Source organism: Dyadobacter koreensis, from assembly GCF_900108855.1.
GTDB classification, from domain to species: Bacteria; Bacteroidota; Bacteroidia; order Cytophagales; family Spirosomataceae; genus Dyadobacter; species Dyadobacter koreensis.
The window spans coordinates 57,672-115,342 of record NZ_FNXY01000003.1 but is presented as its reverse complement, the minus strand read 5'-3'; the positions used below and the strand labels follow the sequence as shown (position 1 = coordinate 115,342).

General features: G+C 41.1%; 52 protein-coding genes (2 of these 52 cut by a window edge). 32 read left to right on the top strand and 20 right to left on the bottom strand.

The genetic code is table 11. The features are described 5' to 3' along the window. The 11 genes from BMY70_RS09185 to BMY70_RS09135 form a co-directional block, all read left to right on the top strand. Positions 1–672, top strand: the 3' portion of a protein-coding gene (locus BMY70_RS09185; protein ID WP_090334888.1) for a beta-ketoacyl-[acyl-carrier-protein] synthase family protein. 411 nt of this gene lie to the left of the window's left edge; 672 of the gene's 1,083 nt are visible here — the last part of the coding sequence; its start codon lies beyond the left edge, outside the window; the stop codon is at positions 670–672. Further along, a complete protein-coding gene (locus BMY70_RS09180; protein ID WP_090334887.1) occupies positions 669–1,292 on the top strand; it encodes a hypothetical protein in 624 nt (207 codons plus the stop codon). Before BMY70_RS09185 ends, BMY70_RS09180 begins: the two co-directional genes overlap by 4 nt. Positions 1,293–1,337: 45 nt before the next feature. Then, complete coding sequence (locus BMY70_RS09175; protein ID WP_090334886.1) at positions 1,338–1,595, top strand: phosphopantetheine-binding protein; 258 nt, start codon at positions 1,338–1,340, stop codon at positions 1,593–1,595. An 84-nt stretch (positions 1,596–1,679) separates the two neighbouring features. Then, on the top strand, positions 1,680–2,864 hold the full coding sequence (locus BMY70_RS09170; protein ID WP_090334885.1) for a beta-ketoacyl-[acyl-carrier-protein] synthase family protein: 1,185 nt from the start codon (positions 1,680–1,682) through the stop codon (positions 2,862–2,864). A 59-nt stretch (positions 2,865–2,923) separates the two neighbouring features. Continuing rightward, complete coding sequence (locus BMY70_RS09165) at positions 2,924–3,886, top strand: beta-ketoacyl synthase chain length factor (RefSeq protein WP_090334884.1); 963 nt, start codon at positions 2,924–2,926, stop codon at positions 3,884–3,886. Then, positions 3,876–4,646: a polysaccharide deacetylase family protein gene (locus tag BMY70_RS09160; RefSeq protein WP_090334883.1), complete on the top strand. Its 771-nt coding sequence runs from the start codon at positions 3,876–3,878 to the stop codon at positions 4,644–4,646. Before BMY70_RS09165 ends, BMY70_RS09160 begins: the two co-directional genes overlap by 11 nt. After that, entirely contained in the window at positions 4,633–5,265 is a 633-nt protein-coding gene (lolA2, locus tag BMY70_RS09155; RefSeq protein WP_090334882.1) for a flexirubin biosynthesis/transport protein LolA2, read from the top strand. The genes BMY70_RS09160 and lolA2 overlap by 14 nt, the downstream gene beginning before the upstream one ends. Before the next feature lie 35 nt (positions 5,266–5,300). Next, positions 5,301–5,657, top strand: a complete 357-nt coding sequence (locus tag BMY70_RS09150) for an ApeI family dehydratase (RefSeq protein WP_090334881.1) — start codon at positions 5,301–5,303, stop codon at positions 5,655–5,657. 45 nt (positions 5,658–5,702) lie between these two features. Next, positions 5,703–6,860, top strand: a complete 1,158-nt coding sequence (locus tag BMY70_RS09145) for a DUF2062 domain-containing protein (protein ID WP_090334880.1) — start codon at positions 5,703–5,705, stop codon at positions 6,858–6,860. A 42-nt stretch (positions 6,861–6,902) separates the two neighbouring features. Further along, on the top strand, positions 6,903–7,847 hold the full coding sequence (locus BMY70_RS09140; protein ID WP_090334879.1) for a M90 family metallopeptidase: 945 nt from the start codon (positions 6,903–6,905) through the stop codon (positions 7,845–7,847). Between the two features lie 200 nt (positions 7,848–8,047). Continuing rightward, complete coding sequence (locus BMY70_RS09135) at positions 8,048–10,672, top strand: sodium-translocating pyrophosphatase (RefSeq protein ID WP_090334878.1); 2,625 nt, start codon at positions 8,048–8,050, stop codon at positions 10,670–10,672. 75 nt (positions 10,673–10,747) lie between these two features. Here BMY70_RS09135 and BMY70_RS09130 read toward each other — a convergent pair whose 3' ends face one another. The 3 genes from BMY70_RS09130 to BMY70_RS09120 form a co-directional block, all read right to left on the bottom strand. Beyond that, complete coding sequence (locus BMY70_RS09130; protein ID WP_090334877.1) at positions 10,748–11,026, bottom strand: hypothetical protein; 279 nt, start codon at positions 11,024–11,026, stop codon at positions 10,748–10,750. Between the two features lie 130 nt (positions 11,027–11,156). Then, complete coding sequence (locus tag BMY70_RS09125) at positions 11,157–11,786, bottom strand: class I SAM-dependent methyltransferase (protein WP_090334876.1); 630 nt, start codon at positions 11,784–11,786, stop codon at positions 11,157–11,159. A gap of 154 nt (positions 11,787–11,940) precedes the next feature. Next, on the bottom strand, positions 11,941–12,585 hold the full coding sequence (locus tag BMY70_RS09120; RefSeq protein WP_090334875.1) for a hypothetical protein: 645 nt from the start codon (positions 12,583–12,585) through the stop codon (positions 11,941–11,943). Between the two features lie 202 nt (positions 12,586–12,787). Here BMY70_RS09120 and BMY70_RS09115 point away from each other — a divergent pair, with 202 nt between their 5' ends. The 10 genes from BMY70_RS09115 to BMY70_RS09070 all read left to right on the top strand — a co-directional run bounded on the left by BMY70_RS09115 (position 12,788) and on the right by BMY70_RS09070 (position 25,240). Then, positions 12,788–14,155: a Gfo/Idh/MocA family protein gene (locus BMY70_RS09115; RefSeq protein ID WP_090334874.1), complete on the top strand. Its 1,368-nt coding sequence runs from the start codon at positions 12,788–12,790 to the stop codon at positions 14,153–14,155. Positions 14,156–14,540: 385 nt separating this feature from the next. Then, positions 14,541–15,110, top strand: a complete 570-nt coding sequence (locus BMY70_RS09110; protein ID WP_177196991.1) for a hypothetical protein — start codon at positions 14,541–14,543, stop codon at positions 15,108–15,110. 84 nt (positions 15,111–15,194) lie between these two features. After that, positions 15,195–15,980 carry a hypothetical protein gene (locus tag BMY70_RS09105; RefSeq protein ID WP_229209546.1) on the top strand — a complete coding sequence of 262 codons (786 nt, stop codon included), beginning with the start codon at positions 15,195–15,197 and terminating at the stop codon, positions 15,978–15,980. A 100-nt stretch (positions 15,981–16,080) separates the two neighbouring features. Continuing rightward, entirely contained in the window at positions 16,081–18,759 is a 2,679-nt protein-coding gene (locus BMY70_RS09100; RefSeq protein ID WP_229209545.1) for a hypothetical protein, read from the top strand. Continuing rightward, positions 18,756–19,301, top strand: a complete 546-nt coding sequence (locus tag BMY70_RS09095; protein ID WP_090334872.1) for a hypothetical protein — start codon at positions 18,756–18,758, stop codon at positions 19,299–19,301. The genes BMY70_RS09100 and BMY70_RS09095 overlap by 4 nt, the downstream gene beginning before the upstream one ends. Beyond that, positions 19,301–19,747: a hypothetical protein gene (locus BMY70_RS09090; RefSeq protein WP_090334871.1), complete on the top strand. Its 447-nt coding sequence runs from the start codon at positions 19,301–19,303 to the stop codon at positions 19,745–19,747. Before BMY70_RS09095 ends, BMY70_RS09090 begins: the two co-directional genes overlap by 1 nt. Positions 19,748–19,919: 172 nt before the next feature. Further along, entirely contained in the window at positions 19,920–21,101 is a 1,182-nt protein-coding gene (locus BMY70_RS09085; RefSeq protein WP_090334870.1) for a lycopene cyclase family protein, read from the top strand. A gap of 102 nt (positions 21,102–21,203) precedes the next feature. Next, on the top strand, positions 21,204–22,436 hold the full coding sequence (locus BMY70_RS09080; protein WP_090334869.1) for a multidrug effflux MFS transporter: 1,233 nt from the start codon (positions 21,204–21,206) through the stop codon (positions 22,434–22,436). A 37-nt stretch (positions 22,437–22,473) separates the two neighbouring features. Next, the gene (locus BMY70_RS09075; RefSeq protein ID WP_218148616.1) at positions 22,474–23,244 is read left to right on the top strand and encodes a dienelactone hydrolase family protein; all 771 of its coding nucleotides are present in this window, start codon (positions 22,474–22,476) and stop codon (positions 23,242–23,244) included. A gap of 220 nt (positions 23,245–23,464) precedes the next feature. Continuing rightward, positions 23,465–25,240, top strand: coding sequence for a DUF885 domain-containing protein (locus BMY70_RS09070; RefSeq protein ID WP_090334868.1), 1,776 nt, complete (start codon positions 23,465–23,467; stop codon positions 25,238–25,240). A gap of 90 nt (positions 25,241–25,330) precedes the next feature. On the opposite strand, the gene BMY70_RS09065 is transcribed toward BMY70_RS09070, so the two are convergent. From BMY70_RS09065 to BMY70_RS09045, 5 genes are all read right to left on the bottom strand, one after another. Then, a complete protein-coding gene (locus BMY70_RS09065; RefSeq protein ID WP_090335469.1) occupies positions 25,331–26,245 on the bottom strand; it encodes an RpnC/YadD family protein in 915 nt (304 codons plus the stop codon). 251 nt (positions 26,246–26,496) lie between these two features. Next, positions 26,497–26,703, bottom strand: coding sequence for a hypothetical protein (locus BMY70_RS09060; RefSeq protein WP_090334867.1), 207 nt, complete (start codon positions 26,701–26,703; stop codon positions 26,497–26,499). 256 nt (positions 26,704–26,959) lie between these two features. Beyond that, positions 26,960–28,141 (bottom strand): AGE family epimerase/isomerase, encoded by a 1,182-nt coding sequence (locus BMY70_RS09055; RefSeq protein WP_090334866.1) that lies wholly within the window; start codon positions 28,139–28,141, stop codon positions 26,960–26,962. Positions 28,142–28,217: 76 nt separating this feature from the next. Then, positions 28,218–30,848 carry a glycoside hydrolase family 2 protein gene (locus BMY70_RS09050; protein ID WP_090334865.1) on the bottom strand — a complete coding sequence of 877 codons (2,631 nt, stop codon included), beginning with the start codon at positions 30,846–30,848 and terminating at the stop codon, positions 28,218–28,220. Between the two features lie 240 nt (positions 30,849–31,088). After that, on the bottom strand, positions 31,089–31,427 hold the full coding sequence (locus BMY70_RS09045) for a hypothetical protein (protein WP_090334864.1): 339 nt from the start codon (positions 31,425–31,427) through the stop codon (positions 31,089–31,091). A gap of 245 nt (positions 31,428–31,672) precedes the next feature. Between BMY70_RS09045 and BMY70_RS09040 the strand changes: the two genes are divergently transcribed. Beyond that, complete coding sequence (locus BMY70_RS09040) at positions 31,673–32,956, top strand: PQQ-dependent sugar dehydrogenase (RefSeq protein ID WP_090334863.1); 1,284 nt, start codon at positions 31,673–31,675, stop codon at positions 32,954–32,956. Positions 32,957–33,038: 82 nt separating this feature from the next. On the opposite strand, the gene BMY70_RS09035 is transcribed toward BMY70_RS09040, so the two are convergent. The 5 genes from BMY70_RS09035 to BMY70_RS09015 all read right to left on the bottom strand — a co-directional run bounded on the left by BMY70_RS09035 (position 33,039) and on the right by BMY70_RS09015 (position 38,581). Continuing rightward, positions 33,039–33,479: an acyl-CoA thioesterase gene (locus BMY70_RS09035; protein ID WP_090334862.1), complete on the bottom strand. Its 441-nt coding sequence runs from the start codon at positions 33,477–33,479 to the stop codon at positions 33,039–33,041. A gap of 14 nt (positions 33,480–33,493) precedes the next feature. Continuing rightward, positions 33,494–34,372, bottom strand: coding sequence for a cyclase family protein (locus BMY70_RS09030; RefSeq protein WP_090334861.1), 879 nt, complete (start codon positions 34,370–34,372; stop codon positions 33,494–33,496). 126 nt (positions 34,373–34,498) lie between these two features. Beyond that, positions 34,499–35,275 carry a 3-keto-disaccharide hydrolase gene (locus BMY70_RS09025; RefSeq protein ID WP_177196990.1) on the bottom strand — a complete coding sequence of 259 codons (777 nt, stop codon included), beginning with the start codon at positions 35,273–35,275 and terminating at the stop codon, positions 34,499–34,501. Between the two features lie 114 nt (positions 35,276–35,389). Further along, entirely contained in the window at positions 35,390–36,151 is a 762-nt protein-coding gene (locus tag BMY70_RS09020; protein WP_090334859.1) for an NYN domain-containing protein, read from the bottom strand. A gap of 66 nt (positions 36,152–36,217) precedes the next feature. Continuing rightward, on the bottom strand, positions 36,218–38,581 hold the full coding sequence (locus BMY70_RS09015) for a S9 family peptidase (RefSeq protein ID WP_090334858.1): 2,364 nt from the start codon (positions 38,579–38,581) through the stop codon (positions 36,218–36,220). A 203-nt stretch (positions 38,582–38,784) separates the two neighbouring features. On the opposite strand from BMY70_RS09015, the gene BMY70_RS09010 reads away from it, so the two are divergent. The 7 genes from BMY70_RS09010 (at position 38,785) to BMY70_RS08975 (ending at position 48,370) form a co-directional block, all read left to right on the top strand. After that, positions 38,785–39,738, top strand: coding sequence for an esterase-like activity of phytase family protein (locus tag BMY70_RS09010; RefSeq protein WP_090334857.1), 954 nt, complete (start codon positions 38,785–38,787; stop codon positions 39,736–39,738). A 30-nt stretch (positions 39,739–39,768) separates the two neighbouring features. Next, positions 39,769–42,336 carry a M1 family aminopeptidase gene (locus BMY70_RS09005; RefSeq protein ID WP_229209544.1) on the top strand — a complete coding sequence of 856 codons (2,568 nt, stop codon included), beginning with the start codon at positions 39,769–39,771 and terminating at the stop codon, positions 42,334–42,336. Between the two features lie 30 nt (positions 42,337–42,366). Then, complete coding sequence (locus tag BMY70_RS09000; protein WP_090334856.1) at positions 42,367–43,227, top strand: helix-turn-helix domain-containing protein; 861 nt, start codon at positions 42,367–42,369, stop codon at positions 43,225–43,227. A gap of 184 nt (positions 43,228–43,411) precedes the next feature. Then, positions 43,412–44,095: an SIP domain-containing protein gene (locus BMY70_RS08995; RefSeq protein ID WP_090334855.1), complete on the top strand. Its 684-nt coding sequence runs from the start codon at positions 43,412–43,414 to the stop codon at positions 44,093–44,095. A 336-nt stretch (positions 44,096–44,431) separates the two neighbouring features. Beyond that, positions 44,432–45,247: an SDR family oxidoreductase gene (locus BMY70_RS08985; RefSeq protein WP_090334853.1), complete on the top strand. Its 816-nt coding sequence runs from the start codon at positions 44,432–44,434 to the stop codon at positions 45,245–45,247. A 99-nt stretch (positions 45,248–45,346) separates the two neighbouring features. Next, positions 45,347–47,392 carry a beta-L-arabinofuranosidase domain-containing protein gene (locus BMY70_RS08980; protein ID WP_090334852.1) on the top strand — a complete coding sequence of 682 codons (2,046 nt, stop codon included), beginning with the start codon at positions 45,347–45,349 and terminating at the stop codon, positions 47,390–47,392. A 78-nt stretch (positions 47,393–47,470) separates the two neighbouring features. Next, positions 47,471–48,370: a hypothetical protein gene (locus BMY70_RS08975; RefSeq protein ID WP_090334851.1), complete on the top strand. Its 900-nt coding sequence runs from the start codon at positions 47,471–47,473 to the stop codon at positions 48,368–48,370. Between the two features lie 85 nt (positions 48,371–48,455). Here the strand turns inward: BMY70_RS08975 and BMY70_RS08970 are convergent, their stop codons facing one another. The 7 genes from BMY70_RS08970 to BMY70_RS08940 all read right to left on the bottom strand — a co-directional run bounded on the left by BMY70_RS08970 (position 48,456) and on the right by BMY70_RS08940 (position 53,583). Next, complete coding sequence (locus BMY70_RS08970; protein ID WP_090334850.1) at positions 48,456–49,076, bottom strand: alpha/beta hydrolase; 621 nt, start codon at positions 49,074–49,076, stop codon at positions 48,456–48,458. 94 nt (positions 49,077–49,170) lie between these two features. After that, complete coding sequence (locus tag BMY70_RS08965) at positions 49,171–50,103, bottom strand: ring-cleaving dioxygenase (protein WP_090334849.1); 933 nt, start codon at positions 50,101–50,103, stop codon at positions 49,171–49,173. 72 nt (positions 50,104–50,175) lie between these two features. Continuing rightward, positions 50,176–50,511 carry a PleD family two-component system response regulator gene (locus BMY70_RS08960; RefSeq protein ID WP_218148615.1) on the bottom strand — a complete coding sequence of 112 codons (336 nt, stop codon included), beginning with the start codon at positions 50,509–50,511 and terminating at the stop codon, positions 50,176–50,178. Positions 50,512–50,518: 7 nt separating this feature from the next. Next, positions 50,519–51,097 (bottom strand): nitroreductase family protein, encoded by a 579-nt coding sequence (locus BMY70_RS08955; RefSeq protein ID WP_090334848.1) that lies wholly within the window; start codon positions 51,095–51,097, stop codon positions 50,519–50,521. 160 nt (positions 51,098–51,257) lie between these two features. Continuing rightward, a complete protein-coding gene (locus tag BMY70_RS08950) occupies positions 51,258–52,133 on the bottom strand; it encodes a pirin family protein (RefSeq protein ID WP_090334847.1) in 876 nt (291 codons plus the stop codon). A 228-nt stretch (positions 52,134–52,361) separates the two neighbouring features. Further along, positions 52,362–52,940 carry a Crp/Fnr family transcriptional regulator gene (locus BMY70_RS08945; RefSeq protein WP_090334846.1) on the bottom strand — a complete coding sequence of 193 codons (579 nt, stop codon included), beginning with the start codon at positions 52,938–52,940 and terminating at the stop codon, positions 52,362–52,364. 127 nt (positions 52,941–53,067) lie between these two features. Beyond that, positions 53,068–53,583, bottom strand: a complete 516-nt coding sequence (locus BMY70_RS08940; RefSeq protein ID WP_090334845.1) for a hypothetical protein — start codon at positions 53,581–53,583, stop codon at positions 53,068–53,070. Positions 53,584–53,967: 384 nt separating this feature from the next. Between BMY70_RS08940 and BMY70_RS08935 the strand changes: the two genes are divergently transcribed. The 3 genes from BMY70_RS08935 to BMY70_RS08925 form a co-directional block, all read left to right on the top strand. Then, positions 53,968–54,642 (top strand): NAD(P)-dependent oxidoreductase, encoded by a 675-nt coding sequence (locus BMY70_RS08935; RefSeq protein ID WP_090334844.1) that lies wholly within the window; start codon positions 53,968–53,970, stop codon positions 54,640–54,642. Positions 54,643–54,855: 213 nt separating this feature from the next. Beyond that, positions 54,856–55,203, top strand: a complete 348-nt coding sequence (locus BMY70_RS08930) for a hypothetical protein (RefSeq protein WP_218148614.1) — start codon at positions 54,856–54,858, stop codon at positions 55,201–55,203. A gap of 179 nt (positions 55,204–55,382) precedes the next feature. Next, positions 55,383–57,671, top strand: the 5' portion of a protein-coding gene (locus BMY70_RS08925) for a CusA/CzcA family heavy metal efflux RND transporter (protein ID WP_090334842.1). Its footprint extends 2,046 nt past the window's final position; the window shows 2,289 of its 4,335 coding nt (coding positions 1–2,289); it begins with the start codon at positions 55,383–55,385; its stop codon lies beyond the right edge, outside the window.

Genomic DNA, 57,671 nt, shown 5'->3' with positions numbered 1-57,671 from the left:
AATTTTATAAAAGCCGGCTTATACGAACACGCAATTGTTATTGGCTGTGATGTAATTTCCGACTTTGTATTATATGGATTTCAGTCGCTTTTCGCAGTCAGCGCTCTGCCTTGCCTGCCTTTCGATAAAAGTAGAAGTGGTATCACGCTGGGTGAAGGTTGTTCGGCCGTTGTCGTTTCGAAAACCAGGGAGATTTATACAAGCTCACCACTGGAATTATTGTCAGGTACTTCGGCGAACGATGCCAATCATATTTCTGGTCCGTCAAGAACGGGTGAGGGGTTATACAGGACAATCAAAAGGACTTTGGAGCAGAACAATGTTTCGGCAGATGAGATAGATTTTATCTCGGCACATGGAACGGCGACTGTTTTTAATGACGAAATGGAAGCCATAGCATTTGATCGCCTGAATATGTCAGATATCCCGTTGAATAGTTTAAAGGGGTATTTTGGCCATACGTTAGGCGCTGCGGGCATTACAGAAACAGCGATTTCGATACAGATGATGCATCATAAGTTACTGGTTAAAAGTCTGGGGTATTCAGAAGCAGGAACTTCTAAAACCTTAAATATTGCAACGGAAAACAGAACTTCCGAATTAAATACGATACTTAAAACAGCTTCGGGCTTTGGAGGTTGTAACGCATCCCTAGTCTTTCGGAAATTATGAGGTCTATTACCGCCTATTGTCAAATCAGTGAAGATGCCTGTTATGTAAACGGAGACGTTGTTGCACAGAAAAATGAGGAGAGTCCGGATTCTTGGTTTAAGCAATTATATAAAGATCTGGCAATTGAATATCCAAAGTTTTATAAAATGGATATGCTGTCCCAGGCTGGCTTTTTGGGTTCTGAATTTATAAAACAAACATATCCCGGACTCATATCATCGTATGCAGAGGACGAGGTCGCACTGCTTTTCGCGAATAGTGAATCCAGCGCGGATACTGATATCCGTTTCAAGGAATCTTATCAGGATAAAGGCTCACCGAGCCCGTCGTTATTTGTGTATACATTACCCAATATTGTTCTAGGTGAACTTGCGATCAGGAATAAATTTTATGGTGAAAATATGTTTGCTGTTTTGCCTAAATTCGCACCTGATTTTTTCCTGCAATATGGACAAATTATGTTCGAAACTGGTTCAAAGGCAGTGCTGGCCGGCTGGCTTGGTATTCTGGAAGGCAAGGTTGAAGTCTCGGTATTTTTGATCGAACAAAACAAACCTGACGGATTACAGTTTAATAAACAAAATGTAATCAAATGTGCCAGCCCGGACGATCAGGCATGATCATTTCACGAAGTTTGACATACTAAACAAAAGAATTGACGAACGATGGATAGTTTAAAAGAAGATTTAAAAAAACATATAATAGAAGAATTGAACCTGGAAGATTTGCAGGTATCAGATATCGATGATGATGCGCTTTTGTTCAGTGCCGACGGCGTTGGTCTGGACTCGATCGATGCGCTTGAATTGATCGTACTGATGGAAAAATTTTACGGAATCCAGGTAACGAATCCGGATGAAGGAAAAGAGGCATTTCTAACCATCAATACGATGGCTGATTATATCGAAAAAAAGAAAAGCTGAATAACCGATGTCTGATTTCGGGTGGTGTATGACCAAATATAAGTACCACTTTCGAACTTATTACTCTCCAAGTTAAATGATTAAATGGCAGTACGAATAACAGGTTTGGGGCTCATTTCGGCGATCGGGTTAACGGTTGCAGAAAATCTGTACTCGTTAGAGAACGGTAAATCGGGTATTGCGCCTGTAAAATATTTAGACAGCGAAAGAGATTTTCTTGTTGGTGAGGTAAAATGTTCCAACGCAGAGTTATCGGATCATCTCGGCATTAAGGCTCAGCCCATCTCCCGAACATCTTTGTTAGGTTTAACCGCTGCCCGTGAGGCCTGGGGGAATAATCGTTACACGAACGAACTTCGAACAGGTATTATCTCGGCAACTTCCGTCGGAGGAATGGACACGACGGAACAATTTTACCAGGATTATCTGGATAAAAATGATCCTGATTATGCAGTTCTGCGATGTCATGATAGCGGAAACACAACCGAACGGATTGCCGCAGAGCTGGGAATATCGGGTTACATAAATACACTTTCAACAGCCTGTTCCTCGGGCGCAAATGCCATAATGCTGGGGGCGCGCCTGATCGAGCAGGGGAAGCTGGACCGGGTTTTGGTTGGCGGAACTGACGCACTGACGAATTTCACGATTAATGGATTTCGCTCACTCATGATTTACGATGACCGGTGGTGCCGGCCGTTTGATGAATCGCGCACCGGATTAAATCTTGGAGAGGGAGCCGCGTTTTTATTGCTGGAAAATGATAAGAGTATCCGTTTTTCCGGTAATTCAACAATTTGCTGTTTATCCGGATGGGCAAATGCAGCGGATGCATATCACCAGACTGCCTCTTCGCCAGAGGGAACAGGGGCGACGATGGCGATCCAAAATGCCATTGACGTTTCGGGGTTAAGCGCTCTGGATATTTCGTATGTCAATGCCCATGGAACGGGGACCAAAAATAATGATCTCTCTGAATCTACGGCGATGATTAACGTTTTTGGAGATAATATTCCGGATTTTAGTTCGACCAAACCTTTCACGGGACATACATTGGCGGCGGCAGGTGCGATCGAAGCAGTTTTTTCTGTTCTGGCTATTCAAAAAGGATTAATTTTCCCTAATCTGAATTACAAAACACCGATTGCTGAAACGGGCCTTGTACCCATAATGGAGTTGCAAAAAGATCAGCCGGTTCTGGCCGTTTTGTCTAATTCGTTCGGATTTGGAGGAAATAATTCGTCATTGGTTTTTTCTGTTCACAGATAGGTAAATATGCTCAACCGCTATTAATTTTTTTGTGAGTCAATAAGTTAGTAAAAATAAAAATGTATATAAACGCTGCGTCAACGATTTCTCATCAGCCTACATTTCAAAATGCAGGTTTTTCGAAGCTGATCGAGCCGCTCGAAAATTCTTCTGAACTGATAAGTCCGAATTATAAGGAATATATCGATGCAGGTTTGCTTCGGCGCATGAGCAAAATTTTGCGGATGTCCGTCGCGGCTGCGAAAGATTGCTTAAAGCAGGCCGAAATTGAACAGCCCGGAGCGATCATTGTTGGTACGGGACTGGGTTGTCTACAGGATACAGAAAAATTTCTGAATACTTTTTTGTCAGTTGAAGGGCTACTTCCGCCGACTTCTTTCATTCAATCCACCCACAATACAATTGCCGGCCAGATTTCTTTAAGTATCGGAAATCACGGGTACAATATGACGCATACGCAAAATACACTCTCTTTCGAACATGCATTAATTGACACTTCATTGCTGCTTAGTGAGGGAAGAGATAATATTGTTGCGGGTGCCGCAGATGAGCATATACCATTTCTCGAAGAAGCAGCAGAAAAACTGAATCTGCCATCAAAGAATAATCTTACTTCAGGAGCTTCCTTTTTTGTTTTAAGTAAAGAAAAATCGGACAGATCGTTGGCCAGGCTGAAAGATGTGAGAACAATCGGGCTTGTTCAGGATATTGATACTGAGATCGATTCTTTTTTGTCCGATAATTTTTTAAATGTTTCAGAAGTTGATCTGATTTTGTATTCAGATTTAAGCCCAAGGGTTGAGTCGGTAGCTAATAAATATTTCAATGAGCATTACCATGCAGATTCGAAAATGATCAACTATACAAAGTTGTCGGGGTTATACCCTACAAATTCGGCATTCGCAATGCATTACGGAATAGACAGAATCCAACAACACCCGGAACTGAAAAAAGTATTGGTCCTTAATGGATTGAATAAAATAAATTTAGGCCTAACACTGATCGAATCTCTTGAAACATAAAATAATAACCGCAACGACCGGGATCGCCCTTGTTCTCTGCGGATTCGCTTTTTGGGAAACAGGATATGTTGAATATATTCTGGGGATTCTTGCAATTTTATACCTGATCAGTACGGCATATGGGTCTTTTCAAATTCGGGCTAACTATTTTGTCACATCCATACATAAGGGGAAAAAAAAAGCAATTGCTCTTACATTTGACGACGGCCCGCATCCTGAAAACACACCGCGTATACTTGAAATTTTGAAGGAAAAGGGAGTTAAAGCCACTTTTTTCATTATTGGAAAAAATGCAGAGCAATATCCTGAAATCGTCCGGCGGATTGACGGGGAGGGCCATACTATTGCCAATCATTCATTTAGTCACAATTATCTGATCGCATTTTTTTCTACAAAACGTCTGGAAAAGGATCTGGCGCAATGTAACGAGGTTATTTATCAGATAATTTCAAAAAAAGTAAAACTTTTTCGTCCGCCCTTTGGCGTAACAAATCCAAGGTATAATACCGTTTTAAATAATTTGGGGCTGCAATCTATCGGCTGGTCTCTGCGAAGTTTTGACACCCGCGCGAAGAATAAATATCAATTGATTCAGAATGTAATTTCGAAAATGCAAAAACGGGATATCGTTTTATTGCACGATCACCTATCGGTAACCGCCGATGCACTCGAAGATTTGATAGAACATTGTCGCAGTAAAAATATCGATATCCTGCCGTTGCCGCTACTAATCAATAAGGAACCTTATGAAATTGTCTAAAATATTTTTTGCATTCCTCCTGATTTCAAATTCTTTAAATGTATTTGCTCAGGAATTTAAACCAGCATCTAATCCTGATAAAATTCTCGCCGATCTGAGAAAGTCGTCTCTTGCAACTTCTTCGATTCAGGCCGATTTTAAGGAAGAGAAATTCTTATCATTTTTAAAGGAACCGGAAAAATCAACGGGTGTTTTTTATTTTAAAAAAGCAGACCGCATGCGTTGGGAGCAGCAGACTCCCTTTAAATATATTATCCTGATCAACGGTGATAAATTACGTGTGCAAGATGGGAGCAAGGAAAAAAACATGGGTGCAGCCGGGCGTATGGCCGGTCAGATCAAGCAGGTTATGCTCGGCCTTGTTAACGGAGATTTCCAGGAAAGCAAGGCTTTTACGCAGGTTTGTATGGAAAACTCGAATCAATACATGGTGATTCTGACACCTACAAACAAGCGAATGAGAAATGTTTATTCGAAGATCAACCTCGTTTTTTCAAAAAGCAGTTTACGCTTGAAAGAACTTACGTTTTTTGAAAAGGGCGGAGATAAAAGCGTAATGAAATTCCAGAATGAGAGGTTTAATCAGCCCATCGCTGAATCTGTATTTTTGAATTTGTAGCCCCCATTCATTATCCCAAGTAAATTTCTGGTAATATGTTTCTTAATAATCTCTATAAAGTAACTGAACTAATTGCTGGTCCTCAATCTCTTTCGGCCAGCATTATCCTGGATCCGTCACACGAGATTTTTAAAGGGCATTTTCCGGGAGCGCCTGTCACGCCAGGTGTTGTCCAACTGCAAATAGTTAAGGAATTATTAGAACAGCATCTTGTTAAGAATTTGAGAATGAAGACTATGCGTGTCTGCAAATTTATTCAAATCATTAATCCTGAGGAGACACCGGAGATTCGTATTGAAATTAAATACAACGTTGGAGAAGTAATCGAGGTCATTGCTTCCGGAAGTTCTAAGGATATCACATATTTTAAGACACAAGTTTCCTATATTTAATAGCCGGTTTCTTCTGCGTGATCGCAAAATCTCATCGATTGATCAATGACTTTAAAAGATATTCATTGCTGCGTTTTAATTCCGACATTTAATAATCAAAAAACGCTCCGCCGGGTTATTGATGGTGTTTTAGCATATAGCCGTGAAGATATTATTGTAATTAACGATGGCTCCACCGACGACACGGCATCAATCCTTGCCACGTACGGAGAAAAAATCCGTGTGCTTACCAACGAAATAAACAAAGGGAAGGGGTTTTCTTTGCGGCGTGGATTTGAGGAAGCCATTCGTTTGGGGTATAAAAACGCTATTTCTGTTGATTCAGACGGACAACATCTGCCTTCTGATATCCCCTTGTTCGTTGAAGCTGCGCTGGATAATCCTGATGCGCTTCTGATGGGTTCCCGTAACATGATGCAGGAAGGAGTACCGGGAAAAAGTTCTTTTGGTAATAAATTTTCAAATTTCTGGTTCAAATTTGAAACCGGCCTGACTTTGCCGGATACGCAAACCGGTTTCAGGCTTTATCCGCTCGATCCGATCAGGAATATCAGGCTCTTTACTTCCAAGTTTGAGACAGAAATTGAAGTAATCGTCAAACTTGCCTGGAGCGATGTGAAGATTATTCCGATTAATATTCAGGTGATTTATGACAGCAATGAGCGCGTTACGCATTTCCGTCCTTTCCGTGATTTTACGCGGATCAGTATTCTGAATACCTATTTTGTTATCCTGACACTTCTTTATTACCTGCCGCGACGGCTTTTTTTTTATATAAAAAAGAAGGGCCTTTGGCAGATCATCAAGGAAGAAGCACTGAAAAAAAATGAAAGCAATTTCAGTAAAGCAAAGTCAATCGGCTTTGGCATTTTTATGGGAATTGTGCCGATCTGGGGCTTTCAACTGCTGGTAGGAATTCCCCTTTCGGTATACTTCCGGATGAATAAAGTGCTTTTTCTAGCCGCCGCCAATATCAGTCTGCCGCCATTAATTCCTTTCATAATTTTCGGGAGTTATAAATTTGGAGGATTATTTTATAAAAACGGTGTGCAACTTGATTCTTTCGAAGACCTGACGCTGGAATCGATCCATGTAAACTTTGTTCAATATTTTCTGGGAGGGACTTTGCTGGCAATTTTCTCAGGCCTGTCGGCCTTCGGAATTTCCTGGATGGCCTTAAAAATCTCACGAAAAGATCGCTGAGCGAGTTATTCATACGTACTTTCCTTTATTAAAAACATTGTTATGAATTCGATTCTTGCCTCCGTTCAGGATCTTAAAATTTACTATGAAAACCAGTTGAAGTCAGCACGTTTGCGAGCTATTGGCTGGGAGCTTGCCGCGATGGTCGTCTTTGGTGTTCTGGCATATTTCAGCAAACAGACTGTTTTGTATATCCTTGGATTTTTAGTTGTTGGTATCATCGCAGTCATTCACCGGTATCACTATAAAAAATCATATGCGAGAATTGCAATTTTCAAAACTGCTTTTCCCGATTCCTGGCGGGAGATACTGAGGATGCATTCAGTTTTTTATCAAAGCCTGGATGCTAAAAAGCAAGCTCTGTTTGAAAAACGAGTGCAGCTGTTTTTATTCGGAAAACGGGTCGAAGGCATTGATACCGAAGTTGACGATCTGGTCCGTGTGCTCGTCGCAGCAAGCGCAATCATACCAACTTTCGCATTTCCGGCATTTGATTATCCCGAGCTTCATGAGGTTCTGGTCTATCCGGCGTCGTTCAGTCAAAAGTTCGAAATAGGGGAGGATCAACAATCTGAAAATATAGAAGGAATGGTAGGGAATCGTTATATGAACCATTCACTTTTGTTGTCGAAGCCAGCTTTGCTCAATGGTTTTAATGGACGCAAAGGCGATAATAATGTGGGTATCCACGAATTCGTTCATCTTCTGGACCGGGAAGACGGAGAAGCTGACGGTATGCCGGAGCGCCTCGCCGATCACGCCTATGTTTTGCCCTGGCTCCATTTGATCAAAAAAGAAATGCAGGAAATCAAAAGTGGTGAGTCTGATATTAATCCTTATGCGATAACTAACAACGCTGAATTTCTAGCTGTGGTAAGTGAATATTTCTTCAATAACCCGGAAGAATTTGAGAAAAAACATCCGGAATTGTATACTTTGCTTTCAAAATTTTATCACCAGGCGCCAGGAGAAAAGTTAAGAAGTTGATTGTTAGGTTATTTTAGCTGTTGAATTTTAAATAACTGTGATGAGTTACTTTTTTTATATGAATAGTATAATTGATGTTCTATGTATTTTTACAAAAAAAATAAGAATTAAACAAAAATAAGGCGTTTTGGATTTTGTTATGAGGCCTCATTCTCTATATTTACGAGAATTTAAAACCTTTAACCTAATTCATATCGCGCATGAGTAATATTACCTATTTAGTGCCAGTTTTAGGCCTGATTGGCTTGCTGGTTATGTTTTTTAAAAGAGGTTGGGTTATCAGGCAAGATGCCGGTGACGGAAACATGAAAGAAATTGCAGATGCCATCGCAGATGGAGCACTTGCGTTTCTAAAAGCTGAGTGGCGGGTGCTCATCGTCTTCGGCATCATAGTCAGTATTTTATTAGGATATTCCGGTACACTGGTTGAAAATTCCAGTGTTTTTATTGGCGCTTCGTTTATAGTTGGCGCCTTCATCTCTGCCTTTGCCGGGTATATCGGGATGAATATTGCTACCAAATCCAATGTGCGTACTACACAAGCCGCACGTACAAGCCTTACCAAAGCGCTTGAAGTTTCATTCACAGGTGGTTCTGTTATGGGAATCGGAGTGGCGAGTTTGGCGGTAATCGGTCTTGGCGGTCTTTTTATAATTTTATATCATTTTTTTGTTGGCGATAGCTCCGAGGTGAATGGTCTCGGTATGGAAAAGGTACTTGAAGTACTGGCCGGTTTCTCATTAGGAGCAGAATCAATTGCACTTTTTGCACGTGTGGGTGGCGGGATTTATACAAAAGCTGCTGACGTAGGTGCCGATTTGGTAGGTAAGGTCGAAGCGGGAATTCCGGAAGATGACCCGAGAAATCCGGCAACAATTGCTGATAATGTTGGTGATAACGTCGGAGATGTGGCCGGTATGGGAGCCGATTTGTTTGGTTCATATGTGGCAACAATTCTTGCTACCATGGTTTTGGGACGAGAAATTGTCGCTGAAAGTGTAGATAATTTTGGAGGTATTTCACCAATTTTATTGCCTATGGTGATTGCCGGAGCAGGCTTGATCGCTTCCATTATCAGTATGCTTTTTGTCAAAATCAGCAGCGATCATGGTGACGTACAAGGTGCTTTGAACCGGGGCAACTGGGGATCTATAATTATCACACTGATTGCCTGTTATCCTTTAACAATCTGGATGTTACCCGAAGGAGTGCTAACGATTCGCGGTGTTGAATTTACTTCCATGCACGTTTTTTATTCGATTTTGCTGGGTTCAATTGTGGGCGCCATTATGTCCACCGTTACCGAATATTATACAGCTATGGGTAAAAGGCCAGTGCAATCAATTGTCAATCAGTCTTCTACTGGACATGCTACAAATATTATAGGAGGACTTTCCGTGGGTATGGAATCTACCGTTATCCCGACCTTGGTTCTTGCAGCTGGAATTTTTATCAGTTACGAATTTGCGGGTCTATATGGTGTGGCCATCGCGGCGGCCGGTATGATGGCGACCACCGCGATGCAGCTTGCGATTGATGCTTTTGGCCCTATCGCAGATAACGCCGGCGGTATTGCGGAAATGGCACATTTGCCGGAAGAAGTTCGTGGAAGGACTGATGTTCTGGATGCGGTGGGCAATACTACGGCAGCTTCTGGAAAAGGTTTTGCCATTGCTTCTGCGGCATTGACATCACTTGCGCTATTCGCGGCATTTTGCGGTGTAGCAGGTATCAGTTCGATCGATATTTACAAGGCCAATGTACTCGCCGGACTTTTCGTCGGCGCTATGATCCCTTTTATTTTCTCTTCACTTGCTATCGCGGCGGTGGGTCGAGCTGCGATGAAAATGGTTGAAGAAGTACGCCGTCAGTTCCGTGAGATTCCGGGAATTATGGAAGGTACGGCCAAACCCGAGTACGACAAATGTGTAGCGATTTCCACAGAGGCATCTATTAAAGAAATGGTTGCTCCCGGTTTAATAGCGCTGCTGGTTCCGGTGATTGTTGGATTTCTGTTTGGCCCGGAAGTTCTGGGAGGAACGTTAGCTGGGGTCACTGTATCTGGTGTCTTAATGGGGATTTTCCAGAATAACGCGGGGGGAGCGTGGGATAATGCAAAAAAATCTTTCGAAAAGGGTGTCGATATTAACGGCAAGACGTATTTCAAAGGCTCGGATCCTCACAAAGCTGCGGTAACAGGTGATACGGTTGGCGACCCGTTTAAAGACACTTCGGGGCCATCTATGAATATCCTGATCAAGTTGATGTCGATTGTTTCTCTCGTTATTGCACCGCATATTGCGGTCGTTCCCGTTGGTGAGGTTGGTGTGATTGAAGAAGAAGTTATTGAAATGCCAATGCAGACTATTGAAACAACAACGCTCGATCTGAACGGAACAAAGTTGATTATTGCAGCCTCCGGAAATCCTGTGGAAACTTCTTTGCTGGATTTTATCAAGTCTGATAAAAAAACGGATAAAGAAACCTGGTTCGATTTTGATCGGTTGCTTTTTGAAACGGCGAGTGCAAAACTGGAACCTCAATCGGAAGAGCAGCTGGAAAATGTCGCAGAAATCTTGAAAGCTTATCCCGCAGTTTCAATTAAATTGGGAGGATATACAGACAACACAGGAGACGCGGCTGCAAACTTGAAATTATCGAGCGAAAGAGCTCAATCTGTAAAAAAAGAGCTATCAGATTTAGGGATTGCCAATTCCCGGCTGGAATCAGAAGGTTATGGTGAGGAGCATCCTGTGGCTTCAAATGATACGGAGGAAGGAAGAGCACAAAATCGAAGGATTTCTATAAGAGTTACAAAAAAGTAAAAATCATCAAGAATAAAAAAAACGCCGGATTAAATAGACTTAATCCGGCGTTTTCTTTATTGTTGATGAAAGTCTTTAAAATTGTTGATAAGCGAATGTCCTGTTACTCTTTCTCCACATCTGTGGATTTTTAATGGAATAACTGGTGTTAAGCAAAGTTGATGACGACTCGAAATCAGGAGTCAAAACACATGCGTTATCTATATATTTTTCAAGTAAAGCAATAGAACAATTCAACGACGAATAGCTGATACCAGCGTCATTAAGAGTATGAAACAGATCCCTAAGTACTGCAAGATCCGTTTGGGCCATCAGTAAATTTTCTTGATTTGCTTCGAAAGATTCAAGGTTCATTTTTTTAAATTATTAAGCTGGTTATTTAGTTGAATGGATTAATAAAAAACCTGTACCAGCAAAATAATGTGAAAAGTGTGGAAAATGAATTTTATTGATCAGGAGCAGAATTTCTAATTTGCCTGGTCTTTCAATGCGAAATCTTTCTATTCTTCAATCGCTTTCTGTCCACCAGAATTCCCAGTCCGAAATGATCTGGGAAATTATAAACAGACTGGCCTGTCTGCCTGGCGATATCGAGCACCGCCTGTTTGACATCGGGAAAACTTTCTGTATCGTGAAATATTGTACAGTCGCTGTGTTTTGCAGTCCACAAGCCGCATTCAAATGTTTCTTGATACGTGTGAACAATGTCTACATGCGCAAAGTCGTAACGGGAATTATCTTTTTGGATCCAGGTTTGATAATCAGATTTAAACAGCTCGATATTCTGGTAAACTGAGAGCGCCTCTTTTGTCTGTTCGTAATGATTTTCTTTATTGTCGGTATGAATATCACCCTCGAATGTATCAACGCCTGTAACTTTCTCGAAAAAATTAGAAAATACGACGGTCGAATAACCGAATTCCACACCGAATTCAATACATCTTTCCCGTCCAATTTTAAATTCATCCAGAATATCTTCGATGATTAGTTCCAGACCTTTCCATGCCGAGACAACATCAAGTGTTTTTTCAGGCTTAACTAACTTCGACGGTTGATAGCGTTTGAAATCAGGTTTTTTGAAAAATGTTTCCTTAAAAACTTTGCTAATGTTCATGAATAATTTTGTTAAGGTGAGCGCTGTGCATTTATCTTTCAGGCTTTTGGCTAAGACTAAAAACAGTCAAGAAAGGTTGTAATGTAATCCTTGATAGTTTTTCTATAGCGGCGCCTGTCCTGATCAGATCGTCTGATCAGGCAAAATAACGGTATCAGTTTTGTATAAGGCTCACGTTTGTCACCTTCGCCGTTTCCAGCACTTCCGGATTATGTGAGCAAATGAAGAGTCCGGCGATGATTTTATCAGGTAGATTTTCCATCGTTTGTGAACCAACAAGTTTTAGCGGTGTACCTTTTTGGGCTACTTTCATTGTATACTCTTTACCTTTCCGTTGCAATTGAATGGTTTGAATATTTTTCTCCTTACTGAAAATCTCATCCTCTGGGTCACGCATCTTTTCTCCTTTATTCACGCGCCATTGCATAACCGTCAGGCCGTCGCCATGAAGTACCGCACTAATATGTGATGCATTATCATAAAGCGATTCGCGGATCATCCAGCCCACTTTTCGGTGTGGATCAGCTCCTTTTCCTTCGAATTCAAAATCTGCTGTAAACGTAAAATCACCGTCCATTTCCTTGTACAAAAATTGAAATTCGTCCCGCTCAAACCAGATGTTATAGCCTGCTCCTTTGAGCGTATAAGTTTTCGTGTCCTTATCGTATTCGGATATACCGGGAAGTTTCGGAGTGCCAATATCTGCACTTAAATCAAAATCACCGATTTTCTTTGCCGGAGCAAAGCTGAACAGAAGCGAAGCCGCTAATAATATGTATGAAAATATTTTACCTAACATGGCGAATTTTAACTTTAGGGACCGACATAGTTTTAGATAAATGTACATTCTTTTAAATTGTTAGTACTATCAAAAGAATGTCAAATGACATATGGCTATCAAAAATCATACAAGCGATCAAAGTATTTTACCAATAAGCCTTGCTTTATTAATGGAATCATAACTAAACCGGCTCAGACTGCCTGAAAACTTAAATAAATACATGAACAATTTTAATATCAATCGTCGCCAGTTTCTCTACGGAGCTTCGGCGTCTCTTGCGCTCAGTACTTTTGGTGCGCACGGTATGGATCTGATCAATCCGGCTAAACCATACAGGGTTGGATTAATTGGGACGGGCTGGTATGGAAAAAGTGATTTGTTCAGATTAATTCAAGTAGTGCCTGTTGAAGTTATAGCATTATGCGACGTCGATAAAAATCAGTTATCCGAAGCAGGTAAGCTGGTGAGCCAACGACAGAAATCAGGAAAAACGCCAAAATTATATGGCGATTACCAAAAAATGCTTGCGGAAAATCAGCTTGATATTGTCCTGATCGGCACTCCGGACCATTGGCATGCGCTGCAAATGATCGACTCGGTGAAATCGGGTGCGAATGTTTACGTACAAAAACCGATCAGTGTCGATGTGATGGAAGGCGAGGCGATGGTTGCTGCGGCCAGAAAGTATAAAAAAGTTGTTCAGGTTGGGACACAGCGGAAAAGCACACCTCATTTGATCGATGCGAAAAAGAACATTGTGGATGCCGGCTTGCTTGGTAAAATTTCACACGTAGAAATGTGTTGTTATTATCACATGAGAGCTAACGGAAATCCTCCTGTGGAAGCAGTTCCTGATTTTCTGGACTATGAAATGTGGACCGGTCCGGCGCCTCTCCGGCCCTATGACGGATTGCCGCATGTGCGTTGGTGGAGAACTTTTAACGAATACGGAAACGGGATTATGGGCGATATGTGTATTCATATGTTTGATACGGTACGATGGATGTTAAAACTTGGCTGGCCTAAGAAAATCAGTTCGACAGGCGGGATTTATGTTCAGAAGGAGGGGAAATCTAATATCTCAGATACTCAATCGGCACTATTTGAATATGATGGCCTGAACTGTGTCTGGCAGCACCGGAGCTGGGGAACGCCGGCCGATCCGGATTATCCGTGGTCGTTTACTTTGTTTGGAGAGAAAGGTACGCTCAAAGCCAGCACCATGTCTTACGATTTCATTCCGGCGGGGAAAGGTGAGAAAATCCATAAGGATGTAGTTTTTGAAAAGGAGAAATATCCTGAAGATCTTAAAGAAGATAAAATAGAATTAAATGCTGCCCCTGCCACACGTCTGCATATGCTTGACTTCGTTGCCGCTATTGAAAATGGTGGCCGGCCGATTGCAGATATTGAAGAAGGACATATTTCTACGGCAAGTTGTATCCTTGCAAATCTTTCCATGCAAACCGGCCGGCCCATCGTTTATGATCCGAAGAAAAGGGAAATCATAGGTGACAGAGAAGCGAATGGACTGCTCGCTCGGACATACCGCAAACCTTATATTCACCCGAATCCCGAGAAAGTCTGAATTATACTTATGCCGGATAAAGTAAAACAGTTCGAAATACTCGGACTGTTTTTTTGTTTATGGATTTATTGAATCAGCATGGTTCGAATTTTTTACATGATGAGACTTACGTGGCTTTTTGTGAAATTTAAATGATCTGTTAATACGCTTTTGGGCTTAATTAAAACCTTCAGGCGCTCAACTTAAAAATGGAGAAATTTTATCCTTTTTCGAAAAATAATTGCAGACGCATCCAAATGCGCAATTAGATATTATTCTACATTATGTAAAATATTTACTATAAAATTGCTGGATATTAATTGAGAATAATTATTTTTGTGTAGTTAAATTGTAGAAATAGTTTGTAAACCTATCTTTCACTTAATTTTCAAAAATTTTAAGTTTTATGACAACGAAATTTACCATTTCCTCTTTCATTACCGTGTTCGCTTTGGCCTTCGGGTTATCTTTTTCTGTCTTCGCGCAAGATACAAGGACAGACAATCATCAGATCATAGTTGAAGTTCCAACCGTTGCCCTACTGGATTTGGAAACTTCCGGCACAAAGAACATTACTGCCTCATTTATTCAGCCAACCCTTTTGGAAGCAGGACAAAAAATCGCTGCACCTGCATTGAACAACACTTTATGGCTAAACTACTCTTCGATTCAGGAAGGAACAACAACAAAAAGAGTGGATGTAAAGGTTAATGAAGTAGTTAGCGGTGTGGACATCAACCTGGTAGCAGGAGCCTCTGCCACTGGGGCGGGGACGAAGGGGACCCCGACAGCCGGTTTCATTTTAACAGCAGCAGATCAAACGCTCGTTGGCGGAATCGGAAGTGCATACACGCTGACAGGCTCAGGAAACGGGCATCAGCTGACGTACACATTTGCGGCTGAGGATGCTAACTATGCAGCTTTGCGCTCTGGAAGCACAACAGTTACTGTCACATATACATTGGCGGATAATTAAAATTTCGAATCACTTTCAGAGGTTATGTTAACCGGGCTTAGGCTCAGGATTTTAAGTCTGGTTAACAACTTTAATTGAGGTCACATGAAGTTTTTTGCTTGGATTTTACTGTTCATTATATTGCCAAAATATGTCCGGGCCTCAGTCGTTGTGCTGAATGGCCTGACGCATATTCATACGCTCCCAGCTCCCGACGGAAAAACTCAGGGCACGGTAAAAGTAAAAAATGAAGGCATCAAAGATGCACGTATAATTATCTACCGTCAGGATTTGGTTAGCGATTGTGGGAAACCATCATCTTACCCGGATCCGAACAGCCATAAGTATTCTCTCGGAGACGGGCTAAGAACAAATGTTGACGAAAAAATACTTTCTGCCAATGAGGAGTACGAAATCCGTTATAATATTGAGCTTGAAATGGACAAATCGTCTCCCGGATCTTATTGGGAAGTAATTATGGTGGAAGTGGCTGATCCAGTGCGAGATGAATTGAAAAATGGAGTCCAGGTAAATTCAAAGGTACGTTATGCCATTCAGGTTATTGTTGATGTTGGAGACTATGAAGGACCAAAATTATCTTTTGAAAGTATTTTTCTCGACAAACCACCCGGGCAAGAACAAATTCTTAAAGTCCAGTTAAAAAACAATAGTTCGTTCGGCTCTCGTGCTAATGTTGTTCTTGAAATTTATGACGCGCAGGGAAATAAGCTAAAAACGACTGAACCTAATACCAGAATGTTATATCCTGGTTATTGCAACACTTTTGAGGTGCCAATAAGCAAATTGCCCGCAGGTAAATATGACTGTGTGATCATCGCTGATACCGGAAAGGATTTATTTGGCTCCAATATTTCAGTACAGGTTGAATAAATTGTCAAACTTTATTCACCAAATCGGCTTGTTTTTCTGATAAAGATTGAGTGAATACGACTACACTATATTGATCCGTATCGTTATCATATTTGTCTGCATGATTAATTTGAAAGGATTTTCGCAATCGCAGATCCTTCTCTCATTATCAAACTCTCCCGGGAAGGTAATTCCTGGAGGCTACGTCACGTTGTTTTTTGACGTAAAATCATCCACACCATTTTCAACTCCAATTGAGGAATTTATTGTATTGCCTGAAAAGTGGACCTTACTTTCTGAACGAAAACCTGAGATTGTTCCGGGACAAAAAGACCTTCGATATTTTTTTGTTATCGGAACACCTTCCGAGTGCAGTGCCGGTGAATTTCAAGTTGATTTTAAATTTTCAGCTAATGGACAGCAGCTTTCAAAATCCGTTTCGATCAGCATCCAGGAAGTCAGAAAAGTCGAAATATTTGTCGTTTCACAACCAGAATTCGTGAAAGAAGGGGATACGCTTCACATTGAATATCTCATCCAGAATTCGGGAAACATCACTGAAAAAATTGCACTAAGAACGGATCGTGGAAAAATTGAAAATCAGGGAGACAGTATAATTCTCATACCTAACGCAAAAACGAAGGTCATGGTCTCCCAGATTATTCCTTTTACTGAAAATAATGCCTGGCAAACTTCGTCGGAACTGACGGCTGTGTTAGCAGGGGAAAAGTCGCCCGTATATCAGGTTACAGCAATTCCGGTATTTTCCTCAAAAGTCAAAAAGATCGACCGCTATTTCCGATTTCCTGTTGAGATAGGTGGAGGATATCTGTCTTATACCTACGGAGGTAAACACATGTATGCATACCAGTACACTGTGAACGGAAGGGGTTTTGTTGATCAAAAAGAAAAGCACTTTGTTGATTTTGTAGCGCGCGGACCCAATCAGTTTGTGTTTCCGGCAATTGGAAGTTATGACCAATATTCTCTTGATTACCAATATAAACGGAATACCTTCATTTCGCTTGGCGATTATGTTTTGCAACTGAATAATCTGATGGAATTTGGCCGCTTTGGCCGAGGTGCAAAACTGCAACAGCAATTCAGGAAAATCGGGTATACAGTGTTTTACCAAAAAGCGCGGTTTTATTTTAACCAGAAAGAGTCTGCTGGAGGCAAGTTTATTTACAAGATTAGCGAGTCGTCGAATATCGCCGTTAATTACATGTCTAAAAACGTTGTTCAGCGAGATTCTGAATTCTGGTCGAAACTCGTAGGAATATCGTCAGTAATAAGAACAAAAAATTTTCAGCTGGAAACAGAAGTTGCCCGTGGATTTGCGCGTGAAAAAACAGATTACGGAGCATACATTCGAATGCAAATGACAAAAAGCTGGCTGTCTCTTTCGGGTAATCTGATTTATGCGGGAAAGAATTTTTATGGATTTTACAATAATAGCCTTTTGATCAACAGCAATGTAGGTTTTAATATTACGAAAAAAATCACCTTGGGCTTGAACGGGAATTTCTCAGATGTTAATCCGAGTCTCGATGCGAACCTTTACAGTGTTTCTCCCAAAGACCGGAGTTACATGGCTTTTCTTTCTTATCAGCTCAATGCCAAACATAGATTCTTCGTTTTTTATGCGATACAGGAAAGAGAGGACAGACAAAGACCTTCTCAATTTCATTACTCGGAAAATTTCGGAAATATTTCTTATAATCTCTATCAGGAAAAATTCACCCTGTTTTACCAGGGTCGTTATGGATTTTCACGCAATGAACTTATTCCGGACAACACGGGCAAGCGGGAATCTTTTTCCAATCTCGCACAACCATCCTTCCGGATTTTTTCGTGGATATGGATTGGAAGTTATCTCGAACATCAGCATACGAGTAAATTTTCCAACGCTAACGTGATTCAGGATCTGTTTTTTTATGGGGGTAATGCAAGAATAAATCTCAAACGAAACTTGTTCGCAACTTTCCTGTATCGTAATAACTATGCGCCAGACGAGCTTTATGAGAAAAGAAGTTATATGGACGCATCAGTACTACTGGATTTAAAAAGGCACCGTTTTACTCTGACCGGTGGAAGATCGTTCATTCCCAACATGAGTAATTCCGATCAGAATACACTGTTTTTTAGCCTGAGATATGCCCTGAAATTAAATGTCCCGTTACACAGAAAAAGAAATATCGGAACGGTCAGGGGGCGGCTGATTGGATCCGGGTTTTTAAAACAGGGAAATCTTATTCAATTGGGAAGTCATAAATTTCTGACCGACAGCACAGGTGTGTTTGCGTTTGAAGGGGTTGTTCCGGATCGGTATTATCTCAGCATTAATCAAAACGAATCCAAACATGATGGGGTGGTACCAAACGTTAAAATGCCGATGTTTGTAGATGTGAAGGCGGATAGTTTAAAAATTCTCGAAATTCCATTCACAAGAACCGGAGGCATCACCGGTAAAGTTGAATTTATGAAACCGAACCGGAGCGGGTTATCGTCCTTTCTCGTACAACGGCCTACGGTTTTGATCAAATTGGCAAATGAGACTACAAATTTTATGACCGAATTGAATGATAAGGATGAGTTTTCTTTCAAAGAAATGAAGCCGGGAAACTGGACACTTTCTGCGATTATCCCCGGAAATCAGGACCGGTTCGTGATTGAAGAAAATCAGAAACAGTTTGAGATTGCAATCGATAAAACGATGACGGTTGTTTTCAAAATCAGGCCGAATGAGAAGAGAATTCACTTTTCCGAAAAGAGTTTTGACCTTTCCATTAAAAAATGAGATATGTGTTTACCCTGTCGCTTATTTTTAATTGTTTCAGTTCACTGGCACAGACAGTTCAACCCATTGTAAACGTGAGTGTTACGATGCCGTCGGTTGCCCTAATCGATTTGCTTTCAACAGGTTCATTTAATCCAAATTTAAAAGTTGTCGCACCGACGGAAGCCGGGAATGCAGTGAATACGTTTGCCTCGAATTCAGATAACTGGTTGATATTTACTTCCGCAGTAGCAGCTGGAGCTTCCAGAAGTATCAAAGGAAATATTACCGGGACACTGCCTGGCGGACTGAGGCTGCGTCTGGATATTTCGCCGTATGTAGGAAGCGGAGCTTTTACGCCGGGCAGTTGTTTTGTGACCAGCAACGTTTACCTTACTACAACTCCAACCAGTTTTATAGACACAATTAAAGGCGCTTATACCGGAATTAACGCAGGTAGCAGCGGATATAAATTGAAATACTCACTGGAAGTTCAGAGTTACGGCAATATTCGAAGTGGCCTGACGGCGATTACAGTTCAATATACCATAGCAGATAACTGATGAGAGCTTATCTTTTCATACTGTTTTTTTTATTTTTAAGCGTAGTATGCTTCTCACAAACCACAAGCGTTGCGATAACAAACGGCAGCATGGGAGCGACGTGGAGCATTCCGACGTTGTCATCAACGATTACAAAAGCAGGCAAGAACTATGAACATGTTGAAACGAGTGCTCTCAGTCATACGTATTTAAAAGTTACTTCGATAGCATTCTGGAATGTCAGCGTTCAGCAAACCGTAAGTTCAAACTGGGATCCTTCGTTAAAACTTTTTGTGAGGCGGAGCGGTGACGGAACCGGTCTCGTAACAATTTCCGGGGGAACAGCATTCCTGCCGGTAACTTCCGGAAATACACTTTTTTTTCAGGATTACTTGGACTGGGTTTTGGACGTGAAAATATTCCGGTTCAGTATAAAATCGAGGGATTATCGGTTTTGCTTCCTGTAAAAACCTACACGACTACAATCGTATTCACAATTTCTGGCCTGTAATTTTCAGGATTAACGTAAAGCACAGAAGTTACTGGCAACGCGAGCAAATTTGTAAAATCTTTGTGTGCTTTGCTTTTTACTTTACTACTTTGTGTGAAAAACTCGAAGCCGTAACGAAATCTTTGAAAATGCAGTCAGAAAAATTCGACATTATCATAAGCGGAGGTGGAATGGCCGGGTTGAGCCTGGTCTATCGTGCGTTGAAGGAAGGTATTTGGAGCGGTCAGAAAATCCTTATCATCGAGAAAGATAAAAAAGATCAAAATGACCGAACCTGGTGTTTTTGGCAAAAGGATGAAGAAAGATCGCCGTTTGAAGAAATCATTTTCAGAAAATGGAGTGACCTTTTGTTTTTCACCAATCAGGGAGAAAAGATAAAACTCGCTACCGGCACGTATGGCTACAAAATGATCCGGAGCATTGACTTTTACAAGCACGTACTTTCCTTTATTGAAAAATTCGATCAGGTCAGTTTTATAAATCAAGATGTAAAATCTGTCATTGGGAAAGCAGACGGAGCAGAAGTTAACACGATTGAAAGGACCTATTATGCAAAGTATGTCTTTAATTCTGTTTATGTAAAACCGACGTTAAAAAGCCATGATCAATATTTTTTGCAGCATTTTAAAGGTGTAACGATTCAGACAAGCGAATTCAACGAAGAGCCTTCACAGATAAATTTCATGGATTTCAGAACGTCTCAAAAAAACGGTGCAACCTTTTTTTATACACTTCCACTATCCCGGACAGAAATTTTCACAGAATATACAATCTTTTCCAAAAACCTTTTAACGCAGGAGGAATATGATGCGGGTATTCAGGAGTATATTGATAAAACTTTGAAAATTAATAATTACAAGATTATAGAGGAAGAGTTTGGTGTCATCCCGATGACTGATTTTTCCTTTCAAAGGAGATCAGGAAATGTGATTAATATAGGAAGTGCGGGAGGTGACACAAGAGCTTCTACCGGATACACCTTTTTAAACACACAGAAGACTGTATCAAAAATTATCAAATCGTTTAAGGAAAATAACCATCCATTTTTTAAACCGGAAAACATTTCGCGTAAGCATAAATTGTTGGATGCTACCATTTTAAATGTCTTTGATGCGGGATATTATCCGGGAGATGAAATATTTACTGATCTTTTTAAAAATGTAGCAGCGAAGACCATCTTCAAGTTTCTCGATTCGGAAAGTTCAATCCTGGACGACCTGAAAATAATGACCAGTTTACGGGCAAAGTATTTTATTGGACCTTTTTTGAAAGTACTTGCCAATAAGCAGGACTATTTTAAAAACTCCTGAGCTAAATTTTACCGAATAATCAAAAATAAGACTATTCTAAGATTCGAGGAACTATAATCTTCCACTTTTTCGTTGTCATGCTAACAAGTTCAGTTAAATCGCATGAGCCGCAAACAATACTCCTACATGATCCTGATCCTAGGATCTCTCGCTACCGTTAGTCCATTCTCCATCGACATGTATCTACCTGGATTTCCCAGGATTGCCATGGATTTAAATACGACCATCGACAAGGTTCAGTTGTCGCTGACGGGGTATCTGATTGGAATATGCATCGGTCAGGTTTTGTACGGGCCTCTTTTAGACCGCTTTGGAAGAAAAACACCACTTTACGCCGGGCTTGTAATTTATATTCTGGCATCTATTGGTTGCGCCTTGACTTCCTCGGTTGAGGCTTTGGTGGTTATGCGCTTTTTTCAGGCAATCGGAGGTTGTGTAGGTTTGGTATCTTCGCAGGCTTTGGTGAGCGACTTGTTTACTAAAGATAAGAGAGCGGAAGTTTTTTCAATGATTACGCTCGTGATTGCAGTTTCTCCAATGATTGCGCCGACGGTTGGCGGTTATGTGACTTCTGCTTTTGGCTGGAACTGGGTTTTTATAATTCTTGCCGGTATTGTGCTTATGATTATCGGGGCCATTTACTTTTTTCTTCCGGCCGGCAAAATGCCTGACCCTTCGGTTTCACTGAAACCACAGGCTGTTATCGGAAGTTTTATGACGGTACTTCGGCAGCCTCAGTTTTTGATATATGCAACAGCCGGCGGTCTGGCCACAGCTGCGCCATTTGCTTACATAGCTGGATCGTCCGACGTTTTCATGAATATTTACAAGGTTTCTGAACAACAATATGGCTGGATTTTCGCATTTCTGGCCTTTGCCATGATCGGTTCTACCCAGTTGAATCATTTTCTTTTGAAGAAATACAACAGCGAACAGATTATCAAAACGACTTTATTGTACCAAAGCGTAGTTGGGACATTGCTGGTTCTTGGGGTTTATTATAATTGGTATAACCTGTATACTTTGATCGGGATGATGTTTATTTTCCTGACCGGACAAGGATTGACTGGCCCCAATACTTCGGCACTTTCCCTTGCACCTTTTAAAAAACATACCGGAAGTGCTTCCGCGCTGATGGGAAGCTGGCGGATGGGCGCAGGCGCGATCATTTCTATTATTGTCAGTGTTTTACATAACAATACGGCCATTCCTATGGTAGCAATGATGGCGGCTTGTTCGCTAGTGAGTCTGGTAATTTTATTTGTAGGTAATGCAACCGTCAACAATTCTGCACGTAACAGCGATGTGGAAGGTGAAGTTTCTGTGTTGCTTTAAGGATGTTTTTCAATTTAGTTTATATAAATCCAGACCTATGAAAATTACAAAGTGTGACTTTTCAGCGGCTTCCTTCCCGATGACTAGTTCATCTTATGCGCAACTTCAATCTGTTAGTTACGCCGACGGCACGCAGAAATTAAACGGTCTAACTGCCAAACCCAAGATAACAAATAAGAAAAAAGCGGGTGTGTTAATTCTTCCTGCCTGGATGGGGATTGATGCCCATGCGAAGAATAGTGCCGAAAAATTATCGGCTTTGGGGTATTACACTTTTGTAGCCGACATTTATGGTGAAGGAAAGGGGCCAAAAGATCAAAAGGAGGCTAGTGAATTAGCAGGATACTACAAGAAAAATTACTCAGAATATCATAAGCGCATTAAATTAGCTTTGGATCAGCTGATCAAGGCGGGAGCAGATCCTTCAAATCTTGCGGTGATCGGGTATTGTTTTGGAGGCACAGGAGCCGTTGAAGCGGCGCGGGAAAATTTTCCGGTAAAAGGAATTGTTTCTTTTCATGGAGGATTGGGCCGCGATTCCAACCGTACGATTTCGCCGATCAAACCAAAACTTTTGATTCTGCATGGGGCTGATGATAATATTGTTCCGGGGATGGAAGTTGCTGCCTTTCAGAGTGAATTAAAAAAGGCAAATGCTGACTGGCAGATGGTTTATTATGCAAACTCAGTTCATAGTTTTACGGATCCTGCTGCCGGGAATGACAATTCGAAAGGTGCCGCTTACAACGAGAAAGCAGCGAAACGTTCCTGGGAGGCAATGCTTCAATTTTTTGCAGAGATTTTTTAGATAAAGAATTGAGAATCCTGTATTGTTAATTACTTTTTGCGCTTACGTAAAACGAAATTATCAGTACAGGATTTTTTGTTTTCGTACAATGCCGGTATGCTCCATTAATTTGACATCAGGACGAAATAAAAATTAGATTTATTCGTCTGTTTTCTTAAACTTGGACATAAAATTATTGAACTACGAAATTCTGTATTAGCCCACAACTTAAATCCTTACAATGAACAAGTATCTGATCCTGGTCTTTTTAATGAGTGTTTTTATGCAAGCCTGTCAACAGAAATCTTCCGAAGAATTGCTTCCGCCGGTTGGTGAATTATTTGACAATTACTACGAAGAAAAATTGCCGCTTTATCCGCTGGAAGCCACCATGAACGGCGACAACCGTTACAATGACCTTTTTCCAAATGATCTGACAAATGATTATAAAAAGAAGCTGGTAGATTTTTATAGTAAATACCAAAAAAATCTGGATAAGTATGATCGTGAAGAATTAGGTGAAGAAGAAAAAACGAGTTGGGATCTCCTAAAGTGGGAGTGCAGCATTAATCTTGAGTTATTGGCTTTCCCGACAGAACTAATGCCGATGAATCAGATATTTTCTACGCATTTGATGGTTGCCCAACTTGCGAGCGGAGGAAGTATGCAGCCATTTAAAACGGTGGATGACTACGACGATTGGTTAAAACGTGTAGATGGATTTACTGTATGGTGTGACACAGCTATTGTCAATATGAAAGAAGGCATTCAGAAAGGATATGTTTTGCCTTCACCTTTAATCAAAAAGATGATTCCTCAGTTGGCAGATATGGATCATGGACCGGCAGAAAAGCATTTGTTTTATACGCCGGTAACCAAGTTTCCCGAATCTTTTTCAGCTGATGACAAAGCGCGATTTACGAGCAGCTATAAGACGATGGTGGAAGAAAAAGTCATTCCGGCGTTCAGACGTCTGCATGATTTCGTTGAAAAGGAGTATCTGCCAGCTGGTAGGTCCACGAGCGGATTTATGGATCTTCCTAATGGAAAAGCGCTTTACGACACTTATATCAAGTATTACACAACTACTTCGATGACATCTGAAGAAATCCATTCACTTGGACTCAGCGAAGTGGAGCGTATTTCAAAAGAAATGCAGAAGGTAAAAGAGCAAGTTGGCTTCAAAGGTGATCTTAAATCATTTTTTGCAAGTGTAAGAACCGATAAAAAGCTAATGCCTTTTACAAAACCGGAAGAGGTCATTGCTCATTTTAATCAGATTCATGAGACGATGAAACCGAATTTGAAAAAGCTTTTCGATCTGACTCCGAAGGCGGCGTTTGAAGTACGGCGTACTGAAGCATTTAGAGAAGCTTCTGCTTCCGCTGAATATAATCCGGGCTTGGCGGATGGTTCCAGACCGGGCGTCTTTTATGTTCCGATCCCTGACGTAAAAGAATATAATGATGTTTCCGACGAGAGTTTGTTTTTGCACGAAGCGATTCCGGGACATCACTACCAGATATCCTTACAGCAGGAAAACAAGGCTTTGCCAACGTTTAGAAAAAACATTTGGTACAGCGCATATGGAGAGGGGTGGGCACTTTATTGCGAATCGCTCGGGAAAGAACTAGGTTTATATACCGATCCCTATCAGTATTTTGGCATGTTAAGTGCTGAGATGCACCGGGCCATAAGGCTGGTTGTTGATACAGGAATTCATTCAAAGGGTTGGACAAGAGAAAAGGCAATTCAATATTCCATCGATCACGAAGCGGAGTCAGAAGAGAGTATAACGGCCGAAGTTGAACGTTACATGGCGGGGGCAGGGCAGGCTTTATCCTACAAAATCGGGCAGCTGAAGATCCGTGAACTAAGATCGAAAGCTGAAAATGAAAAAGTAGAAAAATTCAATATCCAAGAGTTTCACAACAAAGTATTGGAATCGGGATGTGTTCCTTTAAATGTGCTGGAGGCGAAAATCAATACCTGGATAACGGGCGTGAAAAAAGCATAAGGTAAAGTTAAATAACAAAAGCGCTCCGGAAAGTAATGATCCGGAGCGCTTTTGTTATGAATAAGATAAATGATCACGTAATGACCATCTTTACATCGTCTTTTGTATTTTAAGTACGAACACCTCTGTAACATTGGCCAGAGCGGCAATTTCTGCTGCCGTAAATTTTGCTGTTGCTAACAGATTTCTAACAAACTCAGATTTGCTTTCTTCCCGGCCCTTAACTATTCCCCTCTCAATACCTTCTTTAACACCTTCCTTTTTTGCAAGGTCAAGTACCAGTTCCCTTATGCCCATACTCTTTTGGTTTTCAGTTAGCTCTTGAATTTGTGTATCAAATTTAGCATTATAAAACGGATCTGCAAAGGTGACATATCTTTGCAAAAATATGATCAGATCGTTGATCTTTTTCTTTGGAATATTTCTCTCAAACAGATTTTTGGCAAGAGAGAATTTAAGATTGAACAAATCCTCGTCGCTCAGATTCTTTTTCTTTAACGCCAGTAAAACAGTCAACACAACAACCGAAAACGGATTGTGATTTTGAATCAAAAGGTCTTCGTTTTGATCAACGATTTTATACGTATTGAATCGAAAAAGACACTTGGTTCCCAGATAGTCGTAGGTATACTCGCGAGGCCTGAATTTGGGGTTGGGATCAGTAAAAATTGCCACGGCGGTTACCGGCTTTCCATACTTGTCAAGAATACGGTAAAAATATTTAAACATTCGCCTGGCAAAGTCCTTATCATCATATCCTTGAACTTCTATGTGTACAAGAATCCATTCGTCCGTGCCGCTTTTCGTAAATACCTTTACAAGTTTGTCCACAAATTTAGGAGATTCCAAGTCTTCTGCCGGAAACAGTTGTTCTAACTCTTTATCTAAAAACTGAAAACCTTGTCCGATATCAAACAATTCGTCTGCCCGCTCAAAAAAGAACCGCAAAAAGTCCTCGTAAACATTTTCAAGTATGCCTTTCCATAGTGTGTCATTACGCTTCATTGTCTGGCAGGTTGATGAAATCATTTACCTTTCGCTAGGTGTTTGCAGAGCGCGAACACTTAGCGAAAGGTGAAATGTATTTTCAAAAACAGACGGACGCAAAGCTAATTGGTCACTTCACTCTGTTAAGGGGATAACCCAGGAGGGCATAGAAATATTACCCTGGCAAAATGCTAAGAAATAATCTGCAATAAATTTAAGACATGGCTGGACCGTCAGAATGAAATCACTGACAGAATAATGGCATTAAACTAGCTGGCGATTGCCGTAAAACTTTTGGATTCTGTTAAAGCGGGGCCGCTAATCATTTTTTTCTTCATTGCTTCCAAACCGATAATTACCAGCTCTTTGTAAAGCTCCTGAAGAGTGATTCGTTTGTCGTTTTCTTCCAATTCAAGTTGAAGCTGTTTTGCTTTCAAATGAACTTTGTCGGGTACGTCAAGATTAACTTTTGCCATTGTAGCGGAGATAGGTTAAATTTTATAGTTAGGTTATATTGTTCTTATACGCAGGGATTTTCCGATTTGATTAGAAATCAAAAAATAATTTATAGTGCGGAGATATAATAAAAAACTAACCCGATAACGAAGGGTAAATACGGAAATCCGAATGTGCTTTAAATTTACCTTTTTAAAATAAATTAAATAAGCCAAAGAATAAAAAGATTAATAAATTCTTTTAAAAGTTACATAATATTAAAAATATTTACTGTCCCTAATGCTTATTTTCAAGTCTTTGCCACATTTCGGTACATGCTCTGGCATTGTGATATGGGCATTTCCAGAAATTTACCTTATCGCCTTTAAGCTGTGTGCCATCTTCTTCAACCGCACCAAACCACTCTCCACGTTCCTTGTCAATAAATTTATTGTTGACATAGTCCCAGCTTTTTTCTGCTTTTAATTTGAAATCTGCCTTTCCTGTAAGCTGATATGCATTATAAAATCCTACCATTTGCTCTGCTGCAACCCACCAGCTGCGTTCCGTTTTGGTATGTTTGGTTTCAGGATCGTATTCGTAATTAAGTCCCCCATCAGAACCAAGACCTGTCGAGGCAGCTTCTGCCATTAAAATGCATTGTTTACGCGCCTTAGCCAGCAATTTTTCATTTTTCAATACCTCAGCAGTTTCGTATAAAAGCCAGGATGCTTCAATATCATGACCATATGAAATCACTTTATCCTTCGATTCCCATTTTTCATTAAAGAACATCTCCATCCGATTTGTCTGGCTGTTCACAATGCGGTCAAGGATTACGTTTAACATGGCTTCTGTTTGCTTTTTCAGTGTTTTGTCCGGCCATACACGATACAAGTTTGTATATGCCTCCACCAAGTGAAGATGGGTGTTCATACTTTTATTCCATGGACTCTTACTCAAAATGTAGTCGTCGGTATCAGTCCAGTCTCTGGCAAAAGCTTCACGATAACCTCCGTTAGCAGGATCAAAAGAATGTTTTTCAATGATAGAAAATAATTCTTTTGCACGTTCGAGGGCAGGGGGGAAGTTCGTTGTTCTGTAATATTCACTTAAACCATACATCGCAAAAGCATTTCCATAGATCTGCTTTTTCATTTCTAATGGCTTATTATTCGAGTCAGTCGACCAGAATACACCTCCATATTTTGCGTCAATGAAATGAATGGAAAGGTCCTGGAAAGCACGGTCCGCAATGATAAGGTATTTCGGATCTTTTAAAAGTCGCTTGGCCATGGAAAACGTCCAGAGAATCCGACTGATAATGACAACTGCATGAGGTGCGTCTGCAACTCCTTCATTATCATAATTTACGCGTCCATAAAACCCACCGTTCTTGCGGTCAATCGCGTATTTTTCCCAATAACTGAGAATGTTGAGCAACTCTTTTTTGAAAGATTCCGGAGAAAAGTCAGCCATATGTTGTGATCGTTTATGAAAAAAGATATACTCAATCTCAACTTACTTGTCTTTTCTCCGGTCTTTGTCTTCCTAATTATTTTATTTCGATAAATTGCTCTTTCACGTTCCAGCCTTCTAATGAAACTAGCGGCATTTCTTGTGAGGACGGCGTATAATCCATAACCACGGTTTTGTTTTCTCCCGGCAAAACTGATATATAATTGTCGTCGTAGAAAACAGGGAGAATTCTCTTTTTCGTTTTTGGATCAACCAGTGAAAGTCGATTAAAAAAAGCGACTGGATTTTTAGCAGGATTTGATAGGGTAACTTCAACCTTTCCTTTTGCAACCTGTCTGGTTTTAATACCGATTTCCGCTTTTGGGATGGTATTTAATCCACTGTAATTTCCTTCTGAGTCCGGCAGCCAGTACAAATTATCGCTGACAATTTCTTTGTCAAGGTTTAATAATCTTAGCGACAAGAAAACCCCTTCTTTTTTAGCCAGCTCGCGAATCGAATTGTTAATGGGTGTTATCATTCTTGTTGTCGAAGGACCAATCTCCGCAAACGCCTGGCCCAGGCTGGTTTCTTTGCCATTCATATCGATCGTCTTGGCGACCCACATCAAATCGTATTGGTGTTTGAATGTGTTGTTGGTAATCATTATTGTGCTATCAGCCTGGTTAAACATGACGTGTAACGGTGCACTTCCGTTGTGTAACCCATATAAACAAGCATTAGGGTCCAGATAATAATCATACATCTGGCCGCGGAGCGAAGTCCATGGATTCTGCGTTTTCCATATAATCACACCTGTATACCAATCCCACATATGCGCGCTGAAACCTTCCATCAACGAACGGTACTGATCATAATTTACGAGCTGCGCCTTCTTTCCAAAATCCCGGAGATCCTTCGCTTTCCCATATGGCTCGATATAGCCGCCGTAGCCGATATACTTATGATAATCCCAGACTGAATCGACAGTTTCTTTTTTGCTTTTTGTATTATAAACCGGTGCAACAAGATTTTCTTTTGACATAAAACGTTCCAGTGATTCGTAATCTCCGACACCGACAGAACCAATTTCTGAGTTAAACGGCCAGGTTCTGTATTCAAAAAAGCGCTTTAACGGCTGTATTCCGTACGGGCCATCGCCATTTCCTCCAAGTGAATTGAAAGACATATCGTCGGAGTTTGAATAATCTACAAACCAACGCGTTCCGTCAAGTTTTGTAAGGATCGAATCACGAAGCGGAAGCATGATATCCTGCGGCAGAGTAATCTCGTTTCCCCCACACCAGATCGCAAGTGATGGATAATTCCGGATCATCTTTATTTGATCGGCGGCAGATTCAAGAAATAAGTTATGATCGTCCGGATATTTTCGGCGTACCCACTGATCGTCTCTTTTCATTGGATCGGTCCAGCGGCCGTTGCAGTCGCCCGATCCCCAGAAGTCCTGCATCACCAAGATTCCATACTTGTCGCATGCATTGTAAAATTCAGGACGCTCTGTCAGCGCTCCGCCCCAGATACGTAGCAGATTCAGGTTCATATCGCGGTGAAAGCGAACTTCGGCGTCATAACGGGCATCCGTAAAACGAAGCATTGCATCTGAGATAATCCAGTTACCGCCTTTAATAAAAACCCGCTGGCCATTAACAGAGATCTGTTTGCTTCGTGTTACGGAATTCCAGTCTGCCTGAATTTCACGAACACCCACATTAATTTTTTCTTCATCCGAAACAGTACCATTAAGCACAAACTGTACTTTGGAAGGATATAAATGCTGTGCTCCGTAACCATAAGGCCACCAAAGTTTTGGATTTTCTAGAAGAAGATCCGGTAAAGTAATTTCTGACGTTGAGTGAGGTCTTATTGTTATTTCTTTCGAAACTTTCTTTCCATCGATCGTGAATGACAGAGTTCCTTTTAAAGCAGTATTTGATGGATTTTCAACTTCTGTTGATACTTTAATTGTGGCAGGTTTTTGAGCACCTTCGGGTTTGCGCTGCCCGGGAACGAGTGTTATGATATGAGGATTTTTGATATTTACCTTTCCTGTTTTTTCAATAATAACTTTATCCCAGATTCCTGTATTACGGTCACGAACAGGCTGGATCCAGTCCCAGCCGGCAACATATTGATGCGCCACATTTTTCGCAATGGCTCCGTCGCCACCTTGCCCGCCATTAGGATTTCCAACTTCATCAGGAGGATACACGATAACGGCGAGGCGATTTGTCCCGGTTTTTTGCAACAAAGAAGTAATATTGAAAGATTGGCGCAGAAACATCCCGCTATGTTTTTTCGCGTTTAGTTTTTTTCCGTTCAAGAAAATATCTGAGCTATAATTAACACCCCTGAAATGAAGCCAGACCTCTTCGCCGGATTTAACGCTCTCTGAAAAATCCTTTACGAACCAGTAAGTGTAGTAATCATTGCCAGTCTTAAAAATATCCGGGATTTTTTCATTATTCATGCCAATGAAAGGATCCGGAATTTGCTTATTTTCCAACATGGTTGTCAGCACAGTACCAGGAACCACGGCTGGGATCCAGTCAGACAATGAATAGGCAGGCGTCGATATCGTCGTGCCCGAATCCTTTATTTTCAGAATGGTATTGCACTTCCAGCCAGAATTCAATTCGTAGAAACGCTGTGCAAAAGTGTTAAAATGTACTAAGAAGAATAAAGAAAAATATGTAAATAAGAATTTCATTAGAATATTTGGGTATAAGAATAATCGTTACGACAAATATATTCTAACAAAAACAGAGAAGAAAGAAATTATATTGGTTTGATTAAAATATTAAACAAGATTCCTCTTATTATTAAATTATTTTCAAAATGGGCTATGAAAATCTTTCGGCAGAGATCCGGTTCATAAGGAATGTGGTAAAAATATTATCCCGGCTAGGAACCGGGATAAATTGGATAGCTATAAATCTGCGGCGATTAATTAATCGCCCTGATTTTCTTCAAGGTCATTATGATTGTCTCCACCTAAACTGTAATAATTGTTCTCCTCATCCTCATTTCCATCGATTTCTTCATCATCATCAAGTTCAGAACCTGGCACGTCCAGATCGTCGCCTGTCAAATCGTCATCGAAATCTTTTTCATTCCAGTCGTCGGCGTCTAATCCCAATTCTTTTTTGATTTTGGTGATATCTTCCGGATCGATATCTTCCTCGATCAACCCTTTGCTGAAAACATCTTCCGATGCAGGGTAGAGCGGATATCCCGGCAAGTCATCATCATCATCGTCGTCTAGTGAAAAATCGTCATCAATTATCATGTTAATAGAATTTAAGGTTAGCGGAATTTTTAGTCAACGCCTAAAACATGGGTCAAAAATATTACTGACAATTGTTTTAAACTAATTTTTCCAAAAATCATTCCATAAGAATTTATTATTTTGAAAATCATTAAAACGGTCAGAGTAATATTGCCGTCATAATGCTTTTATTATCATGGGTTAATCGATCCATCGGTCCAATTATTACATAAAGTTAAACTTTTCTAAACCTTTTGATCAAACAGATGCAAAGAACATTTTTACAAACTGCTACAATTTTTACGGCTTTGGCAGGAATTAGCGGAATACTAGCCCTGACAACGGCTGATGATACAAAGAGGTTGCACAAGAAAGTGGCTATAAATGAAACAGATAATAAAATAAAACTTCCGACTGGCTTTTCTGCGACGATTTTGGCCACAGATCTCGGTCCGACAAGACATATTGCAGTAGGTAAAAGCGGAGATATTTATGTGAAACTGTCAAAACTAAAAGAAGGGAAGGGAATTTACATTTTACGTGACGCAAACAACGACGGGGTTATCGATGAGAAAAAAATGTTTGGCAACTATCCGGGAACAGGAATTTATATCAAGGACGGATATCTGTATTCTTCAAGCAACACCGGCGTTTTTCGTTACAAACTGAATGAAAAAGAAGAGATCATTAATACAGATCAGCCCGAGAAAATTCTGGATGGGTTGGTTGATAAAGGACGCGATAATGCGAAACCTATCACACTGGACAAAGATGGAAATCTTTACGTTACAGTGGGCTCTTACAGTGACAATTGCAGAGAAGCGGGAACAGGAAAGGGAATGTCACCATGCTCAATTCTTGATTCCGCAGGCGGAATATGGAAGTTTAAGGCCGACAAATTGAACCAGACGTTCGCAGACGGGAAACTTTACAGCACGGGTCTGAAAAATTCGGTTGGTATTGACTGGGATACCAAAACCAATACTTTGTTTGCAACACAGCACGGTAGAGGAAAATTCGACGATTTTTATCCTCAATACTATACGCCAAAACAAAGTGCAGAATTGCCGGCAGAAACCATGTATCAGCTGAAAGAGGGCGATGACGCTGGCTGGCCTTACATTTATTATGACCACATCCAGAAAAAGAAAATCCTGGCACCTGAATATGGCGGGGACGGGAAAAAAACAGGAGGAGAAAAAGCGTTGAATCCAGTCGCTGCTTTTCCTGCGCATTTGGGGCCGAATGCCCTGATGTTTTATACAGGTGATATGTTTCCGGCGCGTTATAAAAATGGAGCTTTCATCGCGTTCCACAGTCAGTCAGCAGAGTTGCACAAAGGATATATGGTTGCGTTTGTTCCATTTGTGAACGGAAAAGCAGGGAAATGGGAGATTTTTGCAGATAATTTCGCAGGTGTTGATCTGGTAAAACCAACAGGGCCAATCGAACACCGCCCTTGTGGATTGGCACAGGGCCCGGACGGCGCCCTGTACGTCACGGACGATTTGAACGGAACGATCTTTAAAATCAATTACAAGAAAAAATAGTTTTTTAATAAATACAAAGGAGGCTGACTACGCGATTTTATGCGTGATCAGCCTCTTTTGACAATGCCGGTTAAGTAAAAAATTAGATTTCAACGGTTTCGTATGCTCTGATCCTTTCTCTCAGAAAATCAGGAATGGAGACGCTTTTATTAGATTCATAATCGTACAAAACCATGGTTGTATGGCCGGTAGTTGTAAGTTCTTCAATGCCGTTAACGATACTGGTAATCAGATAACTTATTTCAAAACTTTTCGTGCCGATTTTACTGGTTCTGACGTATACATAAGTTGGATTGGGGAAAACGACCGGTCTCAAATAATCTACGTGGGCACTAGCCAGTATCACACCGATTTCTTTCCAGTTCCACTGGCAGGCTTCCTGAAAGTAATATACCCTTGCCTGTTCGAAATAAGTAAGATAAACGGCGTTGTTGACGTGGCGAAGCTCATCCATATCACTCCATCGAATATCCAGTTTCATAGTAAAAATATACTTCGATTTTTCGTCTTCCAGATTGATCATACGATTGTTTTTATTTAAATAATAGTCGCAAAAGCGCGTACCGGAAATGTTCCGACACCTTTAAATTTCGGCGGGACGGCGCTGAACCGGAATTTTTCAAACGGTAATTTATCCAGATTGCAGAGATGTTCTACGATCAGGATTTCTGAGCCAAGAAGTGTTGTGTGAACAGGCCTGCTTTTTACTCTCGTATCGTCGATATTATGGCTGTCGATACCAACCAGTTTCACGCAGCAGTCACGTAAATATTCGGCGGCTTCCTGGGTTAAGTACGGATGATTTTCAAAATATAGATATGTATTCCAATGTCTAGACCAATCCGTCCTGACCAGTACTGCCTTATTTCTGATTTCCAGATTTTTAAAATGTTGAGCAGTAATTTCCATGCATTCCGGAATATGAACCGTAACAGAATCAAGATTTGTAAAGGCTTCCAGGTCCACTTCGGACAGGTCTTTTCCGTGCTCAAAGCGGTGAAACGGACAGTCAATATAAGTGCCGGTATTGGCCACCATCTCAATTTTTCCAATCTGGAATTCTGTTCCTGCTTCGTAGTTTTGTCGGGATTTCTCCCGGCTTAAATAATCGCAGATAATCGGAGCGGGGAGTCCCTTATACGTAATTAATCCATCAAAAATAACATGGCTTAAATCGATAAATTTTTCAGAAGGAATAACTTTTTCAGTTTTCCGCTTATGTTTTTCGCCGATGTAGTATTTGTTAAGAATATTAACTTTTCCAACCATCAGCAGCCGAAGATCCTTGATGATATAATCTGCCAGTTCTTTGTCAGAAACCGTGTCCGATTCAATATCCAGACGGAAATCCTGGCCTTGTATGCCGCCACCGTTTGTGAATTCTATTTCGAAATCAAATACTACCCTTTTATCCATGACGGTTTATTAACTTGAATCCGACATTACATTTAACCGTAAATTTTGCATTTTCTCGTAAACTAAAAAAGTGTAACCTGATGAACGGCTACACTTCCTCAACATTATAAATTGATTATCGCTGAATTAGAAATTAGTATCTGCTTTTTTCAAATCTTCTTCTTTAATCCAGATATTCCGATAATAGACATTGTGTCCTTCTGACTGTAATTTTAGTCCTCCGGGCACGTCGGTAATTCCCTTCCCGCCATCATTCCCTCCATCGATGCCTGAATTAGGCCCACCCCAAACCTGGCTGATCGAGTGATTGGTATGTACTTTTTTACCATTAAAATAAAGTGTAACCAACGGTTTTTCGACCAGTTTTCCGTCTTTAAATCGTGCAGCGCGGAAGAGAATATCATAAGCATTCCATTTGCCAATGCCATTATATGCCTGGTAAGGAGATTTTGTCTCGTTGATAATAGCAGCCATACCGTGCGAGGTCGTATCTCCGTCCAAAACCTGAATTTCATATCTGTTTTGAAGATATACGCCACTATTTCCGCCTTCCTTGGTTATGAGAAATTCCACATGCGCACGAAAATCGCGAAACTCTTTCTTCGTCACAATGTCGGCTGAGCCGTAAAGTCCGCCAGCCGCAGCCGGGTCGAAACAATTTATAACGGTACCTTTGTCAACCGGATCATTCACCACAGTCCATTTGATCGGCATCTCGGCCTTCAACCGCGGTCCTTTCCAATAAATCCATTTTTCATCCAGCATTTTTTTAGAACCATCAAGAAAAACTTCTGCACCTTTCACAGGTTTGGTTCCAACACCGACTTGTGAATAGGCAGAAGTAAACAGTCCTAAACTTATAACGATAGCCGGAATGATACGGCCTACACGATTAAAGGGCATAAATTTTGTCATTTGGTTTTGAGTAATAATTTGAAGCGTCTTTGTTGAACTTGTATTTGATGATATAAGTCAGTGAGGTTTTTTAATTACTCGAAATTTGCTGTGAAAGGAAAGTTACTTCGTCTTAACATAAAAATGCGAAGTATTATTTTTCCCGGTATGCCGCTCTTCTACTTCAATCGTTTTGATCGAGCGAATCAGATCCAGTAATTTTTTATGACCATAATTTCGCGGGTCAAATTCAGGTCTTTTTTTCAGGATCATGTTGCCCAGAACACCCAGGAAAATCCAGCCATCTTCGTCTGCAAGATCGTTGATACTTTCGGAAATTAATTTAATCAGCCCTTTGTCAATTTTAGAAACCGGGATAATTTCTTCTTTGGGAACAACGGCCGATTTTGAAGCTTCAAGTACTGCAGTCTCTTGTTTTGTTTCTTTTTTGAGGATTTCGATGTAGATAAATTTATTACAGGCCGCAATAAAAGCTGATGGGGTTTTCTTCTCTCCAATACCAAAAACCTTCATTCCTGCTTCACGAAGTCTCGTGGCCAGCCTGGTAAAATCACTGTCACTGGACACAATACAGAATCCATCCACATTTCCGGTATATAAAATGTCCATGGCGTCAATGATCAATGCAGAATCGGATGAATTTTTTCCGGTCGTGTAACTATACTGCTGAACAGGCGTTATTGCATTTTCAAGTAAAACCGTTTTCCAGCCCGAAAGGGTAGGTTTAGTCCAGTCACCATAAATCCGTTTGAAAGTTGGTGTGCCGTAAATAGCAATTTCTTCCAGCATACCTTTTACGTTGGCATACGGCACATTGTCGGCATCAATCAGCACCGCAAGCCTAAGTTCTCTGGTATTTTCCATACAATAAAGGTAAAGGAAGATAGGCAAAGGGCAAGGAATATTCTGTTCCTTGCCTTTCGTATTTCACTATTTTAACTTCTCTTCAAACAATTTTAAAATTCGTTTATATTCATCTGTCCAGGATGATGCTTCCACAAAACCATGGTCTTCCATCGGGTAAGAAGCAAGTTCCCAGTTATTTTTACCCAGTTCTATTAATCGTTGTGACAAACGCACAACATCCTGATAGTGAACATTGACGTCGACCATACCGTGGCAGATTAACAAGTTGTTTTTTAAACCGGCAGCATGGTAAATTGGTGAACTTTTGCGGTAAGCCAGACTATCCGATTGAGGCTCATTCAAAATGTTGGAAGTGTAAGGATGATTGTAAGCAGCCCAATCCGTAACCGGACGGAGGGCAGCTCCTGCCTTGAAAACATCAGGCGTCTTGAACAAGCCCATCAGTGTGATGAAACCACCGTAAGAGCCACCATATATTCCAATTTTTTTAGAGTCGATTCCGTATTTTTTTACGAGATATTTTGCCCCGTCGACGTTATCAGTCAGGTCTTTTCCACCCATGAATCGATAAATTCCTGTGCGCCAGTCACGACCGTATCCGGCACTCGCCCGATAATCCATATCCAGAACTGTATATCCTTTGTCAGTCAATAGATTATGGAACATGTATTCACGGAAATAAGTACTCCACCACTTATGCGCATTTTGCAGATATCCGGCTCCGTGAACAAAAATCACTGCTTTTCCATTTGACTTTTTCGGTTCGTAAACACGTGCATAAATATCAGCTCCGTCCGTGGCTTTGAAAGAAATCACTTTCGCTTCGCGCCATGGATATGATTTAAATTCTGCGGTGGTCGATTTTGTAATTTGTTCAGGTTTGGCAGTCGCATTGTTATCCATCACGAAAAGCTCCCAGGGCGTATTGCTGTTCGAATATCGTATCGCAAGTTTGCTTTCATCAGGCGACAGGCTTACTTCATTTCCACCTGGTAGTTGTGTGATCCGTTTCCTCGCGCCACCTGTGGCAGCCATACTGTAAAAATGCTGTTCGCCCGGATGTACTTCATTGGTGGTCAGATAAAATGTCCGTTTGTCTTTGGAAAGCTGCACTTTTTGCACTTCGAATTTTCCTGATGTCAGCTGTGTTTTCTTACCGGAAGCAATATCGAGCGAATACAAATGCGAATAGCCTGTTGCCTCGCTTTGGAAATAAATGGTTTGGTCGTTGATCCAGCCAATTTCTCCGGCACTCATCGCATAACCTCCAATACCCGGACCTGCAATCCAGGCCTCGTCGCGCTGCCGATCCAGTAAACGAAGGGATAAAGAATCAGGGTTCAGCGCCATAATCCAGCGATCTTTACTGTCAACGGAACGAATAATGACAACTGCATTTTGTCCGTTTTCTGACCAAAAAGGACCATGGACAATCACAGAGCGCTCTTTATTTTTCTTGACGGTGTCCTGTTTCGGATAATCTTTCAGATAATCAGGTTTGTCGTAAATGCCAGGGATATTTTTGATGCTAAGCTTTCTGGTCGTATCCTTTTTAGTATCGTAAACCCAGAATTCATAGGTCGAACCTGGCGCACCAACTTTCACGCGACTGAAAATGTCTTCTGTAAAACCTGATTCAGTAACGTAATTGGGAACATTTGCTGACTTAGCCGATTTGTCTGCTTGTATCAACTGATAGGTAACAAATCGGTTATCAGGACTTAATTTCTGGTTTTGAACGCGTTTGTCGCCGAAGTAAATTTCTTTCGGATAATCAGGCCTTTCAGCCTCGGAGATTTTTTTGCTCGCATCTTTTTTCTCTTTTCTTTCTTTCAAAATCTCGAACATGGAAAGCTGATCATCTTTCAGAAATTTTTCTTCCGGATTTAATTTAGTGTCAGATTTTTTTGTGCCTGATTTGAAGTCTGTGTGTTGTGTCAGCAAACCGGTTGAGATTGATATGCTGAATAAATTATCGCCGCGTTTGAAAACCACATTTTGCTCATCCCCGCTAAACTGCGGATCGGTTTCACGCTCAATAGTTTTTGTCAGCTGGCGGATCTTGAAATCCTGATAATTGATCAGAAAAAGATCGCCGGCTTTTTCGTAAATTTTTAATGTGTGCAAACGGTTATAGACGCCGTCATTCGCGGGTAATTTTTTCCGGTCAGCCTGAGAAACTTTGATGATTTTTTTATCCGATAGAGAGTAACCGTAAAGCGAGTCGGACAGGCTTTTATCAGGATTCCAGTTGAAATAAATTGTTCTTGAATCATCTGACCAATTAATATCAGAGGGCGAAGTCCCCAGCCAGGCCTTCGGGTCCCTCATAATTTTTTCAACGGTGAGGGTACCTAACTTCTGTGCTTTTAAGGGAAATAAACTGCTGAATAAAAGGAGTGTGGCTGCCTGGAAAATTTTTCTCATGAATTTCAGGATTGATAGATTAGTTGTCATGACACGCAATTTAGGAGATTTGGATCATTGATCCAGTATTTTACTGGCGTTATCAAAGAATCTGTTGGATGATTAATATTTTGAACAGCAAGTGAGAAACTCTTCGACCCCAATCAGCATTATCTCCTATATCTATACTATTTTTGCGATCTCCTCAATCGAGCTTATCCGGAATGAAAAACCTGATTTTACTACTCATATTTATTTTCTTCCATACGATTGCAAACGCGCAGTCACTCCAGTTTGAGTTGTCTGACTACACCTTACTTCCTCAAAAACCGGAGGGGGTACTGCACGGAATATCCGGACTTGAATTTATTCCTTCCAAAAATCAATGGCACTTAGCCAGCGACAGAGGCAATTATTTCATCTTTGATAGTATAAATTCTATTCATGATTTTGGTAAAAGGAAAAAGCTGGCCGTATATAAAAAAACGGGATTGTGGTATGAAGCGGTTCGTTTTGACGCCACGTCGAACACGTTTTTTTATGCGGTTGAAAATGAATACACAGCCAATTCGGAGACTTGTGATACGACGACTTACGTAAGTTATATGGAGTCATTTCCGCCTGCTTTTTTAATTCCACCATTTCATCTTCCCGCAGATAATAAAGGAATTGAAGCGATAGCTGTGAATGAAAACGGGAGCGTTTGGGTGGCGCCGGAAGCGGGTTGGACGGGAGAGACGGAAGTTGGGAATGATACGATCCATTTCAGGAAATTTGAAAAAGCGGCATCAGGTTATGCCGAAGCTGGCGTGTATTCCTATCTCATTGACAGAAGTGGATGTCCGCAAAGTCCGACAGAAAAACGGGGTGGAATTTCAGAAATAATTTCGGTTAATGAAAATCAATTACTGGTTCTGGAAAGATGTTTTGATCTGAAAGTGACTAATAAAATCAAGGCAAAACTATGGCAGGTAACTCTTGAAGGATCACACCTGAAAAAAGATACAAAACCTGCTTTCGATTTTAACGAAGGGTTTCCGTTGGTCGTAGATAATCTGGAAGGGATGTCGTGGTGGAATAATGTTGACGGGAAACGCCAGCTCTTGCTGATCACAGATGACAATCCGGGAATGAAAAATAATCAGCAGACGCAATTGATTTTGTTGAAAGAAAAGTAGTTAAATTAAATAGCATAAAGCCAATACTTAATGAAAATCAGATATTTACTTATATCTTTAATCAGTATCTCGCTGATGAATTTTAGTTGTAAGAATAATAAAAATGACGTCGTTGAAAAAGGCGTTTCCTTCGCACTGAATGAATATCGAAAGAAAACGCTAGACAGTATTCAATATTCAATTGAGCTCACTATTCCTGAAAAGAAGGCGGAGAAGATTCAGGGCCTACAAACTGTTTCATTTAATCTGAATGCTCTTGATTCGGCGCTCATACTTGATTTTAGCAATGATGCAAATCATGTTCTTTCGGTTAAATCGGGCGATAGAGTGGTTGATTATGAATTTATTAATGAACATATTGTCATCAATCCGGATCAACTTGTAAAAGGTGAAAACCGGATTAGTATTGCGTTTATCGCTGGCGACCTTTCTTTGAACCGCAATGAAGAATATCTCTATACGCTCTTCGTTCCTGATCGTGCTTCTACCTGTTTTCCTTTGTTTGACCAGCCCAATCTTAAAGCATCTTATCAGTTAACTTTAAAAACACCTAAAAATTGGGAAGCTGTTTCCAATGGAACTTTAAAAGAAAAGGCTGCCTCTGGTGACACCAGCATATACCATTTTGAAAAGACAAAACCGATCAGTTCTTATCTTTTTGCATTTGCGGCCGGAAAGTTTTTCAAAGCATCAAAAACAATCGGCAGCCGCGAAATGACGATGTATTACCGGGAAACTGATAGTACCAAAGTTAATCGAAATAGCGATGAAGTTTTTAGTTTGCACGCAAAAGCGGTGAGCTGGCTCGAAGACTATACCGCGATTAAATATCCGTTTGGGAAGTTTGATTTTGTGCTGCTTCCATCTTTTCAGTATGGTGGAATGGAACATCCGGGATCTATTTTTTATAATGAATCGGCACTTTTTCTGGATGAAAACCCTCCCGTAAATAAGCAATTGGCTCGTGCCAGTGTGATTGCCCACGAATCCGCGCATATGTGGTTTGGCGATCTGGTAACGATGGACTGGTTTAATGATGTCTGGCTGAAAGAAGTTTTTGCCAATTTTATGGCAGCTAAAATTGTTCATCCATCCTTCCCGGAAATAAATCACAAACTGCGGTTTATACTGGCACATTATCCGGGTGCGTATGAAGTTGACAGAAGTGCCGGAACCAATCCGATTCTGCAACAACTTGGAAATCTGAAAAATGCTGGCACTTTATATGGAGGAATTATTTACCAAAAAGCCCCTATCGTGATGCGGCAACTGGAAAAGAAAATTGGCGGGGAAATGATGCGTGAAAGTCTGCGCGAATACCTGAAAACATATTCGTTCGGGAATGCGCGCTGGGATGATCTGATTGGTATAATTGACAAAAGAAGTCCGCTTGACATAGCAGATTGGAGTAATGTATGGGTGAAAACGCCGGGGATGCCGGAGTATGAACTGATTGGCGAAAAGGAAGAAATCGAGATTCGTCAGAAAAAGGATTCTGTATCTGACCGTATCTGGCAACAGCCGGCTGTGATCTTTTGGAAAGAAAAATTTGCGCAGGGAAGTTTGAAACTGAATCTGAGTAACCAACTGCAAAGCGTTAGGGAACCTGATTTTCCAGCGATGATTTTCCCGAATTCTGACGGGGAGGCTTATGGATATTTCAAAATGGATTCGGTATCAGAAGATCATTTTTTCCTGCATTACAGCACTCGAAAGGATACAACGTTCGAAAATCCTGTCTTCAGAGGTTCAATGCTGGTTAATATCTGGGAAGGATTTCTCCGTGGTGACGGCGCGAAATCTGACCGATATCTGGCTTATTTGTTAGATGTACTGCAAAGGGAAAATAATGCCTTGATTTCGGATTATTTACTGGGAAATATTCAGACGATCTGGTGGACATTTTTGACGGATCAGCAGCGAAAACAAAATCAGGAAAACACGGAGAAAATTCTGTGGGGTTTACTTGAAAATACGACGGATAAGGGGATGAAAAATTCCTATTTCCGCGCTTTCCGAAATGTGACCATGACTGAAAGCGGACTCAGAAAGCTGGAAGTTCTTTGGAATGATCAGCTGAAAGTGAAAGACCTTATATTGTCGGAAGACGATAAAATCTCACTTGCATATGAACTCGCGCTGAAAGGACATGTAGATGCAAAAGGTGTGCTGGCAAAGCAGTTAAGCAATACGAAAAATCCGGACCGAAAGGCCAAAATGGAATTTGTAATTCCGGCAATCAGCCAGGATGAGAAGGAGCGTGATCAATTTTTCGAATCGTTGAAAAAGGAAGAAAACAGAGAGCACGAAGCCTGGGTCTTGGAAGCATTATCTTATTTGCATCATCCATTACGAGCAAAAAGTGCATTGAAGTACCTGAGGCCATCGCTTGATATTTTGCAGGAAGTGCAGCTGACAGGCGATATATTCTTCCCGCAGCGTTGGTTGCACAATACGTTTTCCGGACATTCAGAAAAGGAGGCTGCGGACATTGCAAATGGTTTTTTGAGAGAAAAGACAGACTATCCCTATTACTTGAAAAATAAAATTTTGCAGTCAACCGATATGCTGGACAGAGCGGTTAAACTAAAAAATTAGCTTTTTTACTCACTGAATTCTAACAAGAGCATGTCTGAAAACACGTCAATTCCACTTCATTCCCTCACGGACCGCACCAATCTGGGTTTGGAAATTCACAGGGTTGACCGCGCTTCGGCTGTGAAGGCTTCAGTGTTTGGAATTCACAGGGATGATCATCATATTTTTCTGTTTCAGCAAGAAGGAAATGGAAAAATGATGGTTGATTTCCGGGAAATTAATTTTGAAGATTGCGTCGCTTTTTGCGTCTTACCGGGTCAGGTACATCACATCATGGCAGCAGAAAATTCTTCCGGATGGCTTTTGGCAACAGACCATAGCTTTTTGGATGATACATACCGTTCTGTTTTCGAAGATTATGGAGTATATGCGTCGCCAGTTCCTGTAAATCCTCAGGCGGCAGAAATGCTTCATAAATCGCTTCTTTTATTACAAGAAATGGTTGATTACCAGCACGGCGCACCTTTCCAGATACAAATGCTGCGATCCCTTACCCAGGTTTGTACAGGAACTTTTGCCAGTATTTTTCAGCAGCAGAAAAAGAAAGATTTTGCAAAAGATTCCCGCCCGGTTAAGATTAGCAATACATTCAAAAGCTTGGTTGTTAAAAATTATAAATCCATGAAAAGTCCTGCCGGGTATGCGGGACTTCTTTATATCACTTCTTCTTATCTAAACGAAGTTGTCAAAAATATAACCGGCTTCTCTGCCACTTATTGGATACAATATGAGGTTATTCTGGAGGCTAAAAGGCTTCTCTCCTACACGGATTTAACCGTGAAAGAAATTTCTTTTGAACTAGGCTACGACGATCCGGCTTATTTCTCGCGGTTATACCATAAGGTAACCGGGGACACAGCTTTGGCTTTTAGGAAACAATACCGCAAATAGTCCAGTCATTCCCGCCATTTATGTCTTTCCGCTTTCCCGGTTCTGGTGTTGTTTTGTAATGTAAACGGACAGCAGACAAAAATAAATTTCACATGCATGTTAAAGTAAAATGCAAAGTGAAAACGTCTACCCGATCAAAGTCCGTTATGATAAATTGATCTATTAACAGCCAACGCCACAAGTCATGAATATTTTAAAACAAACTGCTCTTAATTTATTTGAAAATTCATTAGCCAAACAAGGAACGGTTCTGGCTATCAGAACCTGGTATCCTGCGACCTTTTACGAAGTTGATTTCCATTTTCCTTTCATGGATATGTCTAAATGGGATCGCGTTCAGCATATAAAAATCAAAGTTGGCCCGGGAGTGTACCGGGATTATACCCCGGCTGGCTGGGATGTTGAAACCAGAACTTGTACACTTTATATCGATGCCGTCCAGGCAGGCCCTGGCAGCGAATGGGTTCAGTCTTTAAAACAAGGAGATAATGTTACGTATGTGGGCGTCGGTTCAACCATGCACAAGCCGGCGGAACAAGGTAAAATGATCGCTTTCGGGGACATGACAACCATCGGACACTACCTTGCGTTGCAACAGCTTGCCGGTGGAAAAAGTCTTTCAGGCGCCATTGCTATTGCAGAAGAGAATCACCGGATTGAATTCGCAGAATATTTCAATTGGGATATTACTCCTGTTGAACAAACAGATCAGGGAGGTTTCCATGGCATCACCAAATGGGTACAGGACAAAGATCTCGAAAATGCTACGGTTTACGTGGCCGGGCATATTCCAACTTGTGTTCATCTGAAAAAGGAATTGAAGAAAACTTCGGCTGATACCATCCGTGTGCAAGGATTTTGGTCGTAAGAACTAATTGAAACTTATGATTTAGATTATTATTTGAAATTAGCCATGAAAAATCCTTCTGAGTTGGGCTCAGAGGGATTTTTTGTATGATATTTTTTGTTGGCGCAGTTTTGATAAAGCTGATTCCTAATCAATTTTAAGGAATTTAATTCAGGAACAACAATGATCGAGTCGTCAGGAATAAGACCCAGGATAATCCACTGTGCTTGTCTTTTCTGGACGTATTCATTTTTGAATAATTTGTGTGAATTGATGAGATAAATGTTGATGTCAATATTTTCAGATCTTAGGACAAACAAAGTACATTTACAACCCAACACCGACTATTCTGAAAAAATGAAAAAGACCATATTCATTACCGGAGCTTCAACAGGATTAGGAAAGGCAACGGCATTATTATTTGCAAAAAAAGGCTGGCAAGTCATTGCTACTATGCGAAATCCGTCAGCCGGAGCTGAACTCGAAAGTCATGAAAATATTCATGTGCTTGCGCTGGATGTTACTAATCCTGAGCAAATTGCTGCGGTAGCAAAAGAGGCTGTAGGCAGGTTTGAAATTATTGACGTGGTATTCAACAATGCCGGATATGGATTGGCGGGTCCGCTTGAAGGTATTGAAGATGAGCAGCTTGTCCGCCAGCTGGATACAAATTTGCTTGGCGTTTTACGTATCACAAAAGCATTTTTGGAGCATTTCAGAGAAAATAAAAAGGGGCTTTTCATCACGACGACTTCCATTGGCGGTCACGTTACACTTCCGTTCAATTCTGTTTATCATGCTACGAAATTTGCGCTGGAAGGGTGGAGCGAAAGTATGTGGTTTGAATTAAAACCGTTTGGGATAGGGATCAAAACAGTTGCCCCCGGCGGTATCACGACGGATTTTGCCGGCCGTTCGCTGGATAAAGGTTTACATCCGGCCTACCAGGAAAAACTATCAACTTTCATTGATATTTTGTCTTCACCCGAACGCCGCAAAAACTATTCAACTGCGGACCATATCGCGGAAGTGGTGTATGAAGCTGCAACGGACGGTAAAGATCAGCTCAGGTATATTGCCGGTGCCGACGCCCAGAACGCTTTTGCGCTTCGCAAACAGTTGAGTGACGAGGATTATTTAAAGTATGCTGACAAGCGGTTTTTTGGAGAATAATTTCAGATATGTTAAAAAGGGATTTCCAAGCCATGAATCGCTTTTAAGGTAAATTCCCATATTCAATACCTTTATTAGCTGTTGAAAATATTTTGATTTATGACCATGAGAATTTCCTCGTTCCGGATTACAGGCTTTGCTTTTTTGACATTTTGTCTGGCATCATTTCAAATAAACGCGCAAAAAACGACAACTTCATTTCTAGAAAGTCAGCCTTATCACCAGCTTCCAATCACAGCGATAAAACCGAAAGGATGGTTGCTGGATCAGCTGCACATCATGCAGGATGGGACGACAGGGCATTTGGATGAAGTTTATGCAAAAGTGAAAAATGATAACGGATGGCTTGGCGGAAGGGGCGATGGCTGGGAGGAAACACCGTATTGGCTGGATGGAGCTGTGCCGCTGGCATATCTTCTGGATGATAAAGTCATGAAGGAAAAGGTTTTAAGGTATATCAACTGGACGATAGAAAACCAGCGCCCATCCGGTTATTTTGGCCCGGTCACCAAAGAAGAGCGCGTGAAGAAAGTGCTGATCACACCTGAGAACTGTGAAGCAGGGGAGGACTGGTGGCCTAAAATGGTGATGCTGAAGGTAATGCGCCAATATTTTCTGGCCTCTGATGATCAGCGTGTTATACCATTCATGACTAAGTACTTTAAATATCAGCTTCAAGCCCTGAAAAGTTGCCCGATCAAAAAATGGTCAGAATGGGCGGAGTCGCGCGGAGCTGATAACATTATGATCGCGCAATGGCTTTACAGCATAAATCATGACAAATCGCTGATTGAACTGGCCAACCTGATTGAGACGCAATCATTTCAGTGGAGTGAATGGTTTGGTAACAGAACCTGGGCGATTGGAGCGGCAACTCAACAAAATGATGATCATTGGATGCGCCGTCACGCTGTGAACGTGGCGATGGCTCTTAAATCTCCGTCGATGAATTATCAGCGTACCAAAGATTTGAAATACCTGTCTCAATTGAAAACAGGATTCAACGACTTGATGACATTACATGGCTTGCCGATGGGTATTTTCTCAGGAGACGAAGACATTCACGGCAATGCGCCGACGCAAGGTGTGGAGTTATGCGCAATAACGGAAGCGATGTTTTCGCTGGAAGAAATTATTGGAATTACTGGTGATATTCAATACATGGATGCTTTGGAACGCATGACATTTAATGCTTTGCCCACCCAGACAACTGATGATTATAATGCCAAACAATATTTTCAGATAGCTAATCAGGTCCAGATCAGCCGCGGCGTTTTTGACTTTTCTCTGCCTTTTGAAAGAGAAATGAATAATGTGCTTGGCATGAGAAGCGGGTACACCTGCTGTCTTGCCAATATGCACCAGGGCTGGACAAAGTTTGCAAGCCATCTTTGGTATGGAACTTCTGCAAAAGGCTTGGCTGCTTTAGAATATAGTCCGAATGAGATTACGACGAAAGTTGGAAAAACAAATACGGAAATTACGATTAAGGAAATCACTAATTATCCATTTGAGGACAAAATTAATTTTGAATTTATAACCTCAAAAGATGTCGCTTTCCCGATGCAGCTACGCATTCCTTCGTGGTGCAAAGAAGCTGTTCTGACTCTTAACGGAAGGGAATTTAAAAGAGAAAAAGGCGGGCAGGTCATAACGATTGATCGTATCTGGAAGAATAACGATAAGCTGATACTGGAATTTCCAATGGAAATGACGACGTCAAACTGGGGTAGAAATTCGAGAACTATTGAGCGGGGACCTTTGGTTTATGCATTGAAGCTGGAAGAGAAGTGGGAGAAGGGAAATCAGAAAGAAGAGGGGGATTATTTCAGCGTTTACCCAAAGTCGGATTGGAATTACGGTCTTTTAGAAAACATCGTCAAAGACCCGAAAGCATATTTAACCGTTGAAGTAAAGCCGATTTCCGATAAATTTGTATGGAATTTACAACATGCGCCAATTGAGATTACCGCTCCGGCAAAAAAGATACCGAACTGGAAAGCGGTTGATGGAGTGGCGCATCAGCCTGTAAGTGACAGAACCGGAATTTATCGGGGGGAAGTTGAACAAAAAACAGAGAAAATTAAACTTGTTCCATACGGTTTTACCAAAGTACGCATTGTAGCATTTCCGGTAGTTAAATAACGCTGAATCAAATTTTTAGATCATGCAACGGTTCCAACTTTTTAGGCGTAAGGCCAGATAAAGTCAGAACCCTTTTTTATGAAGACACTTTACACTTTGTTACTTATTTCTCTTTGCACTCAACTGACCCATGCGCAGAGCAATGAAGATTACTACAACCCTGTGACGGCGCCTGTTAAACCAAATTATGAGCCGGTAAGTCCCCAGATCAATAAATTCAAAACGCACCGGGCGGAAACAGTTTTATCGCAAATAAATAAAATCAGGATCCGCAACCGTTTATATTTCGGAATCGACGGGTTTATGAGAATGGATAAAAGCTCTATTTCGAATACGTTTAACGGCCTGATTGATACCAGGACAGGGATGAAATCGGGATATAGTGTTTCTCTGGGCTGGATAAACCAGGAAAAATGGGCGCTGGAGCTGGACTATTCGCGTTCGCCGATTCACAACATATTGGTGATCAACGGTGATTATCCGATGGAGTATAAAATGGAAAACGATAAGAACAATCTTGCTTTACGAGGAAAGCGTCGCTTGTTATTTGGGAGGTCAAATTCTTCTCTTCGAAAGTCCGCATTTTGGATTGGTGCAGGAGCTGGTATTGTTCCCAATTCAGGAAAACAGAAAGAATATCTTCAATTTGAAGGTTACGCGAGACAAGGCCGGCGACCAATTTTAGATACATTGTTTTTGACCAGTGACACGCATACGAGTTCGAAGATCACAAGTTTTGCTGATATTACTGCGGAGTATGTTTTGAAGGTGGCCAAGGCACTTGATCTGAGTTTTTATGCCAGAAAACAATGGGGATTTGGAACTTCCCTAACAACAGATATGGCGTATTTTGTTAATAAAGTACAAACGCAGCAGTCAACCATCAAGGCGGATGGAACCGGAATGTCCTTTGGGATTTCGCTTCGATATGTGTTCGCGATTGGTCTTCATGACGGCGACCTAAATCATCGCGAGTAAATCTCGAGATAGGTTTTACGGTAAAAATTTAAAAACCGAAGATCGCTGAGCATTCGCCTAACGATCTTCGGTTTTTAATTATTAATTAACGGTTGAAAATCAGTGTATTGGCTTTTTCAATTTCGTCCCGACTGATGGTATGTCCCATGTTTGGATAAATTTTTGTGGTCACCTTGGCACGCATCGACTCCAGAATACCAGTCGTTTCGTTAACTCTTGTCACAGGAACGTGCGGATCAGGATCGCTCGTACCGATGAAAATCGGAGTACCATCAAAATCTCCCGAATAATTTTCAGAATAGATTTTGTCTCCGATCAATCCACCTGTGAACGCGACCACGCCGCCATATCTGCCTGCATTTCTGGTCACATATTCCAGCGTCAAACAAGCACCCTGAGAAAATCCGCCGAGAAAAACATTCTCTTTCAAAATTCCTTTGGAAACTACATCAGCAACAACTTCATCAATAATTTGCAATGCGGATGATAACCAGGGCTCATTCACTGACGGCGCCGCCAGAAATGACGTTGGATACCAGGTATTATTGGTGGCCTGTGGGGCAAGAAGCGCATAATCTTTGGTATTCAGATGTGCAGCCAGCGATAGAATATCCTCTGCACTTCCGCCCCGGCCGTGAATCAAGATCAAAACTTTATCAGTTTCGTCAATATTTTTTCCTGCGGTTACTACTTTTTTCGTATGCATGATTTCAAAACTTAATGTGGCGCAAGTTGTATTTCTATGAAGCGGGAAGCGTGGAGGTTAATCCGCGCTTTCCCTTCGAAGCTCTGACAAGCTCTTACAACTTTGGCAATATTTTTTCTATTTCTTTACGCGATGCTTCATATTGTTTTGGAAGTTGTAAACTGCTCCCCAAATTTTCAACAGACTCATCGATCGCAAAGCCTGGGTTTTCAGACGCAAGCTCGAACAAAACTCCGCCTGGTTCTCTGAAATATAAAGAAAAGAAGTAATCGCGATCAATTTTTGGCGTAATGTTCAGACCTTTCCGGGCAATTTTTTCACGGAATTCCATTAAAATCTGATCGTTTTTCACTCGGAAAGCAACGTGATGATTGGTCCCTCCCGCATTGTAACCGCGCTCTTCATTTGGCGATTCGATCAAATCTACGATGGCTGCGTTTTCAACCGCGTCTGTGATGAATCTGTAATGGTTTCCTTCTTGTTCTAATAATTTATACCCGAAAATATCGGTCAAAATTTCAGCCGTTGGTTTTATATTTTTCAAAGTCAGGACAATGCTGTGAAACCCTTTTGTGGCCACATCCGCTTTCACGTCCGCTGTCTCCCAGGGTTTTCTGGTATCTTCTGATTTCGATTCGATCAGATTTATTTTCAAACCATCAGGATCTTGAAAAGGAAGATATAACTCACCGAATTTCTCGTCTTTGTTTCCTTGTTTTACTTTAAATTGTGTAAAACGGTCGGCCCAGAAGTCAAGGCTTCCTTTGGGTACTGAGTATCCGATATCCGTAGCAAGTCCTGTTCCTGTACGGCCTTGTGCTGTTCCTTCCCAAGGGAAAAATGTTAGTATTGTTCCGGCAGATCCAACTTCGTCGGCATAATAAAAATGGTATGTTCCGGGATCATCAAAATTCACAGTTTTTTTAACCAATCTTAAACCCAATACTTGTGTATAAAAATCGTGATTACGTTTCGCGTTTCCTGCGATGGCAGTGATATGATGCAGACCTAAGATTTGATTTTCCATGATTGTTTTATTTTTTTGTTATGCAAATTTCCAAAGTTTCTGAGCCCTCAACATTGAACTAGGACAAGAAAATCAGGCATTGTCATTTTTTAAAGAAGTCCGTTGCGAAAGCGCGTGAATGATTTCGTTACTTAACAAACCACTTCCGCCGCCATAATGCTGAATAATGATAATTTCAGGATCCTTTCGCTTGAAAGTATCACGTAAAACGGCCTCACATTCTTCCTGGATACCGCCACATAACAGGACGATATCGAACTTCTGTTTTTCAAATAAAGCAATTGCCTCTTCGTCTGTTAATGCTCCCAAAGCGATCCAGTTCTCACTTTTATTGATGATCCGCAAGACGGTTTCAAGAATTTCTTCGTGTCGGCCGATCACCAGAATATTTACTTTCACAGGTTCCATGATTTTTTCAGTTTTGCGGGAAAACAAATTCATTCAAAGGTTTGCGAACACGAGGTGTCAATTCCCGGGTTTTGAATGGCTCTTCCAGTTTTTCAGCTTCATCGCGGTAACCGAGCGCTATGACCGCAACAGCTGCCTGAGTCTCGGAAAGTTCCAGCGTTTCGGAAATTTTCGCCTTGTCAAAACCACCCATCATGTGGCCGTAAATATTTAGTTCAGAAGCTTGCAAAAGCAAATTGGCGTTGGCCATTCCCAAATCATGCAACGCAGTTGGATTTTCTGTTTGATTGGCCTCATAAGTTTTACGTGCAACAGCGACAATCAGTACGTCAGCATTTTGAGCCCATGGCTTATTTCCTCCAAATAAACTGTCTGCGATACGCGCAAATCCGTCACTGCTCTTCGAGGCATAATAGTATTGCCAAGGCTGTTCATTATTCGCGCTGGCAGCCCAGGCTGCCGCTTCAAGAATTGTGTTCAAATCATTTTCCGAAATAACTTTATCAGAAAATGAACGCGGACTCCATCTGTTTTTTATCAAGTCAAGCACATCGTGCTTTGTATTTGCAATTTTAATATGATCCATGGATTTTGGCTTTTAGCGATTAGGCGTTAGCGGTTAGTTTGGTACTTCCGACTCTTCGGACGGTTTAAATTATCTATATTGTCAGTTGTTTGCGTGTTAGCTTTCAGAAATTACAAGATATTGGAATCAGGCCATTTAGCTACCAGCCAAACGCTAACAGCTAAATAGACATGGGTACTTCCATCAAAAGCACTTCGGCATCCTGCGAATTTGCTTTGATAGATATACTGTCGGTATCCCAGATCCCAAGCCCGTCGCGTTGGTTCAAGGCGTGTTCTTCAATGGTGATATCACCTTTCAACACAAAGGCATAAACACCATTTTTAGGATTTTTCAATTTGTACTCTGCCGAGAAATCCTTATCGAATTTTCCCATATGAAACCAGGCATCCTGATTGATCCAAACGCCCTCGTCATCCGCATTTGGAGACAAAATCTGCTGCAAATTATTGTGTCTGTCTTCTACATTCAGCGTTAACTGGTCGTATCTTGGTGTAACATTTTTGCTTTTTGGAAACAACCAGATTTGCAAAAACTTAGCATCCTGATCTTCATTTTTGTTGTATTCACTGTGGAAAATACCGGTTCCGGCACTCATCACCTGGATATCTCCATGTTTGATCACAGCTACATTGTCCATGCTGTCTTTGTGTTCCAGATCACCTTCCAACGGAATGGAAATAATTTCCATATTGTCATGAGGGTGTCTTCCAAAACCTTTTCCACCGTCCACACGGTCGTCGTTTAATACACGCAGTACGCCAAAATGCATCCTGTCCGGATTGTAATAATTTGCGAAACTGAACGTATGGTGACTGTCGAGCCAGCCATGATTTGCATGTCCGCGGGTATCTGCTTTATGAAGAACGGTGTTAGCTTTTACTTTTGATTCTGTATTTGGCAAATGATTGAAACCAATCACATCAAGTTCTTTTAATTCGTCAATATCGTTTTTGATCACACTTCCAACCGATGCCGACGCTACGAACATTCCAGTTCCCATCAGGCCTTTGCGGATAAAATCTTTTCTTTCCATGATTTATTGTCGTTTATCGATTTAATGATACAAATTTCTCTGTTTTGTGAGCGACTGGCATTGAACTAGGACAAGAAAAACAATCGGCCCTTATTTTTTGACGATGTGTTTAGCCTGGCTGAGCAGTGCGTTCTTTTTATTGTTGCGTTAATAAATTAACAATACAAAGGAACAGTAACCGAAAAAGGGAAACATTGAACCAGGACAAGAAAGCAGGGGAAGAGAGAGTTATTTTTTGGAAAGTTTGGTCCTGACTTTGCTCAGAAATTCGGCAGAAATGCCAAGGTAAGAAGCAATATAATGTTGTGGAACACGCTGGGGGATTGTAGGATAGCGCTTTATAAAATCAAGATATTTGTCTTGAGCACTGGTGGCAATAGTTTTGAACAAACGGCCCTGCAAACTGGAAAGGTTACGCTGCACAAGAATCCGGAACATTCTTTCAAGCTGCGGAACGCGGGCCAGCAACGACTCTTTTGTTTGAGGAGAAAGAATCAGCAATTCACATTCTTCCAATGTTTCGATGAACATGGCGCTCGGCTTTTGATCGTGAAAGCTAGCAATATCGCTCACCCACCAATCCTCGATCGCGAATTGCAGAGTAACTTCAAAACCGTTTTCGTCGATATAATACATCCGTATGCATCCCTTATTAATGAAAGCTTCAAAATTGCAAACCTCGCCTTCATGAAGCAAAATTGTCTTTTTAGGAAAGGTTTTATATTGCAGAACTGAATTAAAGTAAGCAAGTTCTTCGACCGTCAGGTTGGTGTGGCGTATGATATAGGTATTGATCCGGTCGAACATAGAAGAGATGTTTGGAAGATTTTCAGCTTCGGAAGGGTAGAGAAAGAGAAGTCAAATTTTGTACTTGACTTCTCAGAATATATTCAAAAGTATCTATGTCAATTTTATAGTTGACAAAATCGCGAAGTTACTTTTTGTCAGGCGTACAGATACGAACTTCGAAAGTATAAGTCCAGACAATTTCCTTCGCAAATTCTTCACCGAACAATTCTGGAGTTCTGCCGTCAACATCTGCTTTCAGATCAAAATTAACGCCAAGATTTTTGAACGGTTCTACAAAATACGGTTCGTTGGTAACGATATAGGAAACCGGTACATTTTCTTTCGGACCGTCGAAATCTTCAATCAATGCTTCGCCATCTTCTTTGTCAACCAGCCAGGCATAGAAACAATCATATAGTTTTTCTGCAAGATCCTCGGCGGGATTGCCCACCGCAGCTTTGCAGGTAATTATTTCAAACGATTTCGTAACGACGTGATCAGGCATTTCCGATAATTCGTAACCAACTGGTCCGTCAGAAATTTTGCCATTTGATTCAGCGCCAGCACTTTTATTGTATAAAATTCCAACCGCCTGATCAAGCACTTCGATCAGCTCAGAATTTACAGGATTACTTTCAAAACCTTTTAAATAGCGACTCATGATATTTGAAAATTTTTATTAATCATTTTTTGCACTGCCACAGCCAACTTTCTCATTCCAAAAGTAACTGGCTTATCGCATCTGTGCAACCCGGATCCGTTTTAACACGTTCTTGAAAAGCGGTCAGGCTGCATTGCTAACCTAGATTGTTACCCTTCGGTTCCTGTTGTTATATGAAAAAATTGAAATATATAATGTGAAATAAGTCTGTTGGCAAAGGAAAAACTATGCCGGATCATAATATTTCCTATTTTTGATTATTCAAATCTCTTTGTAAAATATTGAAACCAGAGCAGCCATTTACGGTATGGCCGCAAAACTGTTGATTTTCATTCTGAAAATCAGCAAAGAAATCTTGTAGTTTATATTTTACAAAGAAGAAAAATGGATCAAAACATAAAAATTGCCGTTCTTGGCGGCGGAGGCAGAACGGGTAAATATCTTGTCAGTTATCTTCTTTCCAAGGGATATCATTTAAAAATTCTGCTTAGAAATATCCCTGAAACCGACACAGTTTTAACAGACGAATTTTCTTTAACTCTTAATAATCCTCGTGTCGAAATCGTGAAAGGTGATGCGGTGGTATATAAAGATATTCAAAAACTGCTTTCTGGTTGTCAGGCGGTTATCAGTACGATAGGTCAACGTCCCGGCGAGCCGATGGTTGCGAGCACTGCAACTGAGCATGTGTTAAGAGCGATGCAAGAATTTGATATTCAGCGTTATATTCTTGTTGCCGGAGTAAATGTCGATACGCCTTTTGACAACAAAAGTGAAAAGACAAGGGCCGCAACAAACTGGATGAAACAAAACTTTCCGGCCATACATGACGACCGCGCGAAAGCATATGATCTTCTTGTAAAAAATCAACTGGACTGGACGTTAGTCAGGCTTCCCATGATCGAATATACCGGCGAAAATTTCCCAACAGATTCAAATACAAAGGACTGTCTCGGACAACAAATCAGTACTGCTGATATCGCCTTTTTTTTGGAAGAGCAATTGACTGACAAAAAGTACATAAGAAAAGCACCTTTTTTGTATAATTTAAAACACTGATCACTGGAAATCCCGGCACAAAAAATTAATTTTTCTGCCGGGATTTTACTTTACTAAGTACTTTTTGCATTTATTCTTTGTGAAAATTGACTTGCTCGTAAAATTTCTATCTTTGAATATTCGTAAGACAAGTAAAATCTGAAAAGTATCTTGATACGTATTTTCGCCTGTTTATTGAGTTTTCACATATTGCTGGGCAGCTTTTTACCTTCCATGGAATGTTGGGAGGAATTGAGCCGTTTGCCACAGCTTATGGCGCATTTCGAAAAACACAAACAGGAAAGTAAAGGGCAAATTTCATTCTGGACTTTTATGCAAATGCACTATGCAACAGCCTCACAGCATGCGCAAAACGCTCCTGATTCAGAGAAACATCAGCACGAAACGCTTCCCTCGTTAAGCGGACATTCACTTCACTCCTACGTAATAACCGATTTTCGGTTCCTGGCATTTTCAGAGCCGCTGGTAACCGAATTTGAGGTGAAAAATAGTTTCTGGTGGAATAATCTATATTCTTTCCAACATCAATCTTCTCTGCTGAACCCTCCGAATTTCGGTTGATCATTTCCTTTTTGTATTCCTAATTTTCTTATTTACTGATTGTTGATAGCGCTCGTGCTACCATCGGTATTGTTTTATGAGGATTATTTCAATAATTCTAAAAATTGAGATCTTCTTTTTAAAGTGGGTTTCCGCTGGTATCTACAATTTGTCACCGACAGTCAATTGATATTCAATTTATGTTTGATTCAATAATCCGTTTTAGTATACGGAACAAATTGATCGTGGGCCTCATGGTTTTGGGCCTGATCAGTTGGGGAATCTATGCACTTTCAAAGCTTCCGATTGATGCAGTTCCTGATATTACCACCAACCAGGTTGTCGTATTGACCCAGACGCCGGCACTCGCCGCACAGGAGGTTGAACAATATATCACTGCTCCGATCGAACTTAGTCTGACCAACGTTCAGGGAGTTGAAGAAATTCGCTCGGTGTCGCGGCTCGGACTTTCTGTCATCACAGTTGTTTTCGACGACAATATGGATATTCTTAAAGCGAGGCAGCTGGTTGGAGAGCAAATTTCACTTGCTGCTCAGGATATTCCGAAAGAATTCGGATCACCCTATCTTGCTCCGATCACTACGGGACTTGGGGAAATTTATCAGTATACGCTGGTTCCACAGCCCGGTTATGAGAAGCGTTACGACCTTTCTGAGCTAAGAACAATGCAGGATTGGATCGTGAAACGTCAGTTGACTGGCATTCCAGGTGTTGTTGAAGTCAGCAGTTTTGGAGGTTTTGTTAAAGAATACGAGGTAAGTATCAATCCTGAAAAACTGCGCGCAGCGGGTATCACGATCGGTGATGTTTTTACGGCTGTGGAAAGAAATAATAGTAATACGGGAGGCAGCTATCTTGAAAAAGACAGCCAGTCATATTTTATCCGCGGTGAAGGAACCGTTAAAAATCTGGATGATATTGGGAGTATCGTTATTAAAACGGTAAACGGCGTGCCGATGAAAGTAAGCAATGTTGCAACGGTGCAATTCGGCCATGCGGTGCGTTACGGTGCGATGACACGTGACGGAAAAAGTGAAGCGGTAGGTGCCGTAGTGCTGATGTTGAAAGGTGCCGACGCAGACCGGACCGTGAAAGCGATCAAAGAACGCATGGCAAGAATTCAAAAATCGTTACCGGAAGGCGTTAAAATTGAATCGTTTATTGATCGCGCGAAACTGATTGATAAAGCCATCAAAACGGTTCGTAATAACTTGCTGGAAGGAGGGTTAATTGTTGTTTTCGTTCTGGTTTTGCTGCTGGGAAGTCTTCGTGCGGGACTCATCGTAGCCTCCGTCATACCGCTTTCCATGCTCTTTACTTTTGGTATGATGCATACGTTTGGAGTGTCAGCAAACCTGATGAGCCTGGGTGCGATCGATTTTGGACTTTTAGTTGACGGCTCCGTGATCGTTGTCGAGGGTGTGATGCATTATCTGCAGACACATTTCAAGACGGGAGACAAACTTTCACAGAAACAAATGGACGATACCGTTCAGGTTAATGCTTCAAAAATCCTGACCTCTGCGGTTTTCGGACAAATTATAATTTTGATCGTTTATCTTCCCATCCTCTCGCTTTCGGGCATTGAGGGCAAAATGTTCCAACCCATGGCCCTTGCCGTAAGTTTCGCGATCCTGGGTGCATTGATTCTTTCATTCACCTATGTACCAATGGCTTCATCGCTGTTCCTTGCTTCAAAAATTAATAATGAAAAGAATTTCTCTGACCGTCTGGTCAATAAATTATATCTTTTTTACCAGCCGTTAATTAAAGGAGCATTGTCTTATCGGAAAGCAATTGTCGGTGGTTCAATGGTTTTGTTAGTCGGAAGTATAATGCTTTTTAGGGCTTTGGGAGGAGAATTTATTCCGCAGCTGGATGAAGGTGATATTGCCATCGATCTCCGAATGCCGACCGGTACTTCCCTTACAGAAACCATTCAGGCGTCTTTAAAAGCGGAACGTGCGCTGCTTAACAGTTTCCCTGAAATAAGACAGATTGTGGGGCGTATCGGCGCTTCGGAAGTGCCAACTGATCCGATGCCGGTAGAAATGACCGACCAGATGATCAATTTGAGAGATCGTTCCGAGTGGACTTCGGCGCATACACGGGAGGAGCTTTCCGAAAAAATGAATAAAGTTTTGGAAAGGGAGGTCCCTGGTGTTATGGCTGAATTTACACAGCCGATCCAAATGCGTTCCAATGAAATGATAACGGGTGCTCGTTCTGATGTTGTGGTTAAAATTTATGGCGATGATTTGAATAAATTGTTTGATCATGCCAACGATTGTGCCGCCTTAATTCAACCGATTGAAGGAGTTGCAAGTTGTCGCGTCGAACCTATTGTAGGTTTGCCTCAGATCAAAGCTTTGTATCACCGGGACCGTCTTGCGCAATATGGACTGGATATTGCGTCGGTAAATCAGCTGATCAAAACCTCTTTCGCCGGAGAAACTGCTGGCGTCGTT

Bases quoted from the DNA above. Each gene is read 5' to 3' on its own strand.
- BMY70_RS09180 (WP_090334887.1), top strand. From the start codon at position 669: ATGAGGTCTATTACCGCCTATTGTCAAATCAGTGAAGATGCCTGTTAT.
- BMY70_RS09175 (WP_090334886.1), top strand. From the start codon at position 1,338: ATGGATAGTTTAAAAGAAGATTTAAAAAAACATATAATAGAAGAATTG.
- BMY70_RS09170 (WP_090334885.1), top strand. From the start codon at position 1,680: ATGGCAGTACGAATAACAGGTTTGGGGCTCATTTCGGCGATCGGGTTA.
- BMY70_RS09165 (WP_090334884.1), top strand. From the start codon at position 2,924: ATGTATATAAACGCTGCGTCAACGATTTCTCATCAGCCTACATTTCAA.
- lolA2 (WP_090334882.1), top strand. From the start codon at position 4,633: ATGAAATTGTCTAAAATATTTTTTGCATTCCTCCTGATTTCAAATTCT.
- BMY70_RS09150 (WP_090334881.1), top strand. From the start codon at position 5,301: ATGTTTCTTAATAATCTCTATAAAGTAACTGAACTAATTGCTGGTCCT.
- BMY70_RS09145 (WP_090334880.1), top strand. From the start codon at position 5,703: ATGACTTTAAAAGATATTCATTGCTGCGTTTTAATTCCGACATTTAAT.
- BMY70_RS09140 (WP_090334879.1), top strand. From the start codon at position 6,903: ATGAATTCGATTCTTGCCTCCGTTCAGGATCTTAAAATTTACTATGAA.
- BMY70_RS09135 (WP_090334878.1), top strand. From the start codon at position 8,048: ATGAGTAATATTACCTATTTAGTGCCAGTTTTAGGCCTGATTGGCTTG.
- BMY70_RS09130 (WP_090334877.1), bottom strand. From the start codon at position 11,026: ATGAACCTTGAATCTTTCGAAGCAAATCAAGAAAATTTACTGATGGCC.
- BMY70_RS09125 (WP_090334876.1), bottom strand. From the start codon at position 11,786: ATGAACATTAGCAAAGTTTTTAAGGAAACATTTTTCAAAAAACCTGAT.
- BMY70_RS09120 (WP_090334875.1), bottom strand. From the start codon at position 12,585: ATGTTAGGTAAAATATTTTCATACATATTATTAGCGGCTTCGCTTCTG.
- BMY70_RS09115 (WP_090334874.1), top strand. From the start codon at position 12,788: ATGAACAATTTTAATATCAATCGTCGCCAGTTTCTCTACGGAGCTTCG.
- BMY70_RS09110 (WP_177196991.1), top strand. From the start codon at position 14,541: ATGACAACGAAATTTACCATTTCCTCTTTCATTACCGTGTTCGCTTTG.
- BMY70_RS09105 (WP_229209546.1), top strand. From the start codon at position 15,195: ATGAAGTTTTTTGCTTGGATTTTACTGTTCATTATATTGCCAAAATAT.
- BMY70_RS09100 (WP_229209545.1), top strand. From the start codon at position 16,081: ATGATTAATTTGAAAGGATTTTCGCAATCGCAGATCCTTCTCTCATTA.
- BMY70_RS09095 (WP_090334872.1), top strand. From the start codon at position 18,756: ATGAGATATGTGTTTACCCTGTCGCTTATTTTTAATTGTTTCAGTTCA.
- BMY70_RS09090 (WP_090334871.1), top strand. From the start codon at position 19,301: ATGAGAGCTTATCTTTTCATACTGTTTTTTTTATTTTTAAGCGTAGTA.
- BMY70_RS09085 (WP_090334870.1), top strand. From the start codon at position 19,920: ATGCAGTCAGAAAAATTCGACATTATCATAAGCGGAGGTGGAATGGCC.
- BMY70_RS09080 (WP_090334869.1), top strand. From the start codon at position 21,204: ATGAGCCGCAAACAATACTCCTACATGATCCTGATCCTAGGATCTCTC.
- BMY70_RS09075 (WP_218148616.1), top strand. From the start codon at position 22,474: ATGAAAATTACAAAGTGTGACTTTTCAGCGGCTTCCTTCCCGATGACT.
- BMY70_RS09070 (WP_090334868.1), top strand. From the start codon at position 23,465: ATGAACAAGTATCTGATCCTGGTCTTTTTAATGAGTGTTTTTATGCAA.
- BMY70_RS09065 (WP_090335469.1), bottom strand. From the start codon at position 26,245: ATGAAGCGTAATGACACACTATGGAAAGGCATACTTGAAAATGTTTAC.
- BMY70_RS09060 (WP_090334867.1), bottom strand. From the start codon at position 26,703: ATGGCAAAAGTTAATCTTGACGTACCCGACAAAGTTCATTTGAAAGCA.
- BMY70_RS09055 (WP_090334866.1), bottom strand. From the start codon at position 28,141: ATGGCTGACTTTTCTCCGGAATCTTTCAAAAAAGAGTTGCTCAACATT.
- BMY70_RS09050 (WP_090334865.1), bottom strand. From the start codon at position 30,848: ATGAAATTCTTATTTACATATTTTTCTTTATTCTTCTTAGTACATTTT.
- BMY70_RS09045 (WP_090334864.1), bottom strand. From the start codon at position 31,427: ATGATAATTGATGACGATTTTTCACTAGACGACGATGATGATGATGAC.
- BMY70_RS09040 (WP_090334863.1), top strand. From the start codon at position 31,673: ATGCAAAGAACATTTTTACAAACTGCTACAATTTTTACGGCTTTGGCA.
- BMY70_RS09035 (WP_090334862.1), bottom strand. From the start codon at position 33,479: ATGATCAATCTGGAAGACGAAAAATCGAAGTATATTTTTACTATGAAA.
- BMY70_RS09030 (WP_090334861.1), bottom strand. From the start codon at position 34,372: ATGGATAAAAGGGTAGTATTTGATTTCGAAATAGAATTCACAAACGGT.
- BMY70_RS09025 (WP_177196990.1), bottom strand. From the start codon at position 35,275: ATGCCCTTTAATCGTGTAGGCCGTATCATTCCGGCTATCGTTATAAGT.
- BMY70_RS09020 (WP_090334859.1), bottom strand. From the start codon at position 36,151: ATGGAAAATACCAGAGAACTTAGGCTTGCGGTGCTGATTGATGCCGAC.
- BMY70_RS09015 (WP_090334858.1), bottom strand. From the start codon at position 38,581: ATGAGAAAAATTTTCCAGGCAGCCACACTCCTTTTATTCAGCAGTTTA.
- BMY70_RS09010 (WP_090334857.1), top strand. From the start codon at position 38,785: ATGAAAAACCTGATTTTACTACTCATATTTATTTTCTTCCATACGATT.
- BMY70_RS09005 (WP_229209544.1), top strand. From the start codon at position 39,769: ATGAAAATCAGATATTTACTTATATCTTTAATCAGTATCTCGCTGATG.
- BMY70_RS09000 (WP_090334856.1), top strand. From the start codon at position 42,367: ATGTCTGAAAACACGTCAATTCCACTTCATTCCCTCACGGACCGCACC.
- BMY70_RS08995 (WP_090334855.1), top strand. From the start codon at position 43,412: ATGAATATTTTAAAACAAACTGCTCTTAATTTATTTGAAAATTCATTA.
- BMY70_RS08985 (WP_090334853.1), top strand. From the start codon at position 44,432: ATGAAAAAGACCATATTCATTACCGGAGCTTCAACAGGATTAGGAAAG.
- BMY70_RS08980 (WP_090334852.1), top strand. From the start codon at position 45,347: ATGACCATGAGAATTTCCTCGTTCCGGATTACAGGCTTTGCTTTTTTG.
- BMY70_RS08975 (WP_090334851.1), top strand. From the start codon at position 47,471: ATGAAGACACTTTACACTTTGTTACTTATTTCTCTTTGCACTCAACTG.
- BMY70_RS08970 (WP_090334850.1), bottom strand. From the start codon at position 49,076: ATGCATACGAAAAAAGTAGTAACCGCAGGAAAAAATATTGACGAAACT.
- BMY70_RS08965 (WP_090334849.1), bottom strand. From the start codon at position 50,103: ATGGAAAATCAAATCTTAGGTCTGCATCATATCACTGCCATCGCAGGA.
- BMY70_RS08960 (WP_218148615.1), bottom strand. From the start codon at position 50,511: ATGGAACCTGTGAAAGTAAATATTCTGGTGATCGGCCGACACGAAGAA.
- BMY70_RS08955 (WP_090334848.1), bottom strand. From the start codon at position 51,097: ATGGATCATATTAAAATTGCAAATACAAAGCACGATGTGCTTGACTTG.
- BMY70_RS08950 (WP_090334847.1), bottom strand. From the start codon at position 52,133: ATGGAAAGAAAAGATTTTATCCGCAAAGGCCTGATGGGAACTGGAATG.
- BMY70_RS08945 (WP_090334846.1), bottom strand. From the start codon at position 52,940: ATGTTCGACCGGATCAATACCTATATCATACGCCACACCAACCTGACG.
- BMY70_RS08940 (WP_090334845.1), bottom strand. From the start codon at position 53,583: ATGAGTCGCTATTTAAAAGGTTTTGAAAGTAATCCTGTAAATTCTGAG.
- BMY70_RS08935 (WP_090334844.1), top strand. From the start codon at position 53,968: ATGGATCAAAACATAAAAATTGCCGTTCTTGGCGGCGGAGGCAGAACG.
- BMY70_RS08930 (WP_218148614.1), top strand. From the start codon at position 54,856: ATGGAATGTTGGGAGGAATTGAGCCGTTTGCCACAGCTTATGGCGCAT.